Below are 42,398 nucleotides of genomic sequence, written 5' to 3'. Positions count from 1 at the left end.
CCGCTGGCCCAGTGGCAGTCATTAGCAGCGTGGCCACGACCGCACCAGCCGGTGGCCTTGCGGTTGGTGTCAGCGGCGCCGGTTAGTAGTTCACCGGTTGTTTCCGGGCCACAGTCGGCCCCGGGAGTGCGGCTTGCTCTGCGGCAGGATGCGCAGCTGCCGGAATGGCAAACCGGATATTTCTGGCCCAGCTTGCCTGGCTGGCACTTTATTAGTCGCGACAAGCAGCCAGCCCAGACCTTTTATGTTTTTGCACCCCAGCAATGGTCCCGGATTGAGCAGGAGCTGCGACTTCAGGCGGCACAGCCGTGGCAGGTCAAAACAGCGGTGCGGCCCATAGCCAATCCGATTAGGACTTCCCAGGCTTACCCCGCCACTTGGTTTTTTCTCGTGTTTTTGCTGGCAGCCGGGTTGTTGTGGCTGGAAGAAAAGCTTTAGTCCGCGGGGTTAATAGCGAATATCGGGATGACCATTAAGCAGCGTGTCTTCCGTATCTCCTACCCGGTAGTCGCCAACGCTATACACCGCAGCAGCCTTATTATCAGCGGGACGCGCAGCCGTAGCCCGGCCGGCGGGGGTAGCGGTAGTTTTTTCCGGCAACCCGGGCGGCACAGCTAGACTATCGTCTTGAGTAGTATAATTAGACAAGGCAAACAAATAATACTTGGGAAAATGCAGTTGCAAATATTGCATTTAAAATGCTAAATATTTAACCCTTCTATTATTTATATTTTTACTGGCTAGCACGAAAATGCAACGGCCCGACTTTCCAAGGGAAAATCGGGCCGTTGGCAGAATACATGCCGGCCGAAGCCGACGTATAATTACTGCTGGGTCGTGGTCGTGGTCGAAGCCTCGGTGGTGGTAGCAGCGCCCGTGGTGTCGGTCGATACAGTCGTGGTGCTAGCCGAATCCGTAGTGGTGGTAGCAGCGTCCGTAGCAGCAGCATCCGTAGCAGGAGCTTCAACAGTCGTGGTTTCGGTGGTTTCGGTCGTCTTCGACTCGCAAGAAGCCAGCGTGGTAGCGAATACGAGAGCCAGGGCAGAAACCTTCAGGAGATTCTTCATTTTGGTGTTACGTTTGAAAAAATTTAGTCTGAAAAACGCCCTTCATACCAGCATTTCAAGAAGGTAACCCGACAGTAGAAAAAAAATATTTATGGGTTACCAAAAGCCTGGTAAGGTATTAACCAACAAAGCGAATGGGTAAGGGCATTCCTACCTACACCGATGAGGAGTTCGTGGCGGCTATCCGCCGCGGCGACGACCGGGCGCTGGCTCAGCTCTACCGCCTGCACCTTCCCATGGTCTCGCACTACGTTCTGCAAAACAGTGGAACCGAAGACGAGGCCAAGGATGTGTACCAGGAGGGTATCATGGTATTCTACGAGAAAGTACGCGACGGCTCCCTGGAGCTGAGCTGCCAGATCAAGACCTACCTGTATGCGGTGTGCCGGCGGCTGTGGCTCAAGCGGCTCGCCGAGAAAACCCGCTTCGGCGGCCGCCTCGACGACCATGAGCCCTACCTGGAAACCGGCGCCGAGGCCGATTTGGCTTTAGCCGAGGAGCGCGACAAGCGCTTCGCGACGATGAGCGAGGCCCTAGAACGCGTGGGAGAGCCCTGCCGCTCGCTTTTAGAAGGTTTTTACCTGCTGGATAAGTCTATGCAGCAGCTTACGGCGGAGTTTGGCTATACCAATGCCGACAACGCCAAGAATCAGAAATATAAGTGCCTGGTGCGCCTGAAAAAGCTGTTCTTCTCCCACTACAAGGAGGAAGAATCATTTTGACAGGCGGGCCTATCCCGGCAGAGCACCCACTCTGCACAAGACTATGAAAACGGAAGCCGACTATTACGCCTTATTTGAAGCCTACCGCAGCGGCGGGCTCTCGGTACCGGCCCGCACCGACCTGGAGCGGCGCCTGGCTGCGGACCCTGACTTTGCCCAGCGCTTCGCCGATTTCACCGACCTCACCGACACGCTGCAGGGCTACGGCGAGCGGCTGGCTACGCGCCGCAAGCTGCACGCCATTCAGGCCGACATAGATGCCGAGGCGGCGGTACGGCTGGAAGGTGAAACCGTGGAAACGGGCAACCCCACCATGCCGCACATGTACATTTCGCCCGTGGAGCGCAAGCTGCGCGAGTTTTGGGGAGCGCACCGGGCCACGGCCATGGTAGCCGCTTCGGTGGCTGTGCTGGCGGTGTTTGCCACGCTGCTCGGCCTGGAGTGGTGGCGTACTGCCCAGCAGCGGCCCTCTCTTTATGGCTACACGGTGCTGCGCCGGGAAGTAGAGCGCATCAAGCAAACCCAGAAGGCTATGAACCGCGCCATCAACCAGATTGATGGCACTAAACCGGAAGGAGAGTTGAACCCCGGCAAATTCAGTGGCACCGGCTTTGCCCTCACCGCCGATGGCTACCTGGTGACCAGCTACCACGTGATTCAGGGGGCCGACTCGCTGCTGATTGAAAGCCGTGACCGGCAGCGCTTCCGCGCTGAGCCTGTCTTTACCGATATTGCCCACGACTTGGCCATTCTGCGCATCACGGACCGCAAGTTCAGCGGTTTTGGTCGTCTGCCTTACTCCTTCAAGCGCGGCACGGCCGACTTAGGTGAGAAGGTATTCACCCTGGGCTACCCCCGAGAGGATGTGGTATTCGGGGAAGGCTCCCTGAGTGCCCGCTCGGGATTCGAAGGCGACACGGCTTTCTACCAGATTTCGATTCCGGTGAACCCTGGCAACAGTGGCGGCCCGCTGCTCGACGACCGTGGCAACCTGATTGGCATCATCAGTGGGCGGCAGATGGACATGCAGAGCGCGGCTTTTGCCACCAAATCATCGTACCTGATGCGCCTGGTTGACTCGCTCTCGGCAGCGGGCACGACTCAGCCCTACAACATGCCGCGCACCAACCTGATGGCCGGTACCTCGCGCCGCCAGCAAATCCGCAAGCTGCAGGACTACGTGTTTGTGGTGAAGGTGTACGAATAGAGCTTTCTCACATTGAAGAAACCATGAAAGGCCCCGCTGACACAGCGGGGCCTTTTTCGTGGCTTCCGGATGCTTATCAATTTGCAATCTGATGCTGCCTTAGAAAAAAGGCGCGGTGCCCGGCTTGGTGAAGCTCGACAACACGCCCCGGGCTTGCCAATAAATGTTTGGAGACGGTGGAAAAAAGCGCAGCCACCCCGCGGCTTTTTGCGTACAGGCTTGTCGGTGGCTTGCCACCAATACTGTACCGACACCTTCCACCAACACCTACTCTTCCGCTATGGAATCGCAGATTGAAGAACAATTGGAGAAAATTATGCCCGAGGATCTGGCCCGTACATTCGAAAGCGCCTACCATGTGCTTGTACAAGGCGACCATGATCATATCGACGACTTGCTGAAGCATGGCGGCACGCTCATCAAGAAGGCGGCGCAGCGCTTCACTCCCACGCAGCTTATCCTGGGCATTGCGGCGCTGGCAGCCGTAGCAGTGGTTGTAGTTAATCGTTCGATGGACAGTACGGACGACAGCGACGCTGAAGATGCTGGCACCTCGGCGGAACCCGTAAAGGAAAACAAGCCCAAAGCCAACGCTAACAAGGGTCCTCAGAATCCCGACAGCCACTAAGCTTTTCGCTTCCCAGATAAAGCCCCGCCAGGTTGGAGTCATCCATATCCGGCGGGGCTTTGTGTGTTCACATGATTATGTGGCTAAATTTTATTGCATTAAGCAAATATCATTGTCTAATATTGCAGCATCAAAATCATAAAACACCTGAACAAAATACCAAAGCTATGAAAGCAGTTTTCCTCTTCGTTCTGGCAGCCATGCTTACTTCCTTGCAGGCAGAGGCCACCTCTATGCCTACCGCTCCGGCGGCTTCTCAGGAAGCGTTAGTATCGGCTACAGATGAAAATAGCGCCGATTGGGGCCCATTCAAGCGTAAAAAATACAAGTATAAGAAGCGCCGAAAAGCCAGCAAGAATCGTCGGCAGCACCGCATGTTTGGCCGTTAGAATCATTCGCTACCTGCTCTTACCCGTCCTGCTTTCCAGCGTCAATCCTGGGAAGCAGGACATTTTTTTTGATTAATTTTATTTTAACTTGACTTTATCTAATAAAAAATCTATCATTGTTATACATAGCACCTTAGTTTATGTCATTCATTCTTAGCCCTCGGCACCTATGGCAACCTTGACTTTACTCCTACTAACGGCTTTTCTGACTACTGAATCTGCGGAAGCAATGGCGGCTTCTTCGGCTCCAGCCTCAACTTCGCTTCAAGTACAGGTGAGCGACGATGCCGGGCGCATTTTTAACCGGGATGCTTCCAAACGCCGGAAGCGTAAAAAGTCGCGGCCCGCGTATAAGCGGCTGGGCACTATGCCCGTGCCCAGCCCGCTACGGGCTGCTTAGGCCGCTGCTGGCACCAGCAGTTCCGGACTGTTGTTGGATGGAGAGTTTACCAGCGTGCTGACCACGTATTCCTGCATGAGATTGGCGGCATAGGGCTGCAGCAGGGCCTGGTGGGCAGTGGCGGTTTGGCCGTCGTCGAGCCAGCTCAGTTCAGCCTGCCGGTCCGGCAGAATGACGGGCATGCGGTTGTGCAGCGAGGCCATCAACTCATTGGGCTCGGTCGTGATAATGGTAAACGTGGGCACTACTTCCCCGGAAGTCCGGTCTACCCATTCATCCCAGAGGCCGGCAAAGGCAAAGGGCTGCTCGTTGCGCAGCAGAATACGGTGGGGCGTTTTCGGACCCTTGGCCACCGGAGCCGTTTGCTGCCACTCATAGAAGCTGTCGGCCAGCACCAAGCAGCGCCGCCGCTGCAGCAGCTGGCGGAAAGACGGCTTCTCGGGCAGTGTCTCGGCGCGGGCGTTGATGGGCTTGGGAGCCGCTTTCACGTCCTTGACCCAACCGGGTACCAGCCCCCACTGAAACAGTTGAATCCGGCCGGGTTCGGTATTGGTGATAATGGGCAGCTGCTGGGAAGGCGCCGCATTGTAGGTAGGCGGCAGCGCATCGGGGAAGTGCGCCCCGAACCGCTCTTCAATGACGGGAACCGGGGTAGTGAACGTGTAACGGCCGCACATAGCTGAAGCAGATAAAAGCAAAGCCCTGGCTTCGCGGTGGAGTGGTCTGGGGATTACGCCGCCCGGTTAGCGGAAGTTTCCTGCTGTCATCCGTAGCGGCGCTATTTCCGCAACAAAGAAAACTCGGTCAAAGCCCTTGCAAGGCAGGAGTTACCAGGCAATGACCCTGACATGAATGGGTGAGTAAACGTGAAGCGGGCCGTCAGCATCTCTGCTGACGGCCCGCTTGCTAGGTTTGAGTGGAGCTAGGGAAGTAATAAGTCCGCTTAGTTTCGCACCACTGGAAAGACCAGTTGAACAGCCTGGCCGCGCACCTGCAGCAAATAGGCTCCCGGGGCCAGCAGACGCATATCTAGGGGCTGCTCCTGGCCGCCGGTCACGGTATACTGCCGCAGCACCCGGCCAGTCAGATCGGTAAGCTGCACGGCAAACTCGCCGGCGGGCAAGCCCGTTAGATCCAAGGTGGCAGAACCGGCGCTGGGGTTGGGGTACACCGAAATGGCCAGCTTGCCGGCCGCTGCAAACTGCACGGTCCGGACGGGGCTAAAAGAGGTACTGCCATCCGTATCGATCTGGCGCAGACGGTAATAGATGGGCTGACGCGACCAGCGGGCGGCCTGCGCGTCGCGGTACTGGTAGCGGGAAGCAGCCGTGGTAGTGCCGTAGCCGGCCACAGTACCTACCCGCTGAAAAGTGGTGGCATCCAGGGAGCGTTCCACCTCGAAACGGTCGTTGTTTTTCTCTGATGCCGTGGTCCAGGAAAGCACGGCATCGGCTTGTTCGGCCTTGGCCGTGAAAGCCGACAGCTCGACGGGCAGCGGGGCACCTACCGCAGTGTTGAGGGAGGCACTATTGTTGGCTAGCGTCGGGTCGGGTACGGAAGAGGTTGCGGTGGCCAGGCTGGTGAGCGTAGCGGGCTGTGAGGCAGGCACCAGGAACGTCGCCGTATTCACGACCGGCAGGGCTCCGTTGGGCAGGGTATTGATGGTGGAAAACGTGACCCAGCCAGTGGCCGCGTCGTAGGTACCGCCGGGAGCAACCACCGCCGCCACGGGCAGGTTGGTGGGCACCTGCAGCCTGGGCACCACATTTAGCGCCGTAATTCCGCCCCGGTTGGCTGTCGTCATGGAATAAGTCACGACGGCACCGCGCAGCACGTTAATCGGCCCATTGATGGTAGCCGCGACATCGGCCCCCTGCACCGTCACGCGAATGTTGGCCGGGCTGGAGGTATAGTCGGCGCCCAGGATAGAGCGCATGGTGTAGGGAATCGTGACCTGGCCGGCGAAGGTGCCGGAGGGCGTGAAAGTGACAACCCCCGTCGCATTGACCTCAAACCGGCCTCTGCCCGCCACGTTGAACGTCGTTTGAATGCCCGCCGTGCTGGGGTCTAGGTCGACGGAAGCCACATCGATGCTGCTGCCGGGCGCTACGTCGTTGTTGAGAACCGGGATGGTCAGGGGAGCATTGTAGAGGGTGCTGACCACGTCGGTATTAGCAAACGGCACCTGCACGATGTTCAGGTTGCGGATTTCGTGAATGTTGGTGCTGCCGCCCGTAGAGCCCGAAAAACCCAGCCGCAAAGTCGGGGGCGGCGTCGGCACGAGAAAGTTGTCGATGGCCGTGCGCACCGAGTTGCCGTGCTGAATGCGCACCGATATGCGGTACGTGGTTTCGGTGCCGACCGTGGTGGGTACCACGTCGATGTAGGCGCGGCGGTAGTCCTCGGAGCCGGGTTGGGCACGCACCGTAGGCACGTCGAGGGAAAAGTCGAGGGCGCCGGGCTGGGTGCCGGTCAGGTAAGGGTAGTCGGTGGCGGCTGAACCGTCGCCGGCCCCGCGAATGGCAATGCCGTTGGGCACTTTCCCGGTAGCATCGGGGGTAGCGCTACCGCCCGAGCGGCCTTCCGCGCCGTTGGAATAGTTGCCAAACTCGTCGATACCAATCCCGATATAGCCTTTCGACACCCCGTCGGCGACTGGAGTGGCCGTTTTCTGAGCGTACCCCAGCGAGCCGCCCGAGGCGCCGATCCGGAAACCTGAGGCGGGCTGGTTGGCATCGACCAGAAAAACGCTGAAACCATCGGCGCCGGGGTTGGTACCACCATACGAGAAGAACTCGAAGGAGATGGTGAAGCCCGCCGACGAGGGAAATCCCACGTTGTCGATGGCATAGCCGGCCTGGTTGTTTACCGCATCGGTCAGGCGCAGATAGCCGCTCCCGACGGGGTCGGCGGTGCCACCGGTACCGGTGAGCTGGGCCACACCGCCGAAGGTGAAGTTCGAGGCCGTGTTTCCTTTAAAGGTTTCGTTGCGTGGAAACGCCGGTGCGGGGGCCTGGGCCTGCAGTGGGGAGGTAGAGAGCAACAGGCCGCCGGCCAGAGCCCATAAGCTTTTCTGCCACCGCTGCCAGGCAGTGCGGCCAGATGAAATAGTACAAATTGCTTGCATAGCGCATGAGTTGAAGATTGGACATGGAGCGGCGTATGCAATAGGTACACAATGAAACAAAAGTTTATCCGCAAAGGCAAAGGCCTATCCAATCATAATCTTCATTAAGTTCAAACCGCAAGCTATTTAATTGATCATGTCATGTTATTTTTTTAAATAGTTATATTATCAAATACATATCATTCTTCCAATGTAACACCCGCTTGTTCCTGCTCGTCCCAGCCGCTTCCACCTGCCCCGCTGGCTACTGTCGAAAGCGCACGGGTTACTGCTTAGTACAATTAACCCCAGCAGCTACGTGGCCACCTGGCACCCACCACGGCTTTATTCGGGCTGGGTAAGTGCTGTACCAAGCAACACTTTGGGCCTTTTTTGCATCCATTAGCCCATCATCTACCCCCACCCTGCTATGAATGCCTTGCGCATTGCGTCCCTTCTGCTGGGCGGCCTGCTGGCCACTCCCACGCTGGCCCAGGCCCAGAAGGCCCTGACCTACACCGTTGACATTGACCCCAAGACCGAGGACTTGTTTCAGGTGCAGCTGCAGGTGCCCAAGCTCGGCAAGGCGCAGAACATCTTTCAGTTTGCCGCCACGGCCCCCGGTACTTATCAGGTGATGGACATTGGCCGCTTCGTGCGCAAGTTTGAGGCCTTCGACGACAAGAATAAGCCCTTGGAAGTCAAGCAGGTTTCCGTGAATCAGTGGCAGCTGCAACAGCCCGAGAAAACCCGCGCCATCCGCTACACCATTGCCGAGACCTGGGATACGCCCGTGACGGAGCACCGCGTGTACCGCATGTGCGGCACCTCGCTGGAAGCCGACCACGCCCTGCTCAACGGGCAGGGCATTTTTGGCTACCTGCAAGGCTGGCAGGGCAAGCCGCTCCGCATCAAGCTCAACTACCCCGCCGACTGGAAAGTCGGGACGCCGCTGACGGCCGATGCGCAGGGTTACTACGCGGCCAAAAGCTACGACCACGCCGTCGATTCGCCTTTTCTGCTGGGCCGCCTGACCGAGGCCAAAACCAAGCTGGGCGACTCGGAGGTGGCCCTGTACTGCTACTCCAAAACCGACCAGGTGAAAGCCGAGCCCCTGCTGGGGTACATGCAACAGATGCTGACGGCAGCCCAGGCTTTTCTGGTGCAGCTGCCGGTGAAGCGCTACACCTTCCTTTACCACTTCGACGACCAGAGCAACGGCGCCTGGGAGCATTCCTACAGCTCGGAATATGTACTGCGCGAAGCGCCCCTGACGCCGGAATCGGCCAGCCAGATTACCAGCATTGCCGCGCACGAGTTTTTCCACGTCGTGACGCCGCTCAACATTCACTCCGAGATTATCGAGCAGTTTAACTTCGTGCAGCCCACCGGTTCCGAGCACTTGTGGCTGTACGAGGGCACTACGGAGTGGGCCGCGGGCATGATGAAGCTGCGCGGCGGTCTCGTACCGCTGGAGGAATACCTGCGGGAGATGTCGGGAAAAGTAGCCTACGACCGCACCCAAACCGACACCACCTACTCGCTCAGCAAGCTGGGCCTGAACTCGTTCAGCGACGAAGGGCAGCGGCAGTACGGCAACATCTACCAGCGCGGCGCCCTCACGGCCGCCCTGCTCGACCTGCGCCTGCTGGAGCTGAGCGGGGGCAAGCGGGGCCTGCGCGAGGTTATGAATGAGCTGACCAGGCGCTACGGCCCCGACAAGCCCTTCAACGAAAAGACGTTCTTCGCAGACTTCACCAAGCTTACCTACCCCGAAATCGGGGACTTCTTTGCCCGCTACGTACAGCAGGCCGAGCCGCTGCCCCTGCAGGACTACTACGCCAAAGTCGGGATTCGCTACTCGCCGGTGCTGCACACGGGCCGGCCGATAACGGTGCTGGGCGCCACCGACCCTAGTTTCCGATTTACGGGCAACAGCGTGAGCCTCGAGGCGGTGCCGGCCGCTCTGCAGGCCTGCGGCGCCGCTCCCGGCGACCAGCTGGTAGCAGTGGGCACCACCGCCGTAACGCCCGCCAACCTGAAGCAGGTACTAACAGAGCTTAAAGCCCGCAAGCCGGGGGAAGAATACGAGCTGACCCTGCGGCGGGAGGGCAGCGAAAAAAAGGTACGCTGCCGTCTTTCGGAGCAGGAGGCCGTACTGCGCTACCACTTTGCCGTGCTGCCCGACGCCACCCCGGCCCAGCTGGCATTGCGCCAGGCCTGGCTGAAAAACCTGTAACCGGGTTACGCTCTGTCTCCAAGCAAAAGCCCACTCTGCCGCCGCAGTCTGGGCTTTTGTGTATCCTTTCGCCAGGAAGTATGGTAAGCAGATTTCTCCGCCTTACTACTTAGCCCGATGAAAGCCACCCACCTGCTGACCGTTGAATCGAGCTTTGTGCTGACGGGCTTAGGCGTGCTGGTACGCGGCGCGGCAGCAGCGGAGGCATTCAGCCAATTCGACCGGCACACGGCCCTGGCAGTAGTGCTGGTGTTGGCCGACGGCCGCGAAATTCACACCGTAGCCAGCGTGGAGGAAATAACCCGCCCGGCCCCGACCAGCGGCATGCCCGCCCTGACCGAGCACGCGCTGCTACTGCAGCTACCCAAGCCGGTAGCACTGCCGCCCGGCACGGAAGTCAGGCTATCTGAGCAGCCTTCTACCGAAACTCAATTGCACCAAAAAGCCCCGCTCAACGACTGAGCGGGGCTTTTCAGTACGAATAGATTTCCGGTTACTTAATGGCCACCGGCAGCTCCAGGTTTTCCCAGCGCAGCACCAGACCGTCCTTCGTGACGTCGTATACCAGGCTTTCGGTCATGGCCGGGGCTTTGCGCGGAGTGGCCGTCACGCGCAGGGCATCCTGCTTTTCATCGTACTTGTAGGCTCCCCACTGCTTCGCGGTTTTGTTGAAGATAACCGTCCAGTCCTTCTCGGTTGGGATGGTGAACAAGGAGTAGGTACCGGCCGGCAGCTTTTTGCCCTGCACCATTACGTCTTTGCTGAACTCAACGGTGGTTGCCTCGTTGGCACCGGCCCGCCATACCTGGCCGTAGGGCACCAGGCTGCCATATATCGGCCGACCTTTCACGCTGGGGCTGCCGTACTTAACGGTAACCGTAGCCGCCCCGATTTTACCCGTAGCCGTAGCCGCGGGGCTGGCCGGAGCGGGCTTCGCGGCGGCAGTGGCGGCCGGAGCCGTCGTCTGGGCTTGGCTGAGCGAGGCGGAAAGCAAACCGGCCAGCAGCAGGGCCGTAGAGAAAAGCGTGCGGTAGTTTTTCATGGGAAAGGAGGGAAAAGAGAGTGGAGAATAAGCGCAAAACTGGGGGCAGAGCCCGGCACTGGTCAAAGTCACGCGGCAGGAGTGCTAAGTTGCTTCCGCTCAGGCAATATTAGCGTTTATCCAGAATGGCTTCAACCTGGCCGCTGGTCGTTTGCCGGCCGGGCCTCCACTACGGGAGCCGGCTGGGGCGTGCGCGACGGAGCCCCCGCGCCAGCCAGCCGCGGCCAGCCCGCGTGGTACTCCAGACGATCGAGCAGCAGGACACGCCGCGAATAGCCCTGCGCGTCGTCGATGGCGTCGAAGGTGGGCTGCTGCGGATCGATGGCGTGGTAGGCCAGCCAGTCCTGCCCGGCGGCATCGGTCACGATGCAGTTGTGCCCGGGGGCGCGCCAGTGGCGGTTGGTTTCCAGAATAATGCTGTGGCCCTGGCCCGTAGCCTGGGCCAGGGTTTCGAACGGGCCCGTGGCGTGGCGGGCCCGGGCCACCATCACGCCGTAGTGGGCATCGTCGCCGCAGCAGTTGTTGCCGGAGTAGAACAGGTAGTACCATCCGTCGCGCAGCACCACCCAGCTGCCTTCCAGCAAGCGCTGGTAGTTGTCGGGGTCCTCGTCGGGCACGGGCTGCACCAGCTCCCGGGCCGTGCTGCCTGGTACGAAGGAAATCCGGTCGGGGGCCAGCTCGCGCACCAGCAACGGCCCAAAGCCCGAGCCCCAGTACAGCAGCCGCTGGCCGGTGGCGGGGTCGTCGAAAGCCATGGGGTCGATGTTCAGAAAGCCCGGCCCGCACAGCAGCGGCTGCCCGATATCGGTGAACGGCCCGGCCGGCGAATCGGCCGTAGCCACGGCCAGGCAGTAGCCCGGGTCGTGGTCAGGCAGGGCCGAGTAGTACATGTAGTAGCGGCCCGCGTGCTCACTCACGTGCGGGGCCCAGAGCTTCTGGGTAGCCCGGGCCCAGCGCGGCTTCTGGGGCAAGGCATCGGCCAGCAGCTCCCAGTGTACCAGGTCGGCGGAGCGGGCCACCTGCATGTTGACAATCACGCCTTTGTACTTGGTTTGGGTGCCATAGGCATAGTACCAGCCATCGGCGGCGCGAATAATAGTAGGGTCCGGAAAGTCTTCGTCCAGGACGGGATTCTGGTAGGTGACGGCAGCAGACATAGGCAGAAGCGTTGAGCTAATGCATACGCAGTCAGGCCAAAAAGGCTCATAGCCCTACCCGGGCCCCGGCAGTCTGCCGCGCCGCCGTAAGTGGCCGGACCGGGAAACTCCACTACCTGTTTCGGGGCCGGCAACCACAGCGGCGTGCTATGTTGGCAGCTCCCGGCCCGGCCTGGAAAGAAACTTATTGGCGCGCCGCCGTGTCTACCCAGGCACCCAGGGTCCATTTTGAGGTTGGCAAAGTGCTTCTCTTTCTTGATCTTGCAAATCGTGCCAACCCGTTGGCGCGCGGGTTTCGCTCTTCTCGCTTCTTCACCTGCCTGCATCTATGAACCTTCTATCAATAGCTCTGCTGAGCACCGGGAGCAGCCTGCTGGGCGCCTGGCCGCTGCCCGCTGGCCCTTCCCCGGCCGCTACCTCCCTGGTGAGCGTGGTCGTTACGGACCTGCCCTCGACCAAGGCTACGGTGAAGCTGTACTTCTATAACGTGAAGGACAACTTCCTCAAGCGCGGCAGCTACACGCTGCTTAAGTACGTGAAACCCGCTGGCAGCAAACAGATTACCCTGCCTATCGACTTGCCCAATGGCGAGTGGGCGGTGGCCCTGACCCAGGATCTGAACAACAACGACCTGGTTGACAAGAACTTTCTGGGTATTCCCACCGAGCCTTACGCCTTTTCCAACAACGTGCGGCCCAAGCTCGCGCCTCCGGAATTTGAGGAATGCAAATTCACGGTCAGTGGCCCGAGTAAGGTGGTCACCATCTCCATGAAAAAGTAGCGGCACCCCACGCTGCTTGACCGGCAGCAATACAGAACGGCTCATTCGACCTTGGTCGATGGGCCTTTTTTTGTGCGTTGCGTGCCCCGCTTCCCCGGGCCGCAGGTACCGACAGCAGCCTTTACCCTTCTGCCAAAACTCCGGCCTCGGAGCCGCCAACTATGGCGGCAACAAGCGGCTACTACCGGCGCCGGACGTACGGTAAGGCTTCATAGATACAATATTTGGTAGAATTCCATTTTAATTTATAAATATTTTAACTGACCAGTATTGAATATGATGAGTTAATTAGGCAACTTACATAGCTGCCACTTTGCAAGGCGGCCCGTTGCTGCTCTTATCCTACCTCACCTATTGTCAACTCTAACCGCTGTTCTTATGCTTTAAACCCTACTGCACGCCATGTACTCGCCACTGGGGGCCGTATTGATTATCGCCCCACCCACTCTGTACCGGCACGGGCTGCTGCTCACGCTTCAGCAAACATGGCCGGACCTGGAATTCACGCTCACGGCCGATGCCTGCCAGGCCCCCGACTTGTTGCGTAGCCATGCCTACCGCCTGGTAGTCGTGGATGGGCTGCTGCCCGACCCGCCCCTGCCTCGGCTGCTGGAGTTGCTGCTGGTAGCGCGAACCAACCAGCCGCTGCTGTTGCTGGCGGGCCAGCGGCTGTCGGCTACGCTGCGTCACACGCTGCAGGCCGGGCAGCAGCTGGTAGCGTTGGTGCCCCGCCACTCGGCGCCCGAGGCTATCCTGCTCACCGTAGCGCAGCTACTGGACACCGGGCCCGCCCTGCCCCACCTCGACGACCTGGCGACCCGGCCCCACCACCGCAGTGGACCGCTCACGCCCTTCAGCCGCCGCGAGCTGGAGGTGCTACGCCTGGTAGTGGCCGACTGCTGCAACCAGGATATAGCCCAGCAGCTGAGTTTGAGCGTGCGCACGGTGGAAAGTCACCGCCGGGCTTTGCTGCAGAAAGCCGGAGCCCGCACCCTGGTAGGCTTGGCCGTGCAGGCCGTGCGCGAAGGCTGGATTGCGGCCTGATGCCGTGCTTCTGAATCGCACCAACCCAATTTTCTATTCTTATTCCCTTTTAGCAGGATACTTTGTGCGGGCCGCCTAGTACTATTGCAGTAGCCGCCGGTTGGCGCGCTTCTTCGTATCGTATTGGCTTTGGCTTCCTTATTCTGCTGTATGACTACTATTCTGCGCCTTGGTTTTAGCCTCTTAGTGGGCTTTGGCACCGCCCTGACTGTTCCCGTCGCTGCCCAGCAAGCGCCGTCTCTTCTTGCCAAAGGTGCCCAGCCCAAGCTGGTATCCCGGCAGTTTAAGTTCACGGAGGGCCCGGCCGTCGACAAGGCCGGCAACGTGTTCTTCACCGACCAGCCCAACAACAAGATCTGGAAATACGGCACCGACGGCAAGCTCTCCGTTTTCCTGGACAAGGCAGGCCGTGCCAACGGCCTGTATTTCGATAAAAAAGGCAGCCTGCTGGCCTGCGCCGACGAAAACAACCAGCTCTGGGCCATCGGGCCCGATGGCAAGGCCACCGTACTGCTCGACAACGTGCAGGGCCACCGCTTCAACGGTCCCAACGACCTGTGGATCAGCCCGCCGACGGAAGGCATCTACTTCACCGACCCCTACTACCAACGCCCCTACTGGTCCCGCATGGCCCCCGACCCGGCCCTGGGCGGCCAGAAAGTATACCTGCTGGCCAAGGGTAGCCAAGAGCCTGTGGTGGTCGATGGGCAGCTGGAACAGCCCAACGGTATTATCGGGACGCCCGATGGCCGGCAGCTGTACGTAGCCGATATCAAGGCCAACAAAACCTACCGCTACCAGATTGCCGCCGACGGCACGCTCACCAACCGCCAGCTCTTCGTGGAGCAGGGCTCCGACGGCATGACCATCGACAACCGGGGCAACGTGTACCTGACCGGTAAAGGCGTGACGGTGTACAACCCGGCCGGCCAGCAAATTGAGCACATCGACATTCCCGAGGAGTGGACGGCCAATGTGTGCTTTGGGGGCAAAGACCGGAAAACCTTGTTTATCACGGCTTCCGAAGCCCTGTACACTGTGCCCATGCAGGTGAAGGGCGTGCAGTAAGCTGCGGCGCATCAGTACCGCACCGGCAGTTGTCACCCAGCCCCGGCTCCAACAGGAGTCGGGGCTTTTTCTTTGTGCATCTACATGCTGCGCCTTATATATACCCAGAAGTAGGTATTGCGTGAGCGGTGTATAGTGCGGAGCTTCGTGGCGGCGGTGCCTTGTGGCCCCGCCCCCTCTGCCCTGCCTGCTCTACCTATTGTTACGCTGCCTTATTTTTTCTACGTGCCTATTCCGTTAGCCTTCCCATGTCATCCGACTCCGGAGTCATTCTTGTTGCGGCCCCGCCTACGCTGCACCGCCACGGGCTTTTGCCCATCGCGCTGAACACCTGGCCTCGCCTAAAAACTTGCCTGACGGCAAATTTCCCACCTCCTGCTGATACCAGACCAGGACGGAGTGCGCCCGTGCCTGCCAAAGCGGTTTGGCGGCGGGGGCCACTAGCCGGTTCGGGTAAGTGCTGCTGCCCTACGCGGCGGGCCGGCTTCTGCCCATAGAACTTCCTTCGCAACCTGGGCCTGGGCACTGCTGGCATGCCGGCCGCGGCAGGAGCCAGCACCCCGCTCCTTACAACGCGTGACCAAGGCCAGAGCCGCACGCTCCGCCACGTGGCCGGGCCCCTTGCCTGCCGCTGCTTTCTTCTTTCCCACACAGCGCCGAACCGCTCCGTGAGCGGCTTAGACATGCGCCAACACAGTACTAATCATCTTTTTACCTACTCCAACTAATTTCTTTTTATGAAGCTTTTTTACAGTCGCCTTCTCTTCGTCAGCCTGTTGCTTTTTGGGGCGCAACGAGCCAGCCTGGCGCAAACCTACTCGGAGGAAGACCTTCAGAAAAAAATCAAGGAGGCCACGGCCGCCGCCCGCCAGAAGCTGACCGACAGCCTGGCCAAAGCCACGAAGGCGGAGCAGGAAACCACTAAAAAGGTGAAGGAAGCCGTAACGGCCGCCCTGACGGCCCAGGACAACAGCACCCACAGTGACGCCAAAATCGGGACCGTTTCACTTGTGCCCAAGGCCCGCTATACCTTATTTACCGGCGTCCCGGCAAAGCCGATAGCCGGCCAGTATTTCACCCTGAAGGAGATGAACTTCTACATGGAAAACGGCCGCCTGCTGCGGGTATATGCGACGGGGGAGCTGGGCCTCGACAGCGTGTATAAGCAGAGAGTAAACCCGGCAGCCACGGCCACGGCGAAGGCGGAAGTAAAGAAGGCCCAGAATGCCCGGGCTGAGGAAAAAAGAGTGTTGCTGGCCGCTGGTGCCGCCCGGACCGCCGCCCGGCAGGCCACTACGAGCACGCAGGAAAAGCAGCGCCTGTCGGGCGAGGCAGCCGCCTATGAAAACAAAGCCCGTCAGTACGGCAAGCTGGCCCTGTTGGCGGATAGCACGGCCCGGGTGGCGGCGAAAGACTCCGTGACGATAAACCTGCCGGCCAGTGCTTCGGATGGACCGGGCATCGTTACCCGGCATGCCTACCGCACCCTGCGCCCCGTGCGCTTCACCAACGGCACGACCATCATCAATATCAACCAGGGTGCGACGGATAAAGGTCTGGACCTGCTTATTCCCGATGAGTACACTGAATCGGGCGCAACGCCCTGCCTCCGATTCCTGGATCTGGTGAACGTGGTGCAGACCACCGGCCGGCGCCTTATTACGGACAACGACAAATGGACGCTGACCCCCGGCGGCACAACGTCGCACGATCTGAAAGCCGGGGCTTCCCTGGGCGGCCTGCTGGAAGTAGCTCTGTATACTGACCTGTTGGCCGCTCTCGACAATGAAGACAACGGTTTGGTAACCACGGAAGTGAGCAGCTTATTGCCGTTGAATAACCGGTCCTTGTGTCAGAACAGCCAATTTATGGTCTTCACTGCGGTCCGGCCCTTCGTAACCCTGACCCGCCTCGACTCGAAGTTTGACACGCTCCGGCTGCGGGCCGGCAACACCGTCGACCGGCCCGACCTGCTGCAACGCAGCTACCTGCGCTTTGGCGTGAATATGAACCTGCTCACCTTCGATAACCGCCGCCACGTTAGCTACCACCTCAACGGCTCCTGGACGCGCACCCTGAGCCAGGTGGCGGGCAGCTCGGGCCGCGACACTACTTCTATCCGCAACGTGTATCAGAACATGTACGGCCTGGAGCTGCTGACCACGATTCGGCGCCAGCGCAACTTTGGGGCTGACCTGTACTTTACGGCTTACCTGCACAACGTGCAGAGCCGCCGCCTCATTACCAATACTGGCTCGCAGTGGGCTATGCGGCCCGGCGCGCTGTTTTACTACCACCCATTCGGCTCTCCCACTAACAAGCTGTTCTTCCGGGTTTCTAACTTCATTTTCCCCAAAGGCCGCCAGCGCGACTTCGTGCAGCTGCAGCTGGGCTACTCTATCGGGCTAGGTAGCCTGCTGCAGGGGCAAAGCGCCACGCAGACGGAGCCCGGGAGCAACGGCGCCCACCTGCCCAGCCCACAATAGCGGATTCGGGTAGGGTGGCCGGTCTAACGCAGCCGCTCCACTAAAAACGCTCCGACCGTGGCCTCTGATGCTGTTCAGAGGCCACGGTCGGAGCGTTGCTTTTTGGCCGAGGTCAACCAGCTTCTAGTACTTAATCTTCCCGGTCGAGGTGGTCTTCTTGATGCGGCCGTCGCGCTTGAAGCGGGTGCCGGGCAGCAGCTTCAGCGTGACGGCGGGCGGCTGGCAGCCGCTGAGTACCAGCTTCTGGGTTTCGTAGCCTGCCGCACTGATCTGCAGCTGAGCATTAAGTGGAATAGTCTTTTTGCTGGTGACGATGTACTGGCCCTCGGAGTTGGTGCTGTAGGCATCCTGAATGCCCTGCACCACGACGGTAGCCCCGGTCAGGGGCTGCTGCTTTTCGTCGGTGACTATTCCGCTCAGGCTTTGGCACGGCAGCGGCTGGTCGGGGGTGGAAACAGGCTGCTGGGCCAGCGCGGCGCCGGGCGCCAGTACGAAGGCGAAGCCGGCCAGATAAGTGGACAGGTGGGGCATACGAGAGAGACAAGAGCAGACAACAACCCACCTGGCTGCCAGGCGGTTCGGGCAGTTCTACGCAATACGCGGCGGGAAAGTCAAGGCTGGGCAGAAAATCTGCTTCCCCGTGCCTATGGCGTGACCTGGAGCGGCGCTGACCTTTGGGGTATAGCCCGCCCGGCGGCCGGCTACCGTGCTCCAACCCGGGCACCACGCTAAGCCGACCAGAACCTTCTTTGCCAACTTTCATTCACGCACAACGCCCTTTGCCATAGCGTGGCAAAGGGCGTTGTGTTGGGCAAAAGAGCCGCCTGCTGGCAACTGAGACCCGCGATTATGCAGCCCGCCATGAGTGCTCAGGCACAGTAAGGACCACAGCGGCCCGAAATCTAGCGCACGGGCTTGGTGCTGCTGCCGCCACTGGCCTGGGCGCTGACGAGTTTGGCGCCGCCCTTGTAGCGCACTCCGCTCCCGCCCGAGGCACTGGATTTCAGCTCCCCATCGACCAGCAGTTCGGCGTCGCTGCCACCGCTGGCGCTTACTTCGGCGGCCGTGCTTTGCAGGGAAAACGCGTGATAGTCGCTGCCCCCGCTCACGGAAACCTTCTGACGCTCCACGCGGCCCGCCACGGTGATGTCGCTGCCCCCGCTGGCGTTGCTGGTGAGGTTTTTAGCCGTGAGCGTCAGTTGAATGTCGCCGCCCCCGCTGGCAGACAGGCGCAGGTCGTCAGCCTTGAAAGCCGTTTCGCCGCGGGCATCCGAGCCACCGCTCACCGCGAGGGCCGTCAGGCTGGGGCAGGTGATGTAGACACTGACTTTGCCCGTGCTCTTGCCCGGCAGCATCTTTTTCCAGGAGTAATTTTGCTCCCAGCCAATCTGCAGGGTGCCGTTTTTCACGGTGGTCAGAATGTGGGGTTGGGCCTCGCTGCTGGCATCGACCACCACGGCACTCGTGGGGCCCTGAGTCAGAAATACGTCGATGCCGCCCCCAGTCTGCACGGCCTGAAACGCGCCGACGGCGCGGGGCTGCTTCGTCTGGGCCAGGGCGGTGGTGGCAGAGAAAAGGGTGGCTCCGCAGAGCAGGGTGAGAAAGGCGTTTTTCATGGAAGTAAGGAGTTGGGGTTGGGGTTGGGGTCTGGCGGGGTAGATGCAGGAAGATGCTGGGGAGTTGCCTACATGTAGTTTTATTAATATTATCTTATCAATATTCAGTGACAGCACTGATGCTGTGCGAGAATAAAACGGGCAGATTTGAATTTGATCCTTTCCCTAGGACAAGACCAGGTAAATAACATGCCTTTCCTATTCTAATGGTCGACACTCTACAACTCAGTATTACTTCCTTGAAATACCAACCATTCTGCCACAGGTTCATTATAAGCCTGATAATAATCTTTATAGCATCTTCCTGTCCACCGGTACAGGCTCAGTTCTTTACTACCCCGCAGGGTGCCTACTGTGCGGCTGGTGATAAGATAGACACCGATACGCTGGTGTTCGCCACGACGAAAGCCATGCCTTTCGACCGGTGCTTTCTATTAAAATATGTCCTACCCGGCAAGCCAGCCGTTCGCTCGTTCATTATCGAGCCCATAGACCGAGACGGGAAAACGAAGCTCACCCGTCGTGACTACCGCCTGTACTTAAAAGCTTTTCCGGAAGAAAGTGAGCGTCAGGCTGCCCGAGCCAGAGTGTCGTATGAGCACTTCGTTAAACTTAGCCCATCCCCAAAACCTACCCAGGCGGACTACGAAAAATATATAACGTCCTTTCCGGATACGAGCCGACGGAAAATCGAAAAGAGAAATGTTAGCTTCAAGGCCTTCCAGGGTGGAGCTGTTTACTATGCGCATCCTATTCTTGCGGCAGTGCCAAAAGGCAAATCTACTGAGGTTACCCTTCGCATTCCGCCCCTGGAGCCGAATCGGGAGTACCGGATTAAGTTGTTAGCCGATAATGATGCCGATGCCAAGCAGCTCCTAAAAATCGGTGCTATGGTATTCAAAAGCCAGCAGCTGCCCGCCGATGCGGGGCTGTTGGAGGAAGCCATGCTACTGCATCGCCAAAATATCACGGCCCGGCAGAACAATCCCAACAACACCCTGGCCAGCTTCGAAGGGTTTAACGAGTTCGTAGCTGCACTATATGCATTCAAAGTAAGTTTTGACACTTACCACTCGCACACTCCCAGCCTCTACGATTCTGATACTGCGGCGGCCGTGGTGCAATACCGCCTCTTTTTCACTCCCTCTACCCAAGCGGTTAAACCTTTGGACAGCTTGCAGAACTTCAAGTCGCCACGCTATACAACTATCACGCAGGACATTACTTTTGGCAGCCGGTTTATTTCTACCAACCCGGTAAATGCCGATCTTACTCCCCGAATCGACCCGGAGGGGCACTTGAGCCTGAACATCCTTGATACTTATGGCCAACCCATTAATCTGGATGTAGATGCCTCCTACCAACTGCAGGCACTGGCCTACGACGACCTGGGCAACCCGCATCTGCTGGAGGTAGGCACGCTAAAATCATCCCGAAAAGGAATGCTGTTCGAGGCAGTGCCCAAAGCCAGAGTGAATGATGGCAAATGGCTGGAGCCCAGCACCAGCATCATGGGTAACTACACCATCATACAGACCCAAAAGGAATTAATCGAGTGCATGGTTGAGGGGGCTGTGTGGGCGGCACCCACTTTTAATCTCGCTGCCCTTACACTTTGTATGGAAAAAGCGGTGACCTGCCCCTGCGCAAAAGAAGGAATCAAGGACCTGACCGCCCGCGACAATCTGATGAATACCTTGACGCTACTGGCTGAAACCGATGCGACTCGCCGCAATGCGGTAGCGGGCGGGCTGTTGTCAATAGATGACCTCACCAAACACGCAAGCCCTGATGACGACACGTACTATGAAACCCGGAAGGCAAACTTAAAAGCCAGCATTACCCGCCTCACCGAGGCCATTGCATTTATCGAGAAGGTCCGCCTTCTGAGTCCCGCACACCTTACGGCCCTCGATGCCCTACTTACTAGTACCAACTTGTATACCGCAAGCCTGCGGGAGGTTGCCACTCCCCTGGACAAGGTGCTTGCCACCGAGGCCAAGTCCCGACAGCTGCTCATTTCAAACCTACTCGCTCCTCAAACGGTGCTTACTGGCAGCGGCTCCAGCTCCGTTCTGGACCTGGTGGCCGAAAACAAGTTTCGCATCGTTCCTGATTTCGGCTTTGTGGTCTTCTTCGACCGTCGGGAGGCGTTCGAGCAGTCCTTTAAACCCAAGGATTTCTCCCCGTACCTGGGCTTTAATATCGGTTTTCGCTCGATAGACAAGCATATTCCCTGGCGCCTAATTTCGCATAAAACGCTCTGGCACCACCTGTCCTTTGTGTCGGGAATTACGCTTCGGTCGTTGGCAATTACGGGCCGGCGCGAAGATTTCTTTAATAAAAGCAGCCTGCTCACCGGCCTGGGCTACCGCCTGAATAACTACCTGCGGGTGACGACCGGAGGCGTCTGGTTTAAGGCTATTGACCCCAACCCGCTTTCCACTGACCGCCCTGTGCAGGTTTCCCCCTTCATCGGCGTATCTGTTGACCTCGATTTAAAAGAACTTTTTGGCGGTATCAGTTCATGGTTCAAGCTATGAAAACAGTCGTTCGATATAGTCTCGTAGTAGTGCTAAGCCTGCTGAGTACCGGCTGCTACCAGCCTGATAAGTATGATAACCCGAGCCCGGACCTTGTTCAGCTGGAGCACACCGGCACTCCGCTGACAGGGCTTGCGGACGGCACTACGCCAACTGAAATCCGGGCCCGGATTTCCTCGGATGCCGCCCGCTCCAAACGCACAGTCGTCTTCCGAACTACCCTGGGTTCTTTCGTAGGGGGTAAGGGCGACAGCCTGCGAACGGAGGCCGCCGCTGATTTTGTGGCCACGGCCAAGCTGATCAGCCCGAGTGAAGGCTCTGCCACCGTGTCGGCCAAGACCTATGGCGTGGAGGCCAACCCGAAAGTACAGGTCACGTTTGCGCGCGTCTATCCTACTAGAATCACCGTCTCCGTTGATTCTTTCGCGGTTTCCAACAGCATTACCAATGAGCTGCTGCTTACTGCCACGCTTAGCAGCACCGACGGACGCCCGAGTGCCGGCACGCTGGTCACATTCGATGCGACCTACCCTAGTAACCCCGCCGGTCCGCAGGCCACGGCGGGGTCCTTCGTGAACAACATCCGACAAGCCCGAACCGATGCCAACGGCGTAGCCCGTATTCGGTATTCGCCCGGCGGCATCGACTATCAGGGATACCTGACAATTACGGCAACGACCAGCAGCGCCCTCAATACTCCCCCCGATCTGGCGGCCAGCACCCGGGTTTTCCTCTACCGAAAATAATCTGCCTTACCCTTCTTTTTTTCTTCATCCCTGAATGGCCACCCACATGACACAAGTAGAGAAAAAACAGCTTAGTGCCCTAAAGGCCCTCACCAAAATCATGGAAACCTTTATGGCCAGCCATCCAGACTTTGCCGATATGGAAATTGAGGAACTATCCTTCAGAGCCTCTCCGGTCAGCAGCACTGTTAAAAGTCGAGAGGCATTGGTAGCGGAAAAAAGAACGATCAGGCCAGGGTATCATGCTTGCAAGGGCCCGAACGGAGTAACCATCTACAAGCGCAACGGCATTCCCTGCTAATAGCGGCAAAGAATACTATTTCTCGTCTGAGGCGTTGCAAGCATAAATATTGGCTGGCATCCGTATCCATCCCAAAAACAAACCCGCCCGCCCTAGATAGTCCGGGACGGACGGTGGCTTGCACCGGTAGGGCTACCTGGCTTAATCCACTAGGGTGGCGCGGCGGGCGGCTACTTTCATCATAACTTTCTACCACCTAGGCATCTGTACGGCTACCCGGCGGGCGTCGACGGCCAGAAGGAGGGCCTTGAACCGGGTTGCAGCTGGTTTGCTGCGTGGCCGCCAGGCCACCGTGGTACTTTACGGCGGTACGCAGCTCAGCCTCGGAACGGGGAGCAACGAAACCCAGGCCAAGCACCACACTCAGAATACCACCAAATACCGCCAACGACGGCGGCAAGATTGACGACGCGAATAATAGTTAGCGCGGTAAGCCCCGCCTCCGCTCTACGCGTACCCAAATACAGCAAAGGCCCCGCTACTCATGCAGCGGGGCCTTTGCTGTGCTTAGTAATCTGAGCTTACTTATCAGGCCGCGGCTTCATAGGCCGGGTCGACGCTTTTTTGGCCGGGGATTTGGCCGCTGATTTCGTAGCAGGCTTCGGCGGAGGTTCAGCCACTATCGGGGGCATCGGCTTCGGCGCAGCAGTAGCCCCGGAAGCGGGAGAATCATTGCCCGCCCGCTTCCTTTTCAGCTTGACTAGGGCTTCGCCTACCGGTGCAGTGCCAGCATTGGCCGAGCGTCCCGCCGACAGCTTGGCCGGGGCGCTTGGGGGCTTGAACACGTCGCGCAATTCCTGGTACACGCTGAGCATGACCCGCTCGCGCTGGGTTTTGCTCATGCCCGACAGGGGCTGGCTCGGGTTGTTCACAGCCTGCAGACTACTGAGCGGAGAATCCTGGAAGGCACAGGGCCGCACGATGATGGAGAGCAGAATGGCTCCCTCCTGCTCGGCCGCTACCAGCAGAGGCGGCAGTTCTTCGGCGTGAATGAAGTCGGAGGCCAGAAAGTCGGCGCTGACGAGGAAAATAGCCACTTTGGCCTGGGCCAGCTGCCGGCGAATCCGGTCCTGCCACCGCTCCCCCTTCCGAATATCCCGGTCGCTCCAGATTTGCACATGCTGGTCGCGCATGAGGGGGTGCAGATGAATAGCCAGCATTTCACGCCAATGGCTGTCGGCGTGGCTGTAACTGATAAAGACACTGGTACGGGCGGTTTCCATAGCGAGAAATTCAGAGCAAGGTTTTACCCAAGCTAATTAGCAATAACTAATCATATTGGCAAATATTTCTCTCTACGGCTCTAATTTTAAAATGACCCATTATCAGCCCGCCACCTTTGACTAAGATTATTGGTATTAATTGAGGTTTTACTTTCAAGCCAAGCCTGCGCTACAATACAACTCAGGCTATGGGTCCGAGGCAGCAGGAACGTCAAGCGGAGCGCGAGCAAAGCATCCGGGGGTTCTGTACAACGCCCTATGCCAGTCGCCCTTCTGCTGTACGCTGGCGAAGAAACTTACCCGATAGGAACAAGTGACCGAACAACGGCTTGCGCGGGCGTGACAAGGTTCTTCACTCTGCTCCGCGCCGCTCAGGATGGCAACGGCGAAAAAGGCAGGCGGCAAAAAGCCCACGCACGATGGCCGGTGTAGCAGAACAGACGAAACAACTACTGCTCCCTTAAGCCTGGTCCGGGGCAACAGCTGCTCCCCGTGTGCCGCGGCTTCGCAGGGGGCGGATAGCCAGGAAGAGGAGAAGCCAGAAAATTACCGGGGGCACCAGTTCGGAAAAGCCTGGATTAATCAACAACAGCCGTCCACCGGAGCAGGCGGGAAACTACCCGGTCGGGGCGGGACACCTGGTGCCGCGGAGCCTGCTCGAATACGTCCAGCCCTGCCTTTTTCCCACGTTTCCCTCTGCGTGGGCCCTGGTCCGCCACTTTACGGGCTCTTAGCAGGGCATAGCCGGATAAGCGCCTGGCTAAATATAGATTTTATCGACTAGTATATTCTCAGTGCTGTTTTTAAGTGAGTTAAGCGTAGCGTGGCCCTACGCCGGGCCATTGTTTTACCGCTCATCAAACCCCTTCTGCCGCGGCCACCACTCCTCCCGCTCCGGCAACCGCAGCTTCTGGCCTTCGAACTGCAAGAGGCCATGCTCGGCACCGCGCAGCTCGCGGAAGGTGTCGGCTACGCGCACCCGGTAGTCCTGGTCGATGCGGATGAGGTGCCGGTCGAAGGCGCGGTGCAGGGTAGGCGTTAGGGTCAGGCCGTTGCCGATGGTGTCGTCGTGGCTGACGGACCAGGGCACGATGTGGCAGGCGTCGAGCAGGGGCGCTACGGCGCTGGTGCCGGTGCTGATAAGCTGCAGGCCGGAAATGGCGCAGGTATAGTTGTAGACGCGTAGCACTTCGCGCTTGAAAACGGCGCTGCGCACGGCGGTTTCCACTTCGTCGGCGAGGTTGAGGTGGGTTTGGTACACGGCGACGGGCTCTTCCAGCATCTGCTGGCCCAGGTCGCGCAGCGTCTCGGGGCCAGCGCCGGGGCGGTAGCGGAAGCGGGTTTGGGAAAAGTAGCGTTCCAGCAGCGCGTTGCGGAACAGCTGGCGGGTGGCCGCATCCTGGAGCAGCAGCCACAGCGGGGCATCGAGGGCGGCGTAGGCTACTACCTGGCGCAAATGGCCCAGACTGCGGGGCGAGCCGGAAGCGGTGAGCACCAGGGGCTGACCGAAGTGGGTGTGCAGGTGCCAGAACTTCTCGCCGGTGAGGTGGTAAAATGGCAGGGCAAAGTTGTTGGCCCGAAACCGGCCCGAGGTGCTCAGGTCACGGCAGTTGCTCTGGAAAGCGGCCAGCAGCTCGGGGGTAATGATGATTTGATTGCCCTCAATCGTGCCTGATTCGATGCCTTCGAGCACGGCCAGCAGCAGAGCCGGCTTGTAGGGGGCTTCTTCGCCGCCGAGGCGGCTGGTTTTGAGCTTGCGGAAACGGGTGAGGTAGGAGGAAAGGTCGGCCATGCGCGGGGCAAGATAAGCAGCTCTTCCGGGCCGGGTGCATAGCCATTGTGCCGCTGAGCTGCTACCTTCCGGCCGGTGTCTTGCCTTTCCCTCCTCCTCTGATGCACGATAACGCCCTGCACGAATCGATTCTGCTGGTCCTGGGCCTGCTGTTTGCCATGCTGCTGCTCGTCATGCTGAGCCAGAAGCTGCGCATCTCCTACCCCATCTTTCTGGTTTTGGCCGGTCTGGCGCTCAGCTTCGTGCCGGGGCTGCCGCCCATCACCATCGACCCGGCCCTGATTTTCCTGATTTTCCTGCCGCCCCTGCTCTACCAGGCCGCCTGGGACACTTCCTGGCAGGACTTCTGGCGGTGGAAGCGCCCCATTGCCCTGCTGGCTTTCGGGCTGGTGTTCTTCACCTCTACCATCGTGGCCTACGTGAGCCGGGCCATGATTCCGGGCTTCACCCTGTCCCTGGGCTTCCTGCTGGGCGGCATCATCTCCCCGCCCGATGCCGTGGCCGCCACCTCCGTGCTGAAAGGCGTCAAGGTGCCGCGCCGGGTAACGGGCATTCTGGAAGGCGAAAGCCTGATCAACGATGCCAGCAGCCTGATTGTGTTCCGCTTTGCGCTGGCGGCGGTAGTAACGAACACATTTTCGTGGCACGCGGCCGCCACCTCCTTCCTGCTGGCCAGCGGCATGGGGCTGGCCATCGGGCTGGCGGTGGCCCAGGTCTTCTACCTGATTCACCGCTACCTGCCCACTACGCCCAGCATCAACACGGTCCTTACTTTCCTGGCGCCCTACGTCATGTACCTGCTGGCCGAGGAGTTTCACTTTTCGGGCGTGCTGGCCGTGGTCAGCGGCGGACTACTGCTCTCCTACCACTCCCACCGCGTGTTCGACGCCGATACGCGCCTGCAGGCCTACAGCGTGTGGAGCAGCGTGGGCTTTGTGCTCAACGGGCTGGTGTTTATCCTCATCGGCCTGGAGTTGCCCGTGGCGGTGCAGGGCCTGGGGTCCTACTCCCTGCGGCAGGCCATTACCTACGGTCTCATTATCAGCGTAATTATCATCCTGATTCGCATGGTATGGATGTTCCCGGCCGCGTTTGTGCCGCGCTGGCTGTCTCGCAGCATCCGTACCACCGAGGTCAGCCCCGGCTGGCAAGGCCCCGTGATTATCGGCTGGGCCGGCATGCGGGGCGTGGTGTCGTTGGCCTCGGCCCTGTCGGTGCCCCTGCTGCTGAGCAACGGGCAGGCCTTCCCCCAGCGTAACCTGATTCTGTTCATCACCTTCGTCGTGATTCTGGTGACGCTGGTATTCCAGGGCCTCACGCTGCCGGCCATTATCCGCCTTACCGGCGTGGCCGAGCAGGAGGAGCGCATGCCAACCGAAGCCCAGGAGGCGGGCATCCGCCTGCGCCTGCGCCGCGTGGCCCTGGCCCACTTAGCGCAGCACTACGAAACCGATATTCGGGAAAACGAGCTGATCAGCGCCCTGCAGCACCGCATGCAGGCCGAAGCCCAGCGTACCGGCAACCTGCTCGAAGCCCTCGACTACGACGAATCCAAGCGCCTGGCCCTGCAGCGCTACCACCAAGTGCTGCTCGACGTGCTGCAGGTGCAGCGCGAGGAGCTGTTTGTGCTGCGCCACGAAGACGTATTCGAGGAAGAGATGCTGCGCCACCAGGAAGCCCAGCTGGACTTAGACGAGGCAAAAATCAGCCACATGCCGCATTAGCCGCAGCACTTTGCCGGTCAGGCAAGCTCCCAGACCAACAGCAGTGGCAAACCCATCAGGGCAGGATACCGCGAAGCCTCCGAGGCAGCTTGGGGGCTTTGCAGTGTCCTGCCCTGTCGCAATTGCCCCGCAATAAGTCGGAAATGCCCCCCCGTTTTGGCCGCACAAATACTAAATTTGTTGGCAACAAAACTCTAATACAGGATAGATTCCAACTACCCAAATTAGCAAACACGTTATCAAAGCCGCTTCTCTTTTCTGTTGTACAGTGCTAAACCTGCTTCCCATGAAAACGAACAATGTGCTTTACTGGACTTCGACCGGCCTTCTGGCAGCGCTGATGCTGATGTCCGGCATTTCGAACGCGCTAAGCGTGCCCGAAGCAATTGAAGCTTTCCGGCATCTGGGCTACCCGGCTTATCTGTCGCCGTTTCTGGGCGTGGCCAAGCTGCTGGGCGTGGTGGCGCTGCTGGTGCCGGGCTTTCCGCGCATCCGCGAGTGGGCCTACGCCGGCTTCGTCTTCGATTTGGCGGGGGCCATGTACTCGGGCCTGGCGGTCGGCGACCCACTCAGCCAGTGGCTGCCCGTAAGCATCGGGTTTCTGCTAATTGCGGTTTCTTACCAAACCAACCGGCGCAGAACGGCGGAATCCCCCCGCCTCGATTCCACGCTCAGCGTTGCCTGATTCCAGCCTGCCTTTTCAGGTCCGCGCGATGGTAGAAGTATTCAAAACCAACGTTACAGCCCGGCGGCAGGCCCGGCTGCTACTCAACCAGATCCACAACACCTTCACGCAGTACCGGGCCAACTTCGATTTGGAGGACTGCGACAAGGTGCTGCGCGTAGAATCGCACACTGGCTTGGTTTCCCCGGCCTGCCTGATTTCACTGCTGCAAGAAGCGGGCTTTCAGGCCGAAGTGCTACCCGACTAAGGCCAGACTTACTGATTGCTTTAGTATAGAAAAAGCCGGTGCATACACCGGCTTTTTGTTGAGCGCATAAGCGGCTACCAGGTGCGCGGCAGGTGCAGCACCGGGCCATTGTGCTCTGCCAATGAGATGCCCTCGAGAAGCCACTGCACTAAAGGGAGGCTCGGCTGAATTTGAATGAGGCGAACAGCAGCCTGTAAGGCCTCAGTAACGGGCAGGTGCTTCTCAATGGCAGCTTATGCGCGCACTACGCAAACTTCAGTGCTGGTACGGAGGCATCTGATTCTGCCGCCCCATACTTTTCCATTGCGGCTTCCCACTCTCACTCCTGGCATATGACACTGACCATGTTGCTTGAAATAGCCATGTCAATGGCTTTTCTGTATCTGCTCTGCAGCCAAGTGGTCTTATCCATCTATGAGCTTTGGGCTGGCTACCGCAATGTCCGGGGCAAGTTCCTTTATCGGGAGTTGGAAGGAACGCTGGGCGTCACTACCACCAATGCCTTGTACACCAAGGCTCCTATTGCAACCCTTTCGCCATCGGCACAGGCCAGCCCGGCGGTTATATCCACCCAAAACCGCATACTGTGGTGGCTCGGTAAAGATGGCCTACCCGCCTATATAGCACCCGATTTGTTCGCCAAAACGCTGCTGGAGCTGTTGGCTCCTACTGCGGGAGCAGCTGCCGCCCCGGCTACTCCAATCTCAACTGTCGCAGCGGCCCTCCTGGCTCCACCGGCTACTATCGACTCGCAAACGACTAAGTTATTAACCGAGCTACTAGGCAACGTCGATCAAACCAAGGCTGACGCGTTTGAGAAGTACCAGCAAGCCATTGCACACTGGTACGACGCCTACGGCGAGCGGCTTACCGGCTGGTACAAGCGCCGCGTCCGGCCCCGGCTCCTTTTTATTGGGATGATAGTAGCCGTAGTCGGCAATATCGATACGCCCTACATTATCCAGTATCTGCACACCCATGATGCTGAGCGGGGCCAGATTTCTACTCTAATCACCCAAAAGCTACCCGCGAGTGCCGAAGGCAAAGCCCTTATTCCACCCAAAGTGCCGCCCCGTACTGATTCGGCAATAGTCTATACTCAAGCTACCCAAAAGGCTATTGACGACGCAGTAGAGGAGCTACTGGGCTACGGCTTCCCCATCGGGCGGGGAACGGGTGATACTATCAAAGCGCGCAAAGTGAGCTTGCCGCCGGTAGACAGCACCAAGCTGGTGGATTTTTACGTGGAAGTACCAGCCCGTACAGAAGCCCGTTTGCGTGACAAGAACGGCAAGCTAAAAGGTGGTCTGGCCGGCAAAGTCCCCAGAGCTGCCGACGACTCGTGGGTGCTGGTAAGCGTGCCGGCGCACTACAGGCGCTATCAGCGGCAAAACCAGGAACTGCTTGAGCAAGACTTAGCAGTGACGGGCTACCAATGGAAAACCACCTCGCTGCTCCGGGTTCCGGGCACCAAGCCCCAGGAACTGGCCAATAGCGCGAATAGAACTCCTGCTGTACTTGCTGGGCAACAGAAAATCCAGCTCGATTCCCTTCGTAAAGAAGCCCAAGCAGACTCCGCCAGGCGCAGCCAAGCGCAGAAAGGTCACTGGTTTAATCCCCAACACCAGGTTCAACAAGGCTGGCAGACCTGGCTCGGGTGGTTCATCACCGCCGTGGCTCTGGCCATCGGCGCCCCCTTCTGGTTTGATCTGCTCTGCCGAGTTGTCAACATCCGCAATTTGGGAATCAAGCCCCCCCGGATGCCAAACAACACTTAATTAATTGCGGCAGGGTTCAGCTAGCCTTCTGGATCAACGGCTATTTGTCGAAATCCTACCGGGCCGTCCCCTATATCGACTTACTAATCAATTGCTTTCATACTTCACAACCATGGCTGACAACACGGCAACCTTTGACCCCAACGGCCCAATGCCAATAGTAGAGCTTTCTATGGGCGGCATTTCTTACTGCAAGTTTCATTTTCTGGTTCAGGCACCTAATACCGGTACATGGATAGAGATTAATCAGGGCGACAATAAACAGAGCCTCAGAAAAATAGTCTTGGACCCAACGATATTCCCACCTCATGAGCCCAAAGTCAACGCCATTAAGGAGATGACTGGCTGGAAGTTCGGGTGGTCGATTACCTTTTTCGGTTTCAGTGATAATTCAGCTGAGCCTTATGATTTCACTCTGCGCATCACCCAAAATGACAATGATGTATTAAACCCGCCTGTCACGAAGCAAGGATCATTTGATGGTCCTTCTAAAAGCTTTAATGGTTTTTGTCAGCTCACATGAAAGATTATATCTACGCTCTATCGACGGCAAGCTTAGTACTCCTTTGGGGGATGATGCCACAATACTCAGTGGCCCAAGGGCACCAGGGAGATACTAAACCGGCCAGCAGCCGCAGCTTCGACTTTTCCGTGCCGGCATCTCCAGCCTTTGTCACGTTAGGCGTATCACCCGAAAATGTAGTGCGGCCTATTAGTCCTCGACTATTTGCGGCTTCTCTCGCGGACGCCATTGATCAGAGCGGTCGTATCCAAAGCGGAGTGGCTATTGACGCGGCACCGTTTATGGCTACTACCACTTTGCAGCAGTATCGAGAAAGTTCTGTTAGAAGATTCTTTGCGAATACCCAGTTTTCCCTCGGTACCACCAAAGGCCAAAGTTCTGTAGATGAAGCTCTACAAGGTGCTGTTGGTATTCATTTCACCTTACTCAACACGAGTGACCCACGGCTAGATAGTACGGTTCTGAAGTTTTACGATAATCTAGATAAGCAAGCTATGGCCAATGTTGGCTTTCCGCCTGATGCCAGAGGCGCACAAGCCAAAGACGCTGAAATTGCCCGTTTAAAGGAAGAACAGGCAACAAAATTCCGTCAAGCTGGCGAGCAGGGCTTTGTATGGACCGCCGCCGCTGCGCTGAGCAGCCGCAGTGATTCTAGCCGAATAAACGACCTGGAGTACAACGGTTTTGCAGCTTGGACCTCTTTAAGCTATGGTTTAGGCACCACAGTGCAAGGTATCGTACATGTTCGAGGGCGTTGGGATGAAAAGGTAGCCAACACAAACAAACCGGGTGACCTCTACTCGCAAAATTCCTTTTTGGCTGGCCTGCGTTTGCGTGGTAGCATCGGCTCCATTAAAACGTCCTTGGAAGGTGCCGCTACTTTTATCGACCGTGACCTGAAAGCAACTGACGGCAGCAACCAACCGACCGACGTAGCCGGACTTATTTCGGCAGTAATAGAGCCTCGACTAACTGAAAATCTATGGCTGCATTTATCTCTGTACAGCGAATTCGCCAAGGATTTGAAACGCAATGGTATTGGGTTTAAAACCGCTCTCAAATGGGGAGTTTCTCAAAAAGACTAGGCTTGCCCGCATTTTCAAAGCTTGCTACTTGCATAACAGAACGCGCCGCCGGAAATGCTTCCGGCGGCGCGTTTTTGTTAGTTGAGCATTAGCTCTACCCCAGGCTCTTGTACCGAACCCGCTTGGGCTCTACGTCGCCCAGGCGCTTCTTCTTGGCCTCCTCATAATCCGAGAAGTTACCCTCGAACCACACCACCTGCGAGTCGCCCTCGAAGGCCAGGATGTGGGTGGCCAGCCGGTCGAGGAACCACCGATCGTGGCTGATGATGACGGCACAGCCGGCGAAGTTTTCCAGCGCGTCTTCCAGGGCCCGGATGGCATTCACGTCCAGGTCGTTGGTCGGTTCGTCGAGTAGCAGCAGGTTGGCGCCCTGCTTCAGCGTGGTGGCCAGGTGCACCCGGTTCCGCTCCCCGCCCGAGAGCGAGCCGACCTTCTTTTCCTGGTCGCCGCCGCGGAAGTTGAAGTTGCTCACGTAGGCGCGGGCATTCACAGGACGGCCGGCCAGCAGCATGGTCTCGGTGCCGCCCGAAATGGTTTCGAACACCGACTTATTAGGCTCCAGCGTGTCGTGCTGCTGATCCACGTAGGCGTATTGCACCGTGGGGCCCACCTCGAAGCGGCCCGCATCGGGCTGCAGCTGCTCGGTGATAAGACGGAACAGCGTAGACTTACCAGCGCCGTTGGGCCCGATGATGCCTACAATACCACCCTGGGGCAGGGCAAAGCTCAAGTTCTCAAATAGCAGCTTGTTGCCGAAAGCCTTGCTGATGCCGTGGGCTTCAATAACCTGCCCGCCCAGCCGTGGCCCGTCGGGGATGAAGAGCTCCAGGCGCTGCTCTTTTTCCTTGGCTTCTTCGCTCACCAGCTTATCGTAGCCGGCCACGCGGGCCTTACTCTTGGCCTGCCGGGCCTTGGGCGACATACGCACCCACTCCAGCTCGCGCTGCAGGGTTTTCTGGCGCTTGCTCTCGGTTTTCTCCTCCTGTTGCAGGCGCGTCGACTTCTGCTCCAGCCACGACGAGTAGTTGCCCTTCCACGGAATTCCCTCGCCGCGGTCCAGCTCCAGAATCCAACCGGCCACGTTGTCGAGGAAGTACCGGTCGTGAGTTACGGCAATGACGGTGCCTTTGTACTGCTTCAGATGCTGCTCCAGCCACAGCACGCTTTCCGCGTCGAGGTGGTTGGTGGGCTCGTCGAGCAGCAGCACGTCGGGCTCCTGCAGCAAGAGGCGGCACAGGGCCACCCGGCGCTTCTCCCCGCCCGAGAGGTTGCCGATGATGGCATCGGCGTCGGGGGTGCGCAGCGCGTCCATGGCCCGCTCCAGCTTGGTGTCCAGGTTCCAGGCGTCGAGCTGGTCGAGGCGCTCCTGCACGGTGCCCTGCCGCTCGAGCAGCTTGTCGAAGTCGGGGTCTTCGCCGCCGAAGGCTTCATTGATTTCCTCAAATTCCTTGAGCAGGGCCACGGTTTCGGCCGTGCCTTCCTGCACTACTTCCAGCACCGTTTTGGTGGGGTCGAGCTGGGGCTCCTGCTCCAGGTAGCCCACCGTGTAGCCCGGCGACCAGACCACCTCGCCCTGAATCTGCTTGTCGACGCCGGCAATAATTTTGAGCAGGCTCGACTTACCCGAGCCGTTGAGGCCGAGCACCCCGATTTTGGCCCCATAGAAAAACGAGAGGTAGATGTTTTTAAGAACTTGTTTTTGCGGCGGGTACACTTTGGTCACGCCGGCCATCGAAAAGATAATCGTCTGGTCGCTCATGGAAGGGTAGTTGGGAGGTAAACGGGCACGGGGCCGTGGAGAAACAGAAAAACGAAATGCGGAGCGGCAAATAAGCCCCGAGGTGACCGGGAGCGGTGCAGACCGGAATTTTTACCGGCCCGTCGGCTGCTTTTGCCCGGCTGCCGCGTGTCGAACAAAGCCCGCGGAAACTTTAAACAGTTGGGGTTTTAGTAATACTCGATATTTTGCGGGCTCATTGCGCATTCTAACCGGTTGTATTTGGAGTGGCCGCACACCTGCTTTGCCTGCGGCACGTTATGGGTTTGTCATAACCGTGCAGGCTGCCAGTGCGTAGCCTACCTTTCAGAAGCTGCCTTCTGGCTTGTAGCCCCGACGGCCACAACCCACGGGGCGGCTCACCAAAGGTAGGTAGCCCGGCGTAAGATTCCGCAGAATGCGGAGCCGCCGGTAAAAAACACTGCAAACTGTTAGGCATGCCGTAAATGTTGCCCATATTTCCGCTCTGAACCCCACTTCACCCCCTATTCGCCCCGCGTTATTCGTTTATGGAACAACAAGACCACTTACTGGCCGAAGCTCGCCGTTATGGCTACATCGAGGGCGACCAGGTGTGGCTTCAACCGATAATGAACCTGCCAGCCCGGCGGGTAGGCCTGGTTAAAGATTCGGAAGAAGCAGCGCTGCTGTACTTCGCCCAACGCTTCGAGAACTTCCGCGCCAAAGTTGATGACCTCCTGCAGAAAATGGAGGAGTCGGAGAACAAGGGCTCATTTCTGATGAAGGCCCTGCACCTGAAAGAGCAAACGGCCGTCTACGATGGTCTCGGCGACTTTGAAACCCTGCACCGCCGCCTCACCGAGGCGGAAGAGAATATCAAGGTCACCATTGCCCGCAACCGGGAGAAGAATCTGGCGACCAAAATCAGCTTGATTCAGGAAACCGAAGCCCTGCGCGACACCATCGACTGGCAGGAAGCCGGCGACAAGCTCAAGGACCTGCGCCAGGCCTGGATTAAAACCGGCCCCGTGGATAAGGAGATTACCGAGGAGCTGGAGACGCGCTTCCGGGATGCAGTGGAAGAGTTCTTCGTGAAGAAAAAGGACTTCATGGCCCAGAAAAAGGCCATGACCAACCGCGTCTTCGACAAGTACAAAGAACTGATTCACAAATCGGAAGCCCTGCAGAACTCCGACGACTTCGAAGGCACCACCGCCAAGCTCAAGCAGCTGCAGCAGGAGTGGAAAGAAGTGGGCGGCTCGCTGCCCCGCAAGCAGGCCAACGACCTGTGGACGCGCTTCCGGGCGGCTCACAACCACTTCTTCGAGCGCCTCAAGGAGCACATCAATACCAAAAAGGTGGAAACCGTTTCGACGGGCCCCGACGACAACCTAAGCCGCAAGCGCGCCTTGGTAGCCGAGGCTGATGCTCTGCTGAACCGCCCCATGAACGAGGCCGTGGCCCGCGCCAAAGAGCTGCAGGCCGCCTGGAAAAAGGTGGGCCCCGTGCGCGGCGAGGAATCAGACCGGGTATGGGAGCAGTTTATCCTGGCTTGCGACAAAGTGTTTGAAATGAGTGCGTTGGAGCACTTTATTCGCAAACGTCAGGCTGGCAGCTCCGAGGTGCTGACTAAGGAAGACCAGATAAACACCCGCGTGCAGGCCCTGCGCGACTTTATCAAGTCGGATCAGCAGGAGCGTGAGGTGCTGCAGGAAAACCTGGGCAAGCTCAGCGACTCGCCCGGTAACGACACTTTCCGGACGATGCTGCAGGGAAAGGTCCGGGCCTTCGACCGCAAAATCCGCACGAAAACCGAGCTAATCGACATCTTGCGCCAGCGCTTGGTTGCGTAGCCCAACATTCAGAGGTATTTTACGTTGTCCTGCTGAAGCAACCAATCTACCTGAGCCGTGTTAAGCAAGTAGGCGGCTCACGAGTTACTTTTAAACACTACTTTTGCCAACCTTTTTTTGTAGCACACACGACTATGTATTGGACCCTCGAACTGGCTTCGTATCTGGAAGATGCCCCCTGGCCTGCCACCAAGGATGAACTCATTGACTACTCTATCCGCTCGGGTGCTCCGATGGAAGTAGTAGAGAACCTGCAGGCCCTGGAAGACGATGGCCAACCCTACGAGAACATCGAAGAAGTGTGGCCGGACTATCCGACCAAGGAAGACTTCATGTTCAACGAAGACGAATACTAGAAATTAAGAGCTCAGAACTCAGAGTTTAGAACTTAGACCACTTCATCTGGTCGACGGTACTTATAGCCCCTTCTCCGTTCTGATGTCTGAACTCTCAGTTCTAACGATTGAAAATCTGGTTGCGGGGTACGAACAGCGCGTTCTGCTCCGCAACCTTTTTTTGTGCCTGCCCGGCCCGGCTTTCGTGGCGGTTATCGGGCACAACGGCTGCGGCAAAACCACGCTGTTTCGGGCTCTTACCGGCCAGATTTCCTACCAGGGCACGGTGCGCGTGGCGGGCCAGGACCTGCGCCAGGTGCGGCGGGCGGCGGCTACCGGCCTGCTGGCGCATCTGCCCCAGCGCAGCTCCGTCGGTTTTCCGATTGAGGTGCGGGAGCTGGTCGTGATGGGGCGCTTCCGGCACCAGAGCTTCCTGAGCTCCTACACCCGGCAGGATTACGAATTGGCCGAAGCCGCTCTGCAGCGCGTGGGGGCACGGCACCTAGCGAGGCGCGACTTCACTCAGCTCTCGGGTGGCGAGCAGCAGCTGGTGTGGCTGGCCCAGCTGGCCCTGCAGGATGCCGGTCTTTACCTGCTCGACGAGCCTACCCAGCAGCTGGATGTGTACTACCGCCGCCGCGTGTTCGACCTGCTGCAGGAGTGGGTAAACCAGGCCAGCAAAACCATCCTCTGCATCACCCACGACCTCGACAACCTAGCCAGCATGCCCGGCTACCTGCTGAACCTGTCCCGCCCCGAGCCGCAGCTGCAGCCGCTGTCGGTGGCCACCGTGCAAGCCGAGCGGGCTTTTCTGGAAAGTGAGGAAAGCCTGGTAGTCTAATGTGCTGATAACTTCATGTGCTGAATGAGCGGAACGTGTCCTTGCGAGCGAAGCGCGGCAATCCGCCCTCTGCTAGTGACCCATGACCTGTTACCAGAAAGCCCTAACGCCTGCTCAGGCGTTGGGGCTTTTCAGTGAAGGAAGCTTGGTACATCTCAGAGGACGGAGTGGGTCGGCTCACGCCTCGCAAGGACACATTTTTCACATTTAGAACATCAGCACATTAAAAATTAGCACATTACCTCACCTTTCGCCCGGCCGGCCGCGCAGCACGTGCCAGATGGAGCGCATAAAGGGCCAGGGCGTCACGGAGTTCATGATGCGGAAGTTGTTTGGCCAGGAGGTGCGCTCGTCCAGGAAAGCTAAAACCCGCTCGATGGGGTTGCGCCGGAAAAGCTCACTGAAAATGTCGCGGGTCATTTCACCGCGGCGCCGCATAATATCCAGCAGCAAAGTGTCGAACAGATGGAACTGGGGCCGGTCGCCGGTTAGGTTTTTCGGCGGCTGGCCGGTGGCGGCCAGGGCAGCTACCAGCCGGGTACTGTGCTCCTGAATCCGCTTAAAGGCGTAGCCGGTGCTGGGTTTGGCCCGCCCCGCCCGGGTGCCGAGGTTGATAATATGTGCCCCCGACCGGGCAGGCAGTGGGTGGTCGGTCATGGGAATAGCCCCTACTTCCTCACTCATTACCCTATAAGACGCCACTCCCAATGTGTTGCTCAGGTAGTCCCGCACAGCGGCCTCGTAGTCGGGCTTGGGCAGCAGCTCTTCCGAAAACAGCGTGTACTCGACCAAGGCCTTGCGCCGGCCGAAGGGCAGCACGTAGATAAAACGCGCCTGCTGCTGCTGCTGACCCCGAAAATCCATAAACTCGACTGTATCGGGGTCGAATACGTCGTGCTCCGTCTCGACCTCCCACCCCACGAAGTGCTGCAGCAGGTAGCGGTACTTCTCGGGTTGCCTGTCCAGCTGGGGCGGGCGGCTGTCGAAGGCGTAGCGGGCGGAGTAGCGCCCGGCGCTGGTATGCGCCTCCACGCCCTGCGGGCCATCAACCAGCGCCTCCACTGTGGTCTGCACGAAGGTGAATTGCGGATTCTGCTCCAGGGCCGCCCGCACGAACCGGTAGAAATCCAGGCCCCTTATCATCTTGTAACGGTAGCGCTGCAGCTGAAAAACCCGCTCGAAGGTGGGGCTACGGAATGCCAGCTGCTGCCACTCGTGGGCCACAATCGGGTCAAACAGCGTGGGCGTATCCGTCCAGAACGACCAGGTCCGGTCGTTCTGATCCTTCACCAGCGGCTCTAGTATTACCACGCGCTTGTCGCGCAGCCGCGGCTCCTGGCTGATGTGGTAGGCCAGGCTAAGGCCCGCGGCGCCGCCCCCGGCCAGTAAGTAGTCAAAGTCAGGCTTCACGAAGTAAAGGAAGCACGCCGGGCCGGATTTGTTTGCCGCCCGGCATTTCCCGGGGCCGGCTTACCCACGCTGCTGGCTGAGGGCCGGCTGGGGTAAGTCGTCGGCCAGGTCCCGGATAGCCTCCAGAATATCGGCGTCGAGGTGGGAGCTGAAGTGCTGGCGACCGGGCAGAATATGCACCCGGGAGCGTAGTCGCTCCACCCAGAGCTGCTCGTTTTCCTGGTAGCCGGAGGTGTACGGGTCATCGTCCGACAGGAGCACCACCAGCTTCTCGGCCGGAATCAGGCGGCGGGCCGCCTCAAAGTCAATCGGGGCGTGAATCCAGTTCAGCACTTCCTGCCAGGGACTGTCGACGGAAAACCAGCCCGCGACGCACACCACTCCGCCCACCTGCGGCGGTGAGGCCGGATACTCGGCGCCAATTTTGGCCAGGTAGTGCAGGATAGCCAGGCAGCTAACGCTGTGGCCCACCAGAATAATGTTGGGCTGCAGCTGTGCGGGGGGCAGCACCCGGGCCAGATGGTCGATGGCCCGGTCGATGTCGGGCAGCTCCCAGGCGGGCATATCCAGCAGATGCACTTCGTAGCGGGGGCTTTGGGCCTCGTGCTTTTCCTCCAGCTCCCGCTTCAGCCACGGATACCAATCGTCGCGCGGGGTGCCACCCCAGCGGGGCACTACATAAATGTGTTTCGTTTCTGACATGAGACGAGCAAAGGTGGGAATGACACTGATAACTACTTACGCAATAAAAAGATTTGTCGAAACACCCCTGCTCTTGCGGGGCAGCCAATCGGCTTGTGGGCCCGGAGTTGTTCTTCCGGCTGACTATCAGGCATAAAAAAAGCCGGACTCGCGCCCGGCTTTTCTCGTGTTGCGGCCCGCCTAGAAGTTAGGCGACAACAGGTACTTGGAGTAGAAATCGTCGATGATTTTTACGGCCGAAGCCGCGTCGTCCACGAGCTGCACCAGGTCCATATCTTCGGGCGAGATGTTGTGCTCGTCTTCCAGCATAGCCTTCTGAATCCAGTCGAACATGCCCTGCCAGTACTTGGTACCCACCAGCACGATGGGGAAGCGGCCGATTTTCTTGGTCTGAATCAGGGTAATAGCTTCGAACAGCTCGTCGAGGGTGCCGAAGCCGCCGGGCATGCCGATGAAGCCCTGGGCGTACTTGACGAACATCACCTTGCGCACGAAGAAGTAGTCGAAGTTGATGATTTTGTCGGGGTCGATGTAGATGTTGTTGAACTGCTCGAAGGGCAATTCAATGTTCAGACCCACCGATTTGCCACCCTCGGAGCGGGCGCCTTTGTTGCCGGCCTCCATAATGCCGGGGCCGCCGCCCGTGATAACGCCGTAGCCGTGGCGCACCAGCTTGGCCGCAATTTCCTCGGCCATCTGGTAGTACGGGTTGTCGGGCTTGGTCCGGGCCGAGCCGAAAATGGACACGCAGGGGCCAATCTTCGACATTTTCTCGAAGCCTTCCACGAACTCGGCCATCACCTTGAAGATCTGCCAGGAGTCGGCAATCTTGATTTCGTTCCAGTCTTTATCTACGAAAGCCTTGCGGATGCGCTGCTCATCATCGACCTGCACCGTGCGCTCCCCGTGGGTTTGCTCCCGGATGTCGCTGATGCTGGTGACTTTGTTGTCGTTGACGTTGGGCTGAACAATGGTTTGGCCGCTGCCCGCATTAAGGGCCTCATCGGAAGCTTTCGTCCGACTGGTTTTTTTGAGTTTGGTCATGGCTACACATGGGAATTGCAGGGTCAGATGGAGGCAACGACGTTGCCCGTAGCGGTACAGCTGACCCGCTAGTGAAAAAATAAAGAGAGTGGGGGGCAAAAGAAAGCCGCCCCGCGACGGCAGGGCGACTAAAAATTGGGGCGTGCAAGTTAACAATTTGTTAACAATAGCCTAACCTCCTGCCTTAGAGTAGCCTGCTTGGCGCTTTACTTCGACCGAATGGCAATTACCGGGTCCAGATTAGACGCCAGCACGGCGGGAATAATACCGGCTAACATCCCGATTACGACCGATACGGTAAGCCCCAGCACAATATTTCCGGCGGATAAGAACAACGGCAGCGACTCCTGGGGAACCAGCGTGATGAGGAACACCAGAAAGATGCCGGCCGCGCCGCCAATTAAGCACAGAAAAACGGCTTCGAAAAGAAACTGGAACAGAATAAAGGAATTCTTGGCTCCCAGGGATTTTTGAATGCCGATGATGTTGGTGCGCTCCTTCACCGAGACAAACATGATGTTGGCAATACCGAAACCGCCCACCAGCATGGCAAACGAGCCGATGACGGCACCGGCAATACCGATGATGGAAAAGAGCTGGGTAATGGCATTGGCCAGCATTTCGGGTCGGTTCAGGGCAAAATTGTCTTCCTGCCGTGGCTTCAGCCCCCGAATGTTGCGCATCACACCCTGCAGCTCATACTCCAGATCGAGCAGGCCGGGGTCGTCGTCGGAGCCCTTTACGGCAATGGTGGGCGTCACGCCGGTCATACCGCCGGTATTTAGGGCAAACATCTTGGTAAACATGCCGAAGGGAACCAGGCAGTTGGTGTCGTTGCTGGGCGTGTCGAGCAGCTTCTTGCCCTCCTTCTGCATAATGCCAATGACGACAAATTTGCGCCCCCGGGCGGTAAACTCCTGCCCGATGGCGCTGCCGTTGGGGTAAAGGCTCTCGGCAATGGTAGCGCCGATAATAGCCACGTTACGGGCCGCGTCTACTTCCTGGGAGGTGAAATACCGGCCCTCGGCAATGGGCACATCCGACACCTTGCGGTAGTCGAAGCTGACGCCTTGCAGGGCGCAGTCCGACACGCTGTTGCTGCCCGCTTTCAGCACACTGCCACCCACGGCCCCGAAGATGGCCACACCTTTGTTGTTGGGCCCCAGGTTTTTCTGCAACTCCCGAAACTCCCGCACCGTGGGCACAGGCCGGTTGAAATACTTCCACCAGGGGTATTCACCACCGAAGGCCCAGGGCCACTTGCCCACGTAAATTACCTTGTCGCCCACGAAGCTCATACTCTTGCGCACGTTGGCCTCCAGCGAGTCGACGACGGCAAAGACGGCAATGATGGCGAAAATACCCACCGTGACGCCCAGCAGCGAAAGAATAGTGCGTAGCAGATTCGATTTGAGGGCTTGCCACGCGAAGCGGAAGCTTTCCAGAGTCAGACGCAGCGTTTTCATCGAGATGAGATGGTGAGTGGTGAAATAGTGAGTTTTATGTTTTGCGTAGCGCGGATCTGAGCAGATTGACAATCAAACTCACCATCTCACTATTTCACTATCTCACCTTTCCGGGCGAAAAGTAACGATTTATCCGGCCATAGTACGTACTTTTGCCAACCCAAAATTTTGTTAGATTCCCCTCCTATTGCCTTTGTTTTAGCCCATGAAACTGTCCGAGTTCAAATTTGACTTGCCCGAAAGCCTGCTGGCACAACACCCGGCCAAAACTCGTGATGAATCGCGCCTGATGGTTTTGCACCGTGACAGCGGCAAAATCGAGCACCGCGTGTTCAAGGACATCATTGAGTATTTCAATGAAGGTGACGTATTTGTGGTCAACGACACGCAGGTGTTTCCGGCCCGCCTGTATGGCAACAAGGAAAAGACGGGAGCTAAGATTGAGGTATTCCTGCTGCGCGAGCTGAACAAGGAAATTCACCTCTGGGACGTGCTGGTAGACCCGGCCCGCAAAATCCGGGTGGGCAACAAGCTCTACTTCGGTGAAAGCGACATGGTGGCCGAGGTTATCGACAACACCACTTCGCGTGGCCGGACCATCAAGTTTCTGTTCGACGGCTCGGACGAGGAGTTTTACAAGGCCCTCAACGACCTGGGCGAAACGCCCCTGCCCCGCGAAGTCATTACGCGCGAAGCCGAGCCGGCCGACAAAGAGCGGTACCAGACCATTTACGCCAAGAACAAGGGCGCCGTGGCGGCTCCTTCGGCGGGCCTGCACTTCACCCGCGAAGTCATCAAGCGCCTCGAAATCCGGGGCGTGGACATGGTGCCGGTGACGCTGCACGTGGGCCTGGGCACCTTCCGCCCCGTGGACGTGGAGGACCTGACCAAGCACAAGATGGACTCGGAGAACTTCATCGTGCCGGCGGAGTCGGCAGTGGTGGTGAACCGGGCCCTGGACGCCAAGAAGCGTGTGTGTGCCGTGGGTACCACCACGATGCGCGCTCTGGAGTCGTCGGTGTCGGCTCATGCTCGCCTGAAGGAAAACCAGGGCTGGACCGACAAGTTTATCTTCCCGCCCCACGAGTTCAAGATTGCCAACTCGCTGCTGACGAACTTCCACATGCCCGAAAGCACGCTGATGATGATGGCGTCGGCTTTTGCCGGCCACGAGTTCCTGATTGAAGCTTACCAGACAGCCATCAAGGAGAAGTATAAGTTCTTCACTTACGGCGACGCCATGCTGGTACTGTAGTAAGCACAGCCAGCAGCCCTGCAGTTGCTACATCTACCAAACGCCGAATGCCCACCAGGTATTCGGCGTTTTGCGTACGGGCAGTTCCGTATTTTGCGGCCTCACCCGCCTTCTTCCTATGCCCGCTTTCCCCGCATCAGTGCCTTCGGAGCCTA

The 42,398-nt window shown here is 58.5% G+C and carries 39 protein-coding genes and 1 pseudogene (1 of these 40 only partly in view); 25 read left to right on the top strand and 15 right to left on the bottom strand.

Going from position 1 to position 42,398, the window contains the following annotated elements; translation table 11 throughout:
• Window positions 1–438: pseudogene (locus tag LGH70_RS20965) on the top strand (hypothetical protein); the annotation flags it as partial.
• A gap of 9 nt (window positions 439–447) precedes the next feature.
• Here LGH70_RS20965 and LGH70_RS20960 read toward each other — a convergent pair.
• The gene (locus LGH70_RS20960; RefSeq protein WP_226189734.1) at window positions 448–693 is read right to left on the bottom strand and encodes a hypothetical protein; all 246 of its coding nucleotides are present in this window, start codon (window positions 691–693) and stop codon (window positions 448–450) included.
• 131 nt (window positions 694–824) lie between these two features.
• Entirely contained in the window at window positions 825–1,067 is a 243-nt protein-coding gene (locus LGH70_RS20955) for a hypothetical protein (RefSeq protein ID WP_226189733.1), read from the bottom strand.
• A gap of 134 nt (window positions 1,068–1,201) precedes the next feature.
• On the opposite strand from LGH70_RS20955, the gene LGH70_RS20950 reads away from it, so the two are divergent.
• From LGH70_RS20950 to LGH70_RS20935, 4 genes are all read left to right on the top strand, one after another.
• The gene (locus LGH70_RS20950) at window positions 1,202–1,789 is read left to right on the top strand and encodes an RNA polymerase sigma factor (protein ID WP_226189732.1); all 588 of its coding nucleotides are present in this window, start codon (window positions 1,202–1,204) and stop codon (window positions 1,787–1,789) included.
• Between the two features lie 43 nt (window positions 1,790–1,832).
• Entirely contained in the window at window positions 1,833–2,996 is a 1,164-nt protein-coding gene (locus LGH70_RS20945; RefSeq protein WP_226189730.1) for a S1C family serine protease, read from the top strand.
• A gap of 280 nt (window positions 2,997–3,276) precedes the next feature.
• Window positions 3,277–3,624 carry a hypothetical protein gene (locus LGH70_RS20940; protein ID WP_226189728.1) on the top strand — a complete coding sequence of 116 codons (348 nt, stop codon included), beginning with the start codon at window positions 3,277–3,279 and terminating at the stop codon, window positions 3,622–3,624.
• Between the two features lie 71 nt (window positions 3,625–3,695).
• Window positions 3,696–4,013 (top strand): hypothetical protein, encoded by a 318-nt coding sequence (locus LGH70_RS20935; RefSeq protein WP_226189726.1) that lies wholly within the window; start codon window positions 3,696–3,698, stop codon window positions 4,011–4,013.
• A gap of 396 nt (window positions 4,014–4,409) precedes the next feature.
• On the opposite strand, the gene LGH70_RS20930 is transcribed toward LGH70_RS20935, so the two are convergent.
• Together LGH70_RS20930 and LGH70_RS20925 are read right to left on the bottom strand one after the other, a co-directional pair.
• Window positions 4,410–5,090: an SOS response-associated peptidase gene (locus LGH70_RS20930; protein WP_226189725.1), complete on the bottom strand. Its 681-nt coding sequence runs from the start codon at window positions 5,088–5,090 to the stop codon at window positions 4,410–4,412.
• A gap of 266 nt (window positions 5,091–5,356) precedes the next feature.
• Window positions 5,357–7,540 (bottom strand): T9SS type A sorting domain-containing protein, encoded by a 2,184-nt coding sequence (locus LGH70_RS20925; RefSeq protein ID WP_226189724.1) that lies wholly within the window; start codon window positions 7,538–7,540, stop codon window positions 5,357–5,359.
• A gap of 409 nt (window positions 7,541–7,949) precedes the next feature.
• On the opposite strand from LGH70_RS20925, the gene LGH70_RS20920 reads away from it, so the two are divergent.
• Together LGH70_RS20920 and LGH70_RS20915 are read left to right on the top strand one after the other, a co-directional pair.
• Window positions 7,950–9,758: a M61 family metallopeptidase gene (locus tag LGH70_RS20920; RefSeq protein ID WP_226189723.1), complete on the top strand. Its 1,809-nt coding sequence runs from the start codon at window positions 7,950–7,952 to the stop codon at window positions 9,756–9,758.
• Between the two features lie 117 nt (window positions 9,759–9,875).
• Window positions 9,876–10,220, top strand: coding sequence for a hypothetical protein (locus LGH70_RS20915; protein WP_226189722.1), 345 nt, complete (start codon window positions 9,876–9,878; stop codon window positions 10,218–10,220).
• Between the two features lie 31 nt (window positions 10,221–10,251).
• On the opposite strand, the gene LGH70_RS20910 is transcribed toward LGH70_RS20915, so the two are convergent.
• Complete coding sequence (locus LGH70_RS20910; protein ID WP_226189721.1) at window positions 10,252–10,800, bottom strand: DUF2911 domain-containing protein; 549 nt, start codon at window positions 10,798–10,800, stop codon at window positions 10,252–10,254.
• A 131-nt stretch (window positions 10,801–10,931) separates the two neighbouring features.
• Window positions 10,932–11,957 (bottom strand): glycoside hydrolase family 43 protein, encoded by a 1,026-nt coding sequence (locus LGH70_RS20905; protein ID WP_226189720.1) that lies wholly within the window; start codon window positions 11,955–11,957, stop codon window positions 10,932–10,934.
• 328 nt (window positions 11,958–12,285) lie between these two features.
• Between LGH70_RS20905 and LGH70_RS20900 the strand changes: the two genes are divergently transcribed.
• The 4 genes from LGH70_RS20900 to LGH70_RS20885 all read left to right on the top strand — a co-directional run bounded on the left by LGH70_RS20900 (window position 12,286) and on the right by LGH70_RS20885 (window position 17,336).
• On the top strand, window positions 12,286–12,738 hold the full coding sequence (locus LGH70_RS20900; RefSeq protein WP_226189719.1) for a DUF2141 domain-containing protein: 453 nt from the start codon (window positions 12,286–12,288) through the stop codon (window positions 12,736–12,738).
• A gap of 402 nt (window positions 12,739–13,140) precedes the next feature.
• Complete coding sequence (locus tag LGH70_RS20895; RefSeq protein WP_226189718.1) at window positions 13,141–13,782, top strand: helix-turn-helix transcriptional regulator; 642 nt, start codon at window positions 13,141–13,143, stop codon at window positions 13,780–13,782.
• A 150-nt stretch (window positions 13,783–13,932) separates the two neighbouring features.
• Entirely contained in the window at window positions 13,933–14,850 is a 918-nt protein-coding gene (locus LGH70_RS20890; protein WP_226189716.1) for an SMP-30/gluconolactonase/LRE family protein, read from the top strand.
• 737 nt (window positions 14,851–15,587) lie between these two features.
• Entirely contained in the window at window positions 15,588–17,336 is a 1,749-nt protein-coding gene (locus LGH70_RS20885; protein ID WP_226189714.1) for a hypothetical protein, read from the top strand.
• A 123-nt stretch (window positions 17,337–17,459) separates the two neighbouring features.
• On the opposite strand, the gene LGH70_RS20880 is transcribed toward LGH70_RS20885, so the two are convergent.
• Both LGH70_RS20880 and LGH70_RS20875 read right to left on the bottom strand, forming a co-directional pair.
• Entirely contained in the window at window positions 17,460–17,867 is a 408-nt protein-coding gene (locus LGH70_RS20880; protein WP_226189713.1) for a carboxypeptidase-like regulatory domain-containing protein, read from the bottom strand.
• 371 nt (window positions 17,868–18,238) lie between these two features.
• Window positions 18,239–18,952, bottom strand: coding sequence for a head GIN domain-containing protein (locus tag LGH70_RS20875; RefSeq protein WP_226189712.1), 714 nt, complete (start codon window positions 18,950–18,952; stop codon window positions 18,239–18,241).
• Window positions 18,953–19,158: 206 nt separating this feature from the next.
• On the opposite strand from LGH70_RS20875, the gene LGH70_RS20870 reads away from it, so the two are divergent.
• The 3 genes from LGH70_RS20870 to LGH70_RS20860 are packed head-to-tail and all read left to right on the top strand — an operon-like array spanning window position 19,159 to window position 22,542.
• The gene (locus tag LGH70_RS20870; protein WP_226189711.1) at window positions 19,159–21,495 is read left to right on the top strand and encodes a hypothetical protein; all 2,337 of its coding nucleotides are present in this window, start codon (window positions 19,159–19,161) and stop codon (window positions 21,493–21,495) included.
• Complete coding sequence (locus LGH70_RS20865) at window positions 21,492–22,241, top strand: hypothetical protein (protein ID WP_226189710.1); 750 nt, start codon at window positions 21,492–21,494, stop codon at window positions 22,239–22,241. Before LGH70_RS20870 ends, LGH70_RS20865 begins: the two co-directional genes overlap by 4 nt.
• A 34-nt stretch (window positions 22,242–22,275) precedes the next feature.
• A complete protein-coding gene (locus LGH70_RS20860; protein WP_226189709.1) occupies window positions 22,276–22,542 on the top strand; it encodes a leucine-rich repeat domain-containing protein in 267 nt (88 codons plus the stop codon).
• A gap of 521 nt (window positions 22,543–23,063) precedes the next feature.
• On the opposite strand, the gene LGH70_RS20855 is transcribed toward LGH70_RS20860, so the two are convergent.
• Window positions 23,064–23,765 (bottom strand): toll/interleukin-1 receptor domain-containing protein, encoded by a 702-nt coding sequence (locus LGH70_RS20855; protein WP_226189708.1) that lies wholly within the window; start codon window positions 23,763–23,765, stop codon window positions 23,064–23,066.
• A gap of 847 nt (window positions 23,766–24,612) precedes the next feature.
• Complete coding sequence (locus LGH70_RS20850) at window positions 24,613–25,557, bottom strand: HNH endonuclease (protein WP_226189707.1); 945 nt, start codon at window positions 25,555–25,557, stop codon at window positions 24,613–24,615.
• Window positions 25,558–25,658: 101 nt separating this feature from the next.
• Between LGH70_RS20850 and LGH70_RS20845 the strand changes: the two genes are divergently transcribed.
• The 6 genes from LGH70_RS20845 to LGH70_RS20820 all read left to right on the top strand — a co-directional run bounded on the left by LGH70_RS20845 (window position 25,659) and on the right by LGH70_RS20820 (window position 31,599).
• Window positions 25,659–27,281: a Na+/H+ antiporter gene (locus tag LGH70_RS20845; RefSeq protein ID WP_226189705.1), complete on the top strand. Its 1,623-nt coding sequence runs from the start codon at window positions 25,659–25,661 to the stop codon at window positions 27,279–27,281.
• A gap of 286 nt (window positions 27,282–27,567) precedes the next feature.
• On the top strand, window positions 27,568–27,966 hold the full coding sequence (locus tag LGH70_RS20840) for a DoxX family protein (RefSeq protein WP_226189704.1): 399 nt from the start codon (window positions 27,568–27,570) through the stop codon (window positions 27,964–27,966).
• Window positions 27,967–27,994: 28 nt separating this feature from the next.
• Window positions 27,995–28,213 (top strand): hypothetical protein, encoded by a 219-nt coding sequence (locus LGH70_RS20835; RefSeq protein WP_226189701.1) that lies wholly within the window; start codon window positions 27,995–27,997, stop codon window positions 28,211–28,213.
• Between the two features lie 332 nt (window positions 28,214–28,545).
• Window positions 28,546–29,991, top strand: a complete 1,446-nt coding sequence (locus tag LGH70_RS20830; RefSeq protein WP_226189699.1) for a hypothetical protein — start codon at window positions 28,546–28,548, stop codon at window positions 29,989–29,991.
• Between the two features lie 112 nt (window positions 29,992–30,103).
• Window positions 30,104–30,514, top strand: coding sequence for a hypothetical protein (locus LGH70_RS20825; RefSeq protein ID WP_226189697.1), 411 nt, complete (start codon window positions 30,104–30,106; stop codon window positions 30,512–30,514).
• Complete coding sequence (locus LGH70_RS20820) at window positions 30,511–31,599, top strand: hypothetical protein (protein ID WP_226189695.1); 1,089 nt, start codon at window positions 30,511–30,513, stop codon at window positions 31,597–31,599. Before LGH70_RS20825 ends, LGH70_RS20820 begins: the two co-directional genes overlap by 4 nt.
• A gap of 94 nt (window positions 31,600–31,693) precedes the next feature.
• Here the strand turns inward: LGH70_RS20820 and ettA are convergent, their stop codons facing one another.
• Complete coding sequence (gene ettA, locus LGH70_RS20815) at window positions 31,694–33,358, bottom strand: energy-dependent translational throttle protein EttA (RefSeq protein ID WP_226189693.1); 1,665 nt, start codon at window positions 33,356–33,358, stop codon at window positions 31,694–31,696.
• A 527-nt stretch (window positions 33,359–33,885) separates the two neighbouring features.
• Here ettA and LGH70_RS20810 point away from each other — a divergent pair.
• The 3 genes from LGH70_RS20810 to LGH70_RS20800 all read left to right on the top strand — a co-directional run bounded on the left by LGH70_RS20810 (window position 33,886) and on the right by LGH70_RS20800 (window position 36,366).
• Window positions 33,886–35,190: a DUF349 domain-containing protein gene (locus tag LGH70_RS20810; RefSeq protein ID WP_226189691.1), complete on the top strand. Its 1,305-nt coding sequence runs from the start codon at window positions 33,886–33,888 to the stop codon at window positions 35,188–35,190.
• 134 nt (window positions 35,191–35,324) lie between these two features.
• The gene (locus tag LGH70_RS20805; protein WP_019948259.1) at window positions 35,325–35,546 is read left to right on the top strand and encodes a DUF2795 domain-containing protein; all 222 of its coding nucleotides are present in this window, start codon (window positions 35,325–35,327) and stop codon (window positions 35,544–35,546) included.
• Window positions 35,547–35,628: 82 nt separating this feature from the next.
• Window positions 35,629–36,366 (top strand): ABC transporter ATP-binding protein, encoded by a 738-nt coding sequence (locus tag LGH70_RS20800; protein WP_226189690.1) that lies wholly within the window; start codon window positions 35,629–35,631, stop codon window positions 36,364–36,366.
• Between the two features lie 243 nt (window positions 36,367–36,609).
• Here the strand turns inward: LGH70_RS20800 and LGH70_RS20795 are convergent, their stop codons facing one another.
• The 4 genes from LGH70_RS20795 to LGH70_RS20780 all read right to left on the bottom strand — a co-directional run bounded on the left by LGH70_RS20795 (window position 36,610) and on the right by LGH70_RS20780 (window position 40,988).
• Window positions 36,610–37,776, bottom strand: a complete 1,167-nt coding sequence (locus LGH70_RS20795) for a lycopene cyclase family protein (RefSeq protein WP_226189689.1) — start codon at window positions 37,774–37,776, stop codon at window positions 36,610–36,612.
• A gap of 60 nt (window positions 37,777–37,836) precedes the next feature.
• A complete protein-coding gene (locus LGH70_RS20790; protein WP_226189688.1) occupies window positions 37,837–38,478 on the bottom strand; it encodes an RBBP9/YdeN family alpha/beta hydrolase in 642 nt (213 codons plus the stop codon).
• Between the two features lie 180 nt (window positions 38,479–38,658).
• Complete coding sequence (locus LGH70_RS20785) at window positions 38,659–39,522, bottom strand: LOG family protein (RefSeq protein ID WP_226189687.1); 864 nt, start codon at window positions 39,520–39,522, stop codon at window positions 38,659–38,661.
• Between the two features lie 206 nt (window positions 39,523–39,728).
• A complete protein-coding gene (locus LGH70_RS20780) occupies window positions 39,729–40,988 on the bottom strand; it encodes an ABC transporter permease (RefSeq protein ID WP_226189686.1) in 1,260 nt (419 codons plus the stop codon).
• A gap of 205 nt (window positions 40,989–41,193) precedes the next feature.
• Here LGH70_RS20780 and queA point away from each other — a divergent pair, with 205 nt between their 5' ends.
• Together queA and LGH70_RS20770 are read left to right on the top strand one after the other, a co-directional pair.
• Window positions 41,194–42,243, top strand: coding sequence for a tRNA preQ1(34) S-adenosylmethionine ribosyltransferase-isomerase QueA (queA, locus tag LGH70_RS20775; RefSeq protein WP_226189685.1), 1,050 nt, complete (start codon window positions 41,194–41,196; stop codon window positions 42,241–42,243).
• 118 nt (window positions 42,244–42,361) lie between these two features.
• Window positions 42,362–42,398, top strand: partial view of a 2-C-methyl-D-erythritol 4-phosphate cytidylyltransferase gene (locus LGH70_RS20770; protein WP_226189684.1) — the beginning only. It continues 701 nt past the right edge of the window; the window shows 37 of its 738 coding nt (coding positions 1–37); its start codon is at window positions 42,362–42,364; its stop codon lies off the right edge, out of view.

Origin of the sequence: Hymenobacter nitidus (assembly GCF_020447315.1) — a bacterium.
GTDB classification, from domain to species: Bacteria; Bacteroidota; Bacteroidia; order Cytophagales; family Hymenobacteraceae; genus Hymenobacter; species Hymenobacter nitidus.
The sequence above is the reverse complement of the archived record's forward strand: the minus strand, read 5'-3'. Positions and strand labels throughout refer to the sequence as shown.

Excerpts from the sequence above, each read along its gene's own strand:
- LGH70_RS20850 (WP_226189707.1), bottom strand. The coding sequence starts at position 25,557 with ATGGCCGACCTTTCCTCCTACCTCACCCGTTTCCGCAAGCTCAAAACC.
- LGH70_RS20890 (WP_226189716.1), top strand. The coding sequence starts at position 13,933 with ATGACTACTATTCTGCGCCTTGGTTTTAGCCTCTTAGTGGGCTTTGGC.
- LGH70_RS20915 (WP_226189722.1), top strand. The coding sequence starts at position 9,876 with ATGAAAGCCACCCACCTGCTGACCGTTGAATCGAGCTTTGTGCTGACG.
- LGH70_RS20785 (WP_226189687.1), bottom strand. The coding sequence starts at position 39,522 with ATGACCAAACTCAAAAAAACCAGTCGGACGAAAGCTTCCGATGAGGCC.
- LGH70_RS20800 (WP_226189690.1), top strand. The coding sequence starts at position 35,629 with ATGTCTGAACTCTCAGTTCTAACGATTGAAAATCTGGTTGCGGGGTAC.
- LGH70_RS20810 (WP_226189691.1), top strand. The coding sequence starts at position 33,886 with ATGGAACAACAAGACCACTTACTGGCCGAAGCTCGCCGTTATGGCTAC.
- LGH70_RS20845 (WP_226189705.1), top strand. The coding sequence starts at position 25,659 with ATGCACGATAACGCCCTGCACGAATCGATTCTGCTGGTCCTGGGCCTG.
- LGH70_RS20875 (WP_226189712.1), bottom strand. The coding sequence starts at position 18,952 with ATGAAAAACGCCTTTCTCACCCTGCTCTGCGGAGCCACCCTTTTCTCT.
- LGH70_RS20830 (WP_226189699.1), top strand. The coding sequence starts at position 28,546 with ATGACACTGACCATGTTGCTTGAAATAGCCATGTCAATGGCTTTTCTG.
- LGH70_RS20900 (WP_226189719.1), top strand. The coding sequence starts at position 12,286 with ATGAACCTTCTATCAATAGCTCTGCTGAGCACCGGGAGCAGCCTGCTG.
- LGH70_RS20925 (WP_226189724.1), bottom strand. The coding sequence starts at position 7,540 with ATGCAAGCAATTTGTACTATTTCATCTGGCCGCACTGCCTGGCAGCGG.
- LGH70_RS20790 (WP_226189688.1), bottom strand. The coding sequence starts at position 38,478 with ATGTCAGAAACGAAACACATTTATGTAGTGCCCCGCTGGGGTGGCACC.
- LGH70_RS20955 (WP_226189733.1), bottom strand. The coding sequence starts at position 1,067 with ATGAAGAATCTCCTGAAGGTTTCTGCCCTGGCTCTCGTATTCGCTACC.
- LGH70_RS20840 (WP_226189704.1), top strand. The coding sequence starts at position 27,568 with ATGAAAACGAACAATGTGCTTTACTGGACTTCGACCGGCCTTCTGGCA.
- LGH70_RS20895 (WP_226189718.1), top strand. The coding sequence starts at position 13,141 with ATGTACTCGCCACTGGGGGCCGTATTGATTATCGCCCCACCCACTCTG.
- LGH70_RS20950 (WP_226189732.1), top strand. The coding sequence starts at position 1,202 with ATGGGTAAGGGCATTCCTACCTACACCGATGAGGAGTTCGTGGCGGCT.
- ettA (WP_226189693.1), bottom strand. The coding sequence starts at position 33,358 with ATGAGCGACCAGACGATTATCTTTTCGATGGCCGGCGTGACCAAAGTG.
- LGH70_RS20860 (WP_226189709.1), top strand. The coding sequence starts at position 22,276 with ATGGCCACCCACATGACACAAGTAGAGAAAAAACAGCTTAGTGCCCTA.
- LGH70_RS20910 (WP_226189721.1), bottom strand. The coding sequence starts at position 10,800 with ATGAAAAACTACCGCACGCTTTTCTCTACGGCCCTGCTGCTGGCCGGT.
- LGH70_RS20880 (WP_226189713.1), bottom strand. The coding sequence starts at position 17,867 with ATGCCCCACCTGTCCACTTATCTGGCCGGCTTCGCCTTCGTACTGGCG.
- LGH70_RS20865 (WP_226189710.1), top strand. The coding sequence starts at position 21,492 with ATGAAAACAGTCGTTCGATATAGTCTCGTAGTAGTGCTAAGCCTGCTG.
- LGH70_RS20805 (WP_019948259.1), top strand. The coding sequence starts at position 35,325 with ATGTATTGGACCCTCGAACTGGCTTCGTATCTGGAAGATGCCCCCTGG.
- LGH70_RS20920 (WP_226189723.1), top strand. The coding sequence starts at position 7,950 with ATGAATGCCTTGCGCATTGCGTCCCTTCTGCTGGGCGGCCTGCTGGCC.
- LGH70_RS20885 (WP_226189714.1), top strand. The coding sequence starts at position 15,588 with ATGAAGCTTTTTTACAGTCGCCTTCTCTTCGTCAGCCTGTTGCTTTTT.
- LGH70_RS20855 (WP_226189708.1), bottom strand. The coding sequence starts at position 23,765 with ATGGAAACCGCCCGTACCAGTGTCTTTATCAGTTACAGCCACGCCGAC.
- LGH70_RS20940 (WP_226189728.1), top strand. The coding sequence starts at position 3,277 with ATGGAATCGCAGATTGAAGAACAATTGGAGAAAATTATGCCCGAGGAT.
- LGH70_RS20935 (WP_226189726.1), top strand. The coding sequence starts at position 3,696 with ATGATTATGTGGCTAAATTTTATTGCATTAAGCAAATATCATTGTCTA.
- LGH70_RS20930 (WP_226189725.1), bottom strand. The coding sequence starts at position 5,090 with ATGTGCGGCCGTTACACGTTCACTACCCCGGTTCCCGTCATTGAAGAG.
- LGH70_RS20960 (WP_226189734.1), bottom strand. The coding sequence starts at position 693 with ATGCAATATTTGCAACTGCATTTTCCCAAGTATTATTTGTTTGCCTTG.
- LGH70_RS20780 (WP_226189686.1), bottom strand. The coding sequence starts at position 40,988 with ATGAAAACGCTGCGTCTGACTCTGGAAAGCTTCCGCTTCGCGTGGCAA.
- LGH70_RS20905 (WP_226189720.1), bottom strand. The coding sequence starts at position 11,957 with ATGTCTGCTGCCGTCACCTACCAGAATCCCGTCCTGGACGAAGACTTT.
- LGH70_RS20835 (WP_226189701.1), top strand. The coding sequence starts at position 27,995 with ATGGTAGAAGTATTCAAAACCAACGTTACAGCCCGGCGGCAGGCCCGG.
- LGH70_RS20825 (WP_226189697.1), top strand. The coding sequence starts at position 30,104 with ATGGCTGACAACACGGCAACCTTTGACCCCAACGGCCCAATGCCAATA.
- LGH70_RS20945 (WP_226189730.1), top strand. The coding sequence starts at position 1,833 with ATGAAAACGGAAGCCGACTATTACGCCTTATTTGAAGCCTACCGCAGC.
- queA (WP_226189685.1), top strand. The coding sequence starts at position 41,194 with ATGAAACTGTCCGAGTTCAAATTTGACTTGCCCGAAAGCCTGCTGGCA.
- LGH70_RS20820 (WP_226189695.1), top strand. The coding sequence starts at position 30,511 with ATGAAAGATTATATCTACGCTCTATCGACGGCAAGCTTAGTACTCCTT.
- LGH70_RS20870 (WP_226189711.1), top strand. The coding sequence starts at position 19,159 with ATGGTCGACACTCTACAACTCAGTATTACTTCCTTGAAATACCAACCA.